Here is a 46,576-nt window from a genome sequence, read left to right as displayed (position 1 = left end):
GTCTCGGTGCGGAAGTCACGCGGGGGCTGTCGCGGATGGAAATGGGCCTGGGCTTGCGCGCCGGTCTGGCCATCGTCGCCATCGCACTGTTGCTGGATCGATTGTCACGGGGCGCCTTGCAGCGGCACTCTCCAACCACGCTGGTTTAGGCCTTCCAAAGGGTCTGAAGGATTTCGACGATGAGACGTAGCTTTTTCTGTATCGATTCCCACGCCTGTGGCAACCCGGTGCGCGTGGTGGCCGGGGGCGGGCCGTTGCTGCCGTCGGTGTCCATGGCCGAGCGCCGCGAGATTTTCGTCCGTGATCATGACTGGGTGCGTACGGCGCTGATGTTCGAGCCTCGCGGCCACGACATCATGTCGGGCGTGATCATCTACCCCACGGTGCGCAGCGACTGCGACTTCGGCGCGCTGTTCATCGAAGTCAGCGGCTGCCTGCCCATGTGTGGCGCGGGCACCATCGGGCTGTCCACGGTGGTCATCGAAGAAGGCCTGATTACCCCGAAAGTGCCCGGTCAACTGGCCATCGAAACCCCGGCGGGCCGGGTGGACGTGGCGTACGAGGTGAACAACGGCGTCGTCGATTCGGTGCGCCTGCACAACGTCGCCAGCTACCTGCACAGCGCCGATGTCGAGGTGGAGGTGCCGGGCGTGGGCACGCTGACGGTGGACATCGCCTACGGCGGCAATTTCTACGCAGTGGTCGAACCTCAAGCCAACTGGCGCGGCCTGGAAGGGCAGACCACGGCCGATATCGTCGACCTGAGCGTGAAGCTGCGGGCGGCGCTGGCCCACGTCAGCCAGCCCGTCCACCCGGAAAACCCACGCATCAGCGGTGTGCACCATGTCATCTGGTGCGATGCCCCAAAAGACCCCACCGCCGACGGACGCTGCGCGGTGTTCTACGGCGACAAGGCCATCGACCGTTCGCCCGGCGGCACCGGGACTTCGGCGCGAATGGCGCAGTTATTCGGCAAAGGCCGCTTGAATGTGGGCGACCTCTACCGGCACGAGAGTTTGATCGGTACTCTCTACGAGGGCAAAGTCGAGGCCGCGATCAAGGTCGGCGAATTCGACGGCATGAAACCCAGCATCGCCGGCTGGGCCCGCGTGACCGGCCACAACACCATTTTTGTCGATGACCGCGATCCACTCGCCCACGGCTTCCAGCTGGCGTAGGCGTCGAGTCATCGGCACGTGCGCAGCGCCCGCATCCGGGCGCCTGTTTTCAAGCGAAGAGGCAAACGTTGAGCGAAAGACGCGAGTTCAGTGGGGGCATGAAGGGCAAGAACCTTCGTTATCTGGACGACAATAAAAAGACACCCTCTGCGACCACCCGGGCAGGCTTCCTGCTGCTCGAACATTTCTCCCTGCCGGCCTTCACCCAGTTTCTCGACACCCTCGTCACGGCCAACCTGTTGCGCCCGAAGCTGTTTTCGTCGCGCACCTTCGGGTTGCAGGACGGCGAGGTCACCAGCGATTTGGGCCTGGTCATCCGCCCGGACGCGCGCCTTGAACTGTCGGCGCTCAAGGATCTGGACCTGCTGGTGATCTGCGGCGGCTATCGCACCGAACTCAAGGTCATGGAGTCGCTGAACCACCTGCTGATCACCGCTTCCGACCTGGGCCTGACCCTGGCAGGGCTGTGGAACGGCGCGTGGTTCCTCGGTGCCGCCGGTCTGCTGGAAGGCTACCGCTGCGCGATTCACCCCGAGCATCGCCCGGCGCTGGCGGAAATCTCCAAAGTCACCCACGTCACCAGCGAACCCTTCGTCGTCGACCGCCAGCGGCTCACCGCGTCCAGCCCGTCCGGGGCGTTTCACATGGCGCTGGAGTGGATCAAGGAACTCCACGACAAGGCGTTGGTGGAAGGCATCGAAGACATCCTGTCGTTCGAAGAATCGCGCTACCGCCGCATCAAACCCAGCCCGCACATCTCCGTCAGCGCGCCGCTCAAGGAAGTCGTCAAACTGATGGACGCCAACCTCGAAGAACCGCTGGAAATGGAGCAACTGGCGGTCTATGCCGGACGCTCCCGGCGGCAGATCGAACGGCTGTTCAAGGAACAACTGGGCACCACGCCCCAGCGCTACTACCTCGAACTGCGCATCACCGAAGCCCGCCGCCTGTTGCAGCACACCGAACTGTCGCAGGTTGAAGTGCTGGTGGCCTGCGGGTTTGTCTCGCCGAGCCACTTCAGCAAGTGCTACAGCTCGTACTTTGGTTATCGGCCTTCCAAGGAGAAGCGGTTGGTGAAGTGAGCGGCGTGTGTCGTTCGGGGCATGAGGGCAACAGGCCGGGCAGTTGAACCCTTGTGCCTTCCGTGCGGTCGGTTATTCGTGCCTGAAGGACAAATCTCATTTGTGGCCCCCGGCCTGTTCGGTGTCGGGCGACAGGGCGATACTTCGGTCAATTCCAATTCGGCCCATGGATGGCCGCCAAGAGGTTCGAATGATGAAGCCGTCGCAACGCGTTGTACTGCTGATGACCACCGCGGTGCTGTTGAGTGCCTGTGGAGAGAATTCCAAGTTGCCGTTTCAGGCCGGTGTCGGGCCCAACCCGCAATTGCCGGAGCCGACCAGCAGCCTGATTCCGACGCTCAAGGTGTCGAAGGCCGTGGGCTGGAAGGGCGATGACACGCCGAAGGCGCCGCAGGGTTTCAAGGTGCAGGCGCTGGCCGACAACCTTCAGCACCCGCGCTGGCTGTACAAACTGCCGAACGGCGACGTGTTGGTGGCCGAGAGCAACACGCCGCCGAAACCGGAAGGGTCGAAGGATGGCGGCAGCGGGCTCATGGCGTGGGCCAAGCGCAAGGCCACCGGGATCGTCATGGACCGCGCCGGAGCCGAAGCGCCGAGCGCCAACCGCATCACCTTGCTGCGTGATGCCGATGGCGACGGTAAGGCCGAGGTGCACACGGTCTTCATCAGCGGCCTGACGTCGCCGTACGGCATGGCACTGGTGGGCAACGAGTTGTTCATCGCCAATGCCGACGCGGTGGTGAAAGTGCCGTACACCGCAGGCCAGACGGAAATCACCGCCACGCCGGTCAAAGTCACCGACCTGCCAGCGGGCCTGAACCATCACTGGACCAAGAACATCGTGGCCAACGCTGACGGCAGCAAGCTGTACGTCACCGTCGGCTCCAACAGCAACGTCGGGGAGAACGGCCTGGAAGCGGAAGAGGGCCGGGCGGCGATCTGGGAAGTGGACGCCAAGACCGGCCAGAAGCGCCTGTTCGCCAGCGGCCTGCGCAACCCCAACGGCCTGATCTGGAAACCGGGCAGCACCGAGTTGTGGACCGTGGTCAACGAGCGTGACGAAATCGGCAGCGACCTGGTGCCGGATTACCTGACCTCGGTGAAAGACGGCGCGTTTTACGGCTGGCCGTGGAGTTATTACGGCGGCCACGTGGACGTGCGCGTCCAGCCACCGCGTCCGGACATGGTCGCCAAGGCCATCGCCCCCGATTACGCCCTCGGCACCCACGTCGCGCCGCTGGGCCTGACCTATTCCGATGCCAAAGGCATGCCCGAGAACTTCTCCAACGGTGTGTTCGTCGGCGAACACGGCTCCTGGAACCGCAACCCGCAATCGGGCTACAAGGTCGTGTTCATCGGCTTCGACAACGGCAAGCCATCGGGCATGCCCATCGACTTCCTCACCGGCTTTCTGAATGCCGATGGCGAGGCTCAAGGACGTCCGGTGGGCGTGATTCTGGACCAGCAGGGTGCGTTGCTGGTGGCGGATGACGTGGGGAATAAGGTGTGGCGGGTGAGTCGCACGAAGTAGCCGCACGGATAGCCGGCGGTGGCGGATGGGCCAGGCCATACCAGACGATCCGGATTTCCTGTGGGAGCGAATTCATTCGCGAAAGGGCGGTACAGTCGACGCATCTCCATCGCCTGAGCCCACTTCGCGAATGAATTCGCTCCTACAGGGGAGAGGCGTCGTACTCCAGGGCTACGACAGGCACAATCCCCGTGGGAGCAGCCGGAGGTTACGACGGCCGCGAAGGCGGTGTACCAGTCGATGCATCTGTGACTGCCTTGACGCAAATCCTCGTGGGAGCGAATTCATTCGCGAAAGGGCCGGTACAGTCGACGCATCTCCATCGCCTGAGTCCACTTCGCGAATGAATTCGCTCCCACAGAGAAGAGGCGTCGTACTCAAGGTCGGCGACCGACACCAAACCTGTGGGAGCAGCCGGAGGCACGACGGCCGCGAAGGCGGTGTATCAGGCGATGCACCTGTGACTGCCTTGACGCGAATCCCCTGTAGGAGCGAATTCATTCGCGAAAGGGCCGGTACAGCCAATACATCTTCATCGCCTGAATCGCCTTCGCGAATGAATTCGCTCCTACAGGGGAGGGGGTGTCGTGCTCAATGTCTGCGACCGACGTCGAATCCTCTGCGGGCGGCGGCCTGCTTGGACCGTGGCCTCAACTGTGGTGTACTCCCGCGCATTCCTGCACACCTTTTGACTGTCCGGCGGTTCGATGACTGTTTCTTCCCGTTCCAGCCACGTGATCGGCATGTGGCTGATGGTGGGCGTGGCGTTTGTGTTTGCCACCCACGATGCGCTCTCCAAAAGCCTGATCTTCGTCCTGCCGGTGATTTTCGTGGCGTGGGCGCGGTATTTGATTCACACCTTGCTGGTCACCAGCGTGATCATCCGGGAAAAAAGTCGCGCCGCCTTCCACACCAAACGCCCTTGGCTGCACTTCCTTCGGGCCGTGTTTCTGTTAGGCGACAGCCTGACGTTTCTGTTTGGCCTGACCCACGTGCCGTTGGCCGAATCAACTGCGCTGGTGTTCCTGGCACCGGCCTTCGTCACGATCCTTTCGCCGCTCCTGTTCGGCATTCGCGCGGACCGCTTGCAGTGGGTATCGGTGATCGTTGGGTTCATTGGCGTGCTGGTGGTGATCAACCCGGCCAGTGACGGGTTTTCGCTGTGGATGCTGTTCCCGTTGGCCTGTGCGTTCTGCTTCGCGGTGTACCAACTGTTGACGCAACTGGCCGGGGAGTCGGACAGCCCATCGGTGTGCAGCTTTTATGTGGGTGTTTTCAGCACCGCACTGTTGAGCCTGGTGGTGCCGTTTTTCTGGGTCAGTCCGACGTTGACCCAATGGCTGATGTTGCTAGTGCTGGGCAGCCTTGGTCTGTCGGCGCATTTCCTGATTTCGAAATCCTACCGCTACGCCTCGTCGTCCGCGCTCGCGCCGCTGGGCTATTTGCAGATCGTGTTCGCCACGCTGTACGGGATGCTGTTCTTCGGCAATTACCCGGCACTGTTTTCGGTGGCGGGCATGGCGTTGATCTGTTTCAGCGGGCTGCTGGTGTACGGCAGACGTACGGCCGCAGCCCTGAGCAACTGAGCGTGTTCAGCGAGAAAACCGGCGCGCGGCTAACGTGAAAACCGACGCGGCTATCGCGAGAACCGGCGCGCCGCTGCCACACACAGAATCACCGCGACGGTGACGCCGATCATCCCGACGCTGACCTGTTCATGAAGCAACGTGGCCGCCAGCGCCAGCCCGAAAAACGGTTGCAGCAATTGCAACTGCCCCACGGCCGCGATCCCGCCTTGCACCAGCCCGCGATACCAGAACACGAAGCCGATCAGCATGCTGAACAATGAGACGTAACCCAGGCTCAGCCATGCCGGCCAGCTCAGGTGGGCGAGGGTGGGCGGGGCGGTCAATGCAGTCAGCGCCAGCATCACGGGCAGGGAAATCACCAGCGCCCAGCAGATCACCTGCCAGCCGCCGAGGGTCCGGGAGACTTTCGCTCCTTCGGCATAGCCCAGTGCGCACGCGAGGATCGCCAGCAGCATCAGACAGTCGCCGACCGGGGAGGCTTTCAGTCCTTGCGACAGCCCCTGAGCCACTGCAAACCCGACCACCAGCGCGCTCCCCAGCACCGAAAACAGCCAGAACGCTGGTTTGGGCCGTTCGCCGCCGCGCAATACGGCGAAGACTGCGGTCGCCAATGGCAACAGGCCGACGAAGACAATGGAATGCGCGGACGTGACGTATTGCAAGGCCAGCGCCGTGAGCAGCGGAAAGCCGAGCACGACCCCCGACGCGACGATGCACAGCGGCAGGATGTGATGCCGGGCCGGACGCTGTTCTTTTAGCAACAGCAGCATGCACAACGCCACACCCCCGGCGATGGACGCCCGGGCCACGGTCAGAAACACCGGCGCGATTTCCTGCACCGCGATGCGTGTCGCGGGCAGCGAGCCACTGAAGATCACCACCCCGATCAGTCCGTTCAGCCAGCCGTTGGAGGCTTTCACGGGATTTCCGTGTTGCAGTTTCGATGCGTGTTCCATGCTGATCGTCCGGTGCCAGGTTGCAGTTGACGTATCCTAAGGCGCAGTATCAGGACAATCAAAAAATTGTCATGGATACAGCCCCATGCCCCGCGCCCGCTACAAAACCCTCGTCGACACCTTTGCCAGCGACATCGCCTCGGGCGCCTTGCCGCCAGGCACGCGTTTGCCGACCCACCGCCAATTGGCCGAGCAAGAAGGGCTGGCGCTGGTCACCGCGTCTCGGGTCTATGCCGAGCTGGAGGCGATGGGCCTGATCAGCGGCGAAGCCGGGCGCGGCACCTTCGTTCGCGAGATTGCGCTGCCGCTGAGCCATGGCGTCGATCAACAGGCAGCCGCCGTGGGCGTGCTGGACCTGAACTTCAACTACCCGGCATTACCGGAACAGGCGGAGTTATTGCGCGTGGGGTTGCGGCAACTGGCGTTGTCGGGGGATCTGGAGGCTTTGCTGCGCTATCAGCCCCACGCTGGCAGAGGCCATGAACGGGCCTGCATGGCGCGACATCTGGCGGAGCGGGGGTTGCAGGTCGAGGCGGAAGAGGTGCTGATCGTCAGTGGCGCTCAACACGGGCTGGCGGCGACGGTCATGGGCTTGCTCAAACCGGGGGACGTGGTGGCGGTGGATGCACTGACCTATTCAGGTTTCAAGGTGATCGCTGACGCCCATCGGCTGGAACTGGTGCCGGTCCCGCTGACCGATACGAGCCCTGATCTGGAGGCGTTGGAGGCACTGTGTCGAAAACGCCGGATCAAGGCGGTGTATGCGATGCCGACCCTGCACAATCCCATGGGCTGGGTCATGGATTTGCCTTGGCGCGAGCGTCTGGTCGGCATCGCACGAACACACGGCTTGTTGTTGATCGAAGACGCGGCCTATGCCTTTCTCGCCGATTCGCCCCCTGCGCCGCTGCGAGCGCTGGCCCCGGAGCTGACGGTTTATGTGTCGGGCTTCTCGAAAAACATCGCCACCGGCTTGCGGGTGGGGTTCGTGGTGGCGCCGTTGCAGTGGGTGCCTGCGATTGAACGAACGATACGGGCGACCACCTGGAATACGCCGGGGGTGATGACCGCGCTGGTCTGTGGCTGGATCGAAGACGGCACCGTCCTGAGGCTCGAAGCGGAAAAACGTGAAGATGCGAGGGAACGGCAAACCCTGGCCCGGAAAGCGTTGGAGGGGCTGAAGGTCATCGGCCATCCCGCGTCGTATTTTCTGTGGCTGCCCCTGCCGGAAGAGGTGCGGGCGGATCAGGTCGCGGTGGCGTTATTGTCGATGAACGTCGCGGTGTCCACCGCCGAACCGTTTGCCATTTCAAGCCCGGTGCCCCATGCGATTCGGTTGGCACTCGGGTCGGTGGACATGAGTGCATTACAACAAGCGCTGCATAAAGTTCGGCACGTAATCGGTAACTTGGCCTTCTGAGTTAGTCGATATAAGCATAGGGCGAAGTTGCTTTATTCAGTAAAACGTAAAAGACCTTTTCCGTCTGTCTACCATTCGTGAAATCGATAGTGAACATCATCAATCGGGAGTTCTTTTTTTCCAGCAAAGGAGCAGGATAGAGCCATACCGAACTGGCGTTAGAGGACACCCGCGATGAGAATTTCAACCCTGCTGACACTTGTCGCCGTCCTCACTGGGGGCGTCGCTGCCACCGCGCCTGTTTATGCGGCCACCGTTGCCGTGGATGAACATTCCTGCCATTTCGTGCCTGTGGCTGACAGCAACATTGCGTTGAGAAAAACCCAATCGGTGGGCGTTCTTTACAGCGAAAACACCGTCAGCACGCTCCAATACCTTGAGCGTTATCACGCCGTGGCATTGAAGGGCGTGAAAAATGGCGCGCTGGATTCGCGGATTCGTGAGGCGTTCGTCAACAGCTCCGATCCGAAGCTGGCGATCGATTGGCTCAAAGCGTCGATTGCCAAAGAGTTTGCGTCGGTCACTGTTTACGACAATCTCGATGCGTTGATGAAAGCGCGCCCTGATGTGGTGGTCATGCTCGACACCTACAACCAACTCGTGACCCAGCGTAATAGCAAAGTAGAGGCACGGTTTGTCGCCAAGTTTTATGACGAAAACCTGCAATACATTGGTAAAGCGGAAGGCGCGGGTGCTCAGGAGCTGACATCGGTCTGGGTTCACGACAAGGCCGCCCCTGAAATTGCCGCGCAGATCGATCAACAGCGCGCGTTGCAAGTCCACGCCCTGAAACAGTTCGACGCCTCGCTCAAAGCGCTGGTGACCTCGGGTGAAGTGGCGCAAGTGGCGGGGAATTGAGGCCATCGCCCTGAGCCACGGCCAACAAGCAGAACGGCTAGAAGGACTATAAAAAAACCCGCTGCCACCCATGAGGTGACAGCGGGTTTTTCATGTGCCGCGTTTTACTGGCCGTCCGGCAATCCGTACGCAATCACGTAGTCGCCACGGTCTGCCGACTGGCGCGCGCCGCTGGCGGTGATGACGATGTATTGCTTGCCGGTCTTCGGCGAGACGAAGGTCATCGGGCCGCCCTGGCTGCCGACGGGCAGGCGGGCTTTCCACGCTTCTTCGCCGTTGGCACTGTTGAAGGCGCGCAGGTAGTAATCCTGGGTCCCGGCGATGAAGATCAGCCCGCCCTGAGTGGAGAGGGTGCCCCCCAGCGTTGGCATGCCAATGGGCAATGGCAGGTGCATTTTGATGCCCATCGGGCCGGTGTCCTGCACGGTACCGACCGGCACTTGCCAGGCGATTTTCTGGGTCTTCATGTCGATGGCGGTCAGGGTGCCGAACGGCGGCGCCTGGCACGGAATCCCGGCCACGGACAGGAAGCGGTTCTTGTTCACCGCATACGGCGTGCCTTTGAGCGGCACGGCGCCCATACCGGTGTTCAGCGCTTCACCGCCGCTCGACGCCTTGGCGTCTTTCTGCTGCGGTACCATCTGGCTCCACAGGCCCAGACGCATGTCGTTGACGAAGATGAAACCGTGCACCGGGTCGGTCGACAGACTGCCCCAGTTCATGCCGCCCAACGATCCCGGAAAACTCAACGAAATATCAGTGCCCGGCGCGGTGTAGAGGCCGTCGTAGCGCATTTTCTTGAACGAGATGCGGCACAGCAGCTGGTCGAACGGGGTCGCGCCCCACATGTCCGATTCGGTCAGCGTCTGCGCGCCGATTTCCGGCATGCCCACTGATTTCGGTTGCGTCGGCGAGTACGGCTCGTTCGGGATGTTCGACGGCTTGACCGGGACCTCTTTCACTTCCGTCAGCGGCTGACCGGTGTGGCGATCCAAGACGTAAATCTGGCCCGCCTTGGTGCCGATCACCACCGCCGGGACCGTGCTGCCGTCCTTTTGGGTGAAGTCGATCAGGCTCGGCTGCATCGGCAGGTCGAAGTCCCACAGGTCGTTGTGGACGGTCTGATAGACCCACTTTTCCCGGCCGGTGGTCGCGTTCAACGCCAGCACCGACGCGCCGTAGGTGTGGTCGAGCTGGGTGCGCTCGGCACCGTAGATGTCCGTGGACGAACTGCCCATTGGCAGAAACACGGTGTTCATGGCCGGATCGTAAGACATCGGCGCCCAGCTGTTCGGCGTGCTGCGCACGTAGGTGCCGCCGTCAGCCGGGGCCTTCTTGTCTTCCGGGTTGCCAGGGTCGAACGCCCAGCGCATCTCGCCAGTGACCACGTCAAAACCACGGATCACGCCGCCGGGCATGTCGGTTTGCACGTTGTCCGCCACGCGCCCGCCAACGACCACGGTGGTGCCCGCCATCAACGGTGCCGACGACAGTTGATAGTAAGAATCCGGAACGTTGCCGAGACCGGCTTTCAGGTCGATCTGGCCGTTGTCGCCGAAGCCTTTGCACAGCTCGCCGGTGTCGGCATCGACCGCGATCAGGCGGGCGTCGATGGTGTTGGTCAGCAGGCGGCGCTGGCAGCTTGCACCGGCGGGCACGCTGACCGGCGCGGCAGGGACGCTGCCGTCTGTGGGCGCTGCGACGGCGGCGGTGGCGTCGAAATACGCCAGGCCCCGGCAACGCTGCCAGACGGCGGATTGGGCGTTGGTCTCGTGCTTCCACAGCTGTTTGCCGGTGTCGGCGTCCAGCGCAATGATGTTGTTGTGCGGGGTGCAGATGAACACCTTGTCGCCGATTTGCAGCGGGGTCATCTGGTCTTCGGCACCGTTGCCATCACTGAGGGCGATGTCGCCGGTGTGGTAGGTCCAGACCGGGACCAGCTTCGACACGTTGCTGCGGTTGATCTGGTCCAGCGCAGCAAAGCGGCTGCCGCCCTCGTCATTGCCGTAGTGCGCCCAGTCTTTCTGCGCCTTGGCCGGGTCGACTTTGGTCAGCTCAGGGCCATTGCCGGTGGGCGACACCGAGGCGTGGGGCTGAAACATGCCCCAGAATCCGCCGACCATGGCGAGGGCGAGCAGCGCGCTCAGGGCGTAGCCGCCGCGACCGCTGGCCAGACCGTTGCTCTTGCGCAGGGTCGGGTAGACCAGCGCCACCAAAAGACTCAACACGCCCAGTGCGAACAGGCGCGACACCAGCGGCCAGAACACCAGACCGGCATCGACAACGGCCCAGATCAGGGTCAGCACCATCACCACCGCGAACAGCCAGGCACCCGCGAGGCGGCCTTGGAACAGGAGAACCGAAGAGGCGATCAGGCCGAGGCCCGCCAGCAGGAAATACCAGCTGCCGCCCAGGGTGACGAGGTAGCCGCCTCCCGCCGAAAACAGTAAGCCAAATATCAGCACGCCGAAGGCGACGACCCAGATGGGCCAGCGACTGACGGGTGCCGTAGGTCGAGACGTTGTCATGTTGCGTGATCCTGCTGACGCCGAGGGTTTCAGGTCGTCCTCGGCGGTGGTGGGGGAGAGGTTTTATCCCGTGACGACGCGCCGCAACATCGGACATCGAGGCGTGCTCACGTGTGTAATTAACCAGTTAGTTAATTGCGCAAAGATACCAAAAAACTCCCTTGCTGCGGCAAATTGTCCTGCGACAGCGTGGATAAACAGTGTTGTGGGTTTGGTAATAATGAGCCTGCGGAAGCAATTTCAAGAACGCCACCGCCTGCGGCCTCGCGGTGAACTAACCCGGAGCTCGCACGCCCTAACGTCCGAAGGCTGCACCCGCAGCGATGATAAAAGGGAGCTTCCCCATGTCCGAACCCGAAATTCTCAGCCTGTATCGCCGTTACATCGATTGCCTGAACCATCAGGACTGGGCCAGCCTCGGCCGGTTTGTCGATGAGGAGGCCCACTACAACGGCCAGCGCATCGGACTGGCCGGTTACCAACGCATGCTGGAGAACGATTTTCGCGCCATCCCCGACTTGCATTTCGGGATCGACATGTTGCTGGCGGACCCGCCGCACGTCGCGGCCCGCCTGCGTTTCGACTGCACCCCGGTGGGCGAACTGTTTGGCGCGGCGGTCAACGGCCAGCGCGTGCAGTTCACCGAGAACGTGTTCTATGAATTCAGCGACGGGCGGATTCGCAACGTGTACTCGGTCATCGACAAGGCGGCTGTTCGCGACCAAGTAACCGCCGCTTCGCAGAATGACCGCTAGCCCCTGCAGAAACAGCCGGTTACGATAGCCAATCGCAATCATCGGTCGGCCGCAGCGTCTTGCTGACGGCCGGTCCAGACGAGCCGCGGTCGTTACCGTCGATGCATTCAGGTGTCTGCATGTTCAAACCCACACTGGCCGACTGGGCCGCCACACGTCGCAGTCGCCACTTGATCCTGCGCCTCTTTCCGGCGATCTGCGCGCTGTTGCTGCTGATCGGCCTGAGTGGCTACCTGTTGGTGCAGAACGCGCTCAATCAGGATCGCGACGTGCAGCAGCGTTCGCGCACGTTCATCTCCCGCACGCTGGATCAGGTGCGCAACGAGGTGGGGCGCAACATCATCAACTACGCCAAGTGGGGCGAGGCCTACAAACACTTGCACATGGTGGTGGACAAACCGTGGGCGGACGAACAGCGCAACGTCGGCGCCGTGCCCTACGAGTTGTACGGCTACAACGGCGTGTTGGTGATCGATGCCAACGACCGCACCAGTTACGCGGTGATCGATGGCAAACCCTCGATGATTCAGGCAGGCGACTGGCTGGAAGGCGATTTAAGCGCGTTGATCGCCGATGCTCGCCAGTCCACTCAGGAGAACGACGGGCTGGTGCGCGCGTTCAGCGTCGACGGCGTGCCCGCGCTGGTGGCCGCAGCGACCATCAGCCCGGCGTCCGACCCGCTGATCGAACCGGTGCCCGGCCCCATGTCGGTGATGATGTTCGTCACCATTCTCGACCCCGCCAAGCTCGCGCACCTCAGCGACACCTACGGTCTGCCGACGATCTCCGTTTCTCCCGCGCCACGGCAGGGCTATGACCAGATGCCGCTGCTCGGTTCCAGGATCGAACTGGGCTGGGTGCCGCCCAAGCCCGGCATGGACCTGCTGCAACAGACCTTGCCACTGTTCATTTCCGGGGTGCTGGTGCTGGCGATCGTCCTCGCGATGCTGGTGCGGTATGCGCTGACGTCGGCGCGACAGATCGATGCGCAATTCGACGCCTTGCACGCGAGCCAACTGGAACTGACCAGCAGCGAGCAGCGTTTTCGCCAGCTGTCGTTGCATGATTCCCTGACCGGCTTGTCGAACCGCTTGCGCCTGCACCAATTCCTCGACGAACACCTGGATCGACCGGCGCCGTCAGCGCTGACGGTGTTGAGTCTAGACCTGGACCGCTTCAAACCGATCAATGACGCGCTGGGCCACGCCATCGGTGACCGCGTGTTGCAGGAAGTCGCCCAGCGCCTGCGCAGCCACGCGCAACCGAATGGCATGGTCGCACGGCTCGGGGGCGACGAATTCATTCTGGTGCTGGTGGGCGAGTCGCGAAAAGGCGACATCATTGAACTGTGTGGGCGGGTGGTGGACGACCTGTGCCGCCCGCTGGAGGTCGAGGGGCAGACCGTGTTCATCGGCACCAGCATCGGTATCGCTCAGGCCCCGGAAAACGCGCACACCGCCGCGGAGCTGTTGAGCACCGGCGACATTGCGCTGTATCAGGCCAAAGGCGCCGGTCGCAATACGTGGTGTTTCTACGACGACAGCATGAAAACCCAACTGGTGGCCCGTCGTCAGCTCGAACAGGAACTGCGTCAGGCGCTGCTCGACGGTCAGTTGCGCCTGCACTACCAGCCGCGTTACGCCACCGTTGGCGGTTCGTTGCGCAGTTTCGAGGCGCTGGTGCGTTGGCAGCATCCGGAGCGCGGCCTGCTCCCGCCCGACACCTTCATCGGCCTCGCGGAAGAGACCGGGTTGATTCAGCCGCTGGGGCAGTGGGTGTTGAACACTGCGTGCCGCGAAGCGATGACCTGGCCGGACGACATCGGCCTGTCGGTGAACCTGTCGCCGGGCCAATTGGCCGAGAACGAAGACGTGGTCGCGGTGGTCGCCGCCGCGTTGCTCGACAGCGGTTTGCCCGCCAGCCGTCTGGAACTGGAAATCACCGAGCGCGTGCTGCTCGATCATGCTCACGCCGCGCTGGCGACGCTCACGGCGCTGCGGGCCCTGGGCGTGCGGCTCAGTCTGGACGATTTCGGCACCGGTTTTTCATCGCTGGCGTACTTGCGCAAATACCCGCTGGACGGGATCAAGATCGACCGCAGCTTTATCTCCCACATGACCGAGCGCGGCAACGATCAGGCGATCGTGCAGGCGATGATCGATCTGGGGCGCTCGCTGGGCATGACGGTCACCGCCGAAGGCGTTGAAACCCTGGAGCAATTGGAATGCCTGCAACGGCATCCGTGCGATGAGGTGCAGGGCTTCCATTTCAGCAAGGCGGTGCCTTCTGAGGAATTGGCGGCGCTGTTTGCTCGGGATGCGGCACGTCCGTTGGTCTGACAGGCTGTTATCGGCCGTCGTTCAGGTACTCGCGTAAACGCTGTTGCAGGCGGGGAATGGCGTCCGGCAGGGCCAGAAAGGCTTCGACTGAGCTGATTATCCAGCGCTGGCCTTCATCGCCGAAGACCACCTGATCGAATGTGCCCGGCGGCACCTCAGCCACGAAAAACCACGTGTCGAGGCCGTGCATGCCCTGGTCTGCGTACCGCCGTTGCCAGACGATCCACGCCGGATCGAGGGTGAGGCCGAATTCTTCATGGGTTTCACGCAACGCGCACTGCAGCGGGGTTTCGTCCTGTTCCCGGCCGCCGCCCGGCAGGTCCCACAGGCCGGGCCATGGAATCGTGGGGATGTCGTCGCGGAGGTAGATCAGCAACTGGCCTTCACACAGCACGGCGATCTTGGCACCGGAAAAGGGGGCGAGCATGGCGTTCCTGTCGGGGAGGGGCTAGGAAGGGGTGTCAGGTTAAAGCCAAGACGTCGCGATTGAAATGTTCTTGAGCCGCCCCAACGTAAGCGCATACCCTGAACCGCTCTCCATCACGCCCGGTCTGGTTGCGGTCCGCCGTGTCGTCTGGCGGTGCCCATGGACCCTTCGCAGTGACTCACTTCAAGAGGTTAGTTTCATGTCGAACGCAGCATACGTACCGCCCAAGGTCTGGAAAAACGATGCGGAATCCGGTGGTCAGTTCTCCAAGATCAACCGTCCGGTGGCCGGTCCGACCCACGAGAAAGTCCTGCCCGTCGGCAAGCACGCGCTGCAACTGTATTCGCTGGCGACCCCCAACGGGGTGAAAGTCACCATCATGCTCGAAGAGCTGTTGGCGCTGGGCAAGACCGATGCCGAATACGACGCGTGGCTGATCCGCATTGGGGAGGGCGACCAGTTCTCCAGCGGTTTCGTCGACATCAACCCGAATTCCAAGATCCCGGCTTTGCTGGACCGCAGCGTCGAGCCGCCGGTGCGCGTGTTCGAGTCCGGCTCGATCCTGCTCTACCTGGCGGAGAAGTTTGGTGCGTTGCTGCCCACCGATCCGGCGGGCCGTACCGAAACCCTGAACTGGCTGTTCTGGCAGATGGGCGCAGCGCCTTATCTGGGTGGCGGGTTTGGGCATTTCTATGTGTACGCCCCGGAAAAGATCGAATACGCCATTAACCGCTTCACCATGGAAGCCAAACGTCAGCTCGACGTGCTCGACCGTCGTCTCGCTGAAAGCCCGTACCTGGGCGGCAAGGACTACAGCATCGCTGACATCGCGGTGTGGTCATGGTACGGCCAACTGGTGCGCGGCACCGTGTACAACTCTGCCGAATTCCTCGACGCCGAGAGCTATACCCACATCCAGCGCTGGGCCGAAACCATCGCCAACCGCCCGGCCGTCGTGCGCGGCCTGCGGGTCAACCGCACGTGGGGCGACGAAGACAAACAAGTGCCGGAGCGGCATTCGGCGGCGGATCTGGACTGATTCTCCCCCGATTATTGTGTGAAGAGTGACCTGTGGGAGTGATCAAGCTCGCTCCCACAGAAAAGGAATTTCTGGAAGATGATCAAAGTCACCCCATTCCCCCAAGGCATCGACACGCCCATCACCAGCAGCGCGATCTTCATGGTTGCTACCCTCGCGCCGGGCGACGACGCCATTGAAACCGCCCGGGCCTGGTGCGCTGACATCGCGGGACTGGTCCGCGCGGTCGGCAAACGCGTGCCCGACGGCAATCTGTCCTGCATTTGCGGCTTCAGCTTCAACGCCTGGGATTCGCTGTTCGGCATCACGCGTCCGGCAGCACTGCACAACTTCCGCGAGTTCGGCCCGCCGGAGCGCCGCGCGGTGGCCACGCCGGGCGACATTTTGATGCACATCCGCGCCGATCGCATGGACCTGTGTTTCGAACTGGCGACCCAACTCCTCGAACCCTTGGGGGATGCAGTGACCGTCGTCGAAGAAGTCCACGGTTTCCGCAACTTCGACATGCGCAGCATCATCGGCTTCGTCGACGGCACGGAAAACCCGGAAGGCAAGCGCGCGGCAGAAGCGACCATCGTCGGTGATGAAGACCCAGCGTTCGCGGGCGGCAGTTACGTGATCGTGCAGAAATACCTGCACGACATGACGGCTTGGAACCGGTTGACCGTCGAGCAACAGGAATTGGTCATCGGTCGCAAGAAGCTGTCGGACATCGAACTGGGCGATGACGTGAAACCGACCAACTCGCACAGTGCGTTGACCGTCATCGAGAAAGACGGCAAAGAGGTGAAAGTCCTGCGCCACAACATGCCGTTCGGGCGCCCGGGATCGGGTGAGTTCGGCACCTATTTCATCGGCTACGCACGCTCGCCCGAACCGCTGGAGCAGATGCTGGAAAACATGTTCGTCGGCCGCCCTGCAGGGAATTACGACCGGCTGCTGGATTTCAGCAAGGCCGTGAGCGGTGCGCTGTTCTTCGTGCCGTCGACGGATTTTATCGAAGCCTTGGGCGACTGATCCATGCTGCCGCCGAGCCAGACTGTCGGCGCAAGCGCTGCCAGCCTGAACGCGCTCCGGCTGGATAATCGCGAACCCTGTGGGAGCGAATTCCTTCGCGATGCAATCATACAACCGACAAACACGTGTCGGATGTACCGGCCTCTCGCGAATGAATTCGCTCCCACATGGGGAATGGATTGTCACCCTTGCGACGTGCCAGATTGTGAGACCAACGATTGGCTGCTGCAGCGCGGCGTACCGGCGGTGGCGACTGTGAGGCCGCGCCGCCGGCAAGTCGGAGTGCTACAGGAACACGCGGCTCAATATGTCCAGGTCACCGACGCGGTCACGTTGCGTGGGGCGCCGTAGTTAGCGCTGGTGGCGCTGTCGTACAGCGACATCAGGTATTTGCGGTCGGTGGCGTTGTTGAGGTTGACCGACGTGCTCCAGTGCTCGTCGATGTCGTAACTGCTCATCAGGTCCACCAGGGCGTAGGCGTTCTGGCGTACCTCGCTGTTGGTGTCGCTTTGCACAGCGCTCTGCCAACTGACCCGCGTGCCCACCTTGGCTTTTGGCAGGCCCGGCAGGCGATACGTCGCCATGCCTCGGAAGCTGTGAGTCGGCACGAATTTGCGGGCGCGGTCGTCGTTATCGTCGTCGATGCGCACGTAGGTGTAGCCGCCCAACACTTCCAGGCCCGGCATCGCTTCGCCCGACGCCTGCAGCTCGACGCCGTGGCTCTTGTAATCCATCGGGTCGTAGACGAAGCGGCTGCCCTGATACTGCCCGTTGCCCGCAACGTTCTCCTGCTTGGTCTTGAACAGCGCTGCCGTCAGGTTGAGGCCGCTGTCCAGACTGCCCTTGATGCCGATTTCCTTGCTGGTGCCTTCCAGCGGGTCGAGCATGCTGCCGTCCGAACTGACCTTGTATTGCGGCGCGTAAATCTTGGTCCAGCTGCCGTACACGCTCCACTGATCGTTGAGGTCGTACACCAGACCGGAATACGGCGTGACCTTGCCGTGCTCGCGGGTGTAATGGTCAGCGCCGTAATCCAGACCGCTGCCATCGGCGCTGAGCATCCGCGCACCGACGATCCAGTGCAGGTCATCCATCAGGCTGAAGCGCGTACCGGCGTAGAGGCTCTTCTGGGTGTCCCGGAAATTCTGGTTGTTGGTGTCGAAGGTGTAATCCAGTGACGGACGGGTGAGCGTGCCGGCCAGCGCGCTGGAGAACGGCACGTCGTAATAGCCGTTGGCGTCGATGTCATGCTCGTTGGCCTTCAAATGCGTGCGGCCGTAATTGGCGCCGACGGTCAGGTCATGGTCGCGGCCAAACAGGGTGAAAGGACCGGACAGCTGCGCCTCGCCGATCACCTGATCGGTCTTGCTGGTGATGTGGGTCGCATAAGCCGACGCGTCGTCGCCCGTGACGCTGGCGATGTAGAACATGTCGGTGTCCTGGTACTGGCGGATGCCGGTCACGGAGAGCTTGCTGTTCCAGCCATTGCCGAAGTCATGTTTCAGCTCGGCGAAAGTGCGCTGGGTGTGCACGTTCCAGTAGGTCCAAGGCTGGCCGACGTTGGAACTCCGGCTGCCGTAATGGATCGGGTTGCCGTCCGAATCCGACAGCGGCAGGTTGCCCCAGCTGCTGCCGTTCGAATCGCTGTTGTGCTGAGAGAAACCGACGGTCAGGGTATCGGCGTCGGTCAGGTCGAAGTCCATCAGACCCGCTGCAACGTTGATTTCGTGGCTGTAGCGGTCGAGGTAGGAGTTGCCCTTGTCGTGGGCATAAATGAAACGCCCGCGCACGTTGCCGCTGTCGGTCAGCGGACCGGACACGTCCACGTCCAGACGGCGGTTGTCCCACGCGCCGACGCTGGTGCTGATCTTCGCTTGCACATCCTTCGTCGGACGCTTGCGCACGAAGTTGACCGTCGCGGACGGGTTGCCGCTGCCGCTCATCAAACCATTGGCGCCGTGCAATACGTCGATTTGCTCGTACTCGGCCAAGTCCTGATCGCCCACCAGCAAGTCGCCGGTGAAAGGCATGCCCATCCCGTCATATTCGAAGGTGTTGATGTTGAAGCCGCGTGAGGTGAACTCGGTGCGGTCGGTTTCGATCTGCTCGACCGTGACGGAGGGCGCCGAACGCAACGCGCTCTTGACGCTGTTCATGCGGAAATCGTCGATCTGGTCGCGGGTCACGGTGGTCACCGCTTGCGGCGTTTCCTTGTCCGACAGCCCCAGACGCGTGGTACTGGTGGCCGTCTTCCCCTGATAACCCTGACTTTGCTCGTCGGCTTGGGCGACGCCGTTGCTCTGGATTTGCGTGGAGGGCAGGGTGATTTCATCAGCGGCGTGGGCGAGGGGCATGGCGCTGCAAGCGCCAGCGAACAACAGGCTGGCAGGGAGGCGGGCTTTCAAGATCGATTTCCTGGTTGGTTGAGCAGAGAAGTAATTGTCAATCAGTCGCAAATGAGAAATATACACAAATGGTAACGGATTTTTTACAATTTTTTCACATCTCGCAACATTCGCTGATCGGTCCGACCTTCACCCTCTGAGCCGACCGCACGAGACTTCCGGCGCAAAACCCGGATAATGGCCGCCATTCCGTTTTTCGCTTTTGGTAAACCCCATGGAAATCAAGGTCAACTTTCTCGACAACCTCCGCCTGGAGGCCAAGTTCGACGACTTCACGGTGATCGCCGACCAGCCCATTCGCTATAAGGGCGATGGCTCGGCGCCGGGTCCGTTCGATTACTTCCTGGCGTCGTCGGCCCTGTGTGCGGCGTATTTCGTGAAGCTGTACTGCCAGACGCGCAACATCCCGACGGACAACATCCGCCTCTCGCAGAACAACATCGTTGACCCGGAAAACCGCTACAACCAGATCTTCAAGATCCAGGTCGAGTTGCCCGCCGACATTTCCGAAAAGGATCGCCTCGGCATCCTGCGCTCCATCGACCGCTGCACCGTGAAAAAAGTGGTGCAGGCCGGGCCCGAGTTCGTGATTGAAGAAGTCGAAAATCTCGACGCCGACGCCCAGGCCCTTCTGATGCCGGCGTCCCTGTCCGGCGAAAGCACCTTCATTGCGGGCAAGGACCTGCCGCTGGAAGAGACCATCGCCAACATGTCGGGCATCCTCGCGGCGCTGGGCATGAAGATCGAGATCGCTTCGTGGCGCAACATCGTGCCCAACGTCTGGTCGCTGCACATCCGCGACGCTCACTCCCAGATGTGCTTCACCAACGGCAAGGGCGCGACCAAAGAGGGCGCACTGGCCTCGGCGCTGGGCGAATTCATCGAGCGCCTGAATTGCAATTTCTTCTACAACGACCAGTTCTGGGGCGAGGACATCGCCACCGCCGACTTCGTGCATTACCCGAACGAGCGCTGGTTCAAGCCCGGCCCGGACGACGCGCTCCCGAGCGAAGTGCTGGACGACTACTGCCTGAAAATCTACAACCGCGACGGCGAGTTGCGCGGCTCGCACCTGTACGACACCAACTCCGGCAACACTCAGCGCGGCATCGTCTCGCTGCCGTTCGTGCGCCAGTCGGATGGCGAAACCGTGTACTTCCCGTCCAACCTGATCGAGAACCTGTACCTCAGCAACGGCATGAGCGCGGGCAACACGCTGGCGGAAGCTCAGGTGCAGTGCCTGTCGGAGATCTTCGAGCGGGCGGTGAAGCGCGAAATCCTCGAAGGCGAACTCGCGCTGCCGGACGTGCCGCACGAGGTCGTCGCCAAGTACCCGGGCATCCTCGCGGGCATTCGGGGGCTGGAAGTGCAGGGTTTCCCGGTGCTGGTGAAAGATGCCTCGCTGGGCGGCGAATTCCCGGTCATGTGCGTGACCCTGATGAACCCGCGCACCGGCGGTGTATTCGCCTCGTTCGGCGCTCACCCAAGCTTCGAAATCGCTCTGGAGCGCAGCCTCACCGAACTGCTGCAAGGCCGCAGTTTCGAAGGCCTGAATGACTTGCCGCAGCCGACGTTCGAAGGCCAGGCAGTCATCGAACCGAACAACTTCGTCGAGCACTTCATCGACTCCAGCGGGGTGGTGTCGTGGCGTTTCTTCAGCGCGAAAGCCGATTACGAATTCGTCGAGTGGGATTTCTCTTCCGAGGGTGAGCACGCCAACGCCGAAGAGGCCGCGACCCTGTTCGGCATCCTCGAAGACATGGGCAAGGAAGCCTACATGGCGGTCTACGACGACCTCGGCGCGACGGCCTGCCGCATCCTGGTGCCGGACTATTCCGAGATCTATCCGATCGAAGACCTGATCTGGGACAACACCAACAAGGCGCTGGCCTTCCGCGCCGACATCCTCAACCTGCACAGCCTGAGCAAAGTCGGCCTGAGAAGCCTCGCCCAGCGCCTGGAAGACAGCGAACTGGACGACTACACCGACATCACCACGCTGATCGGCATCGAGTTCGACGACAACACCGACTGGGGCCAACTGACCATTCTCGAACTGAGACTGCTCATCTACCTCGCCCTGCAGAAGTACGAAAAAGCCAAAGATCTGGTCGAAGCCTTCCTGCAATACAACGACAACACCGTCGAACGCGGCCTGTTCTATCAGGCGGTCAACGTGGTGCTGGAAATGGAACTCGACGACGACCTGGAACTGGCCGACTACGAAGTCAACTTCCGCCGCATGTTCGGCAACGAACGCATGGACGCGGCGATCGGTTCGGTCAACGGCAGCGTCCGCTTCCACGGCCTGACGCCGACGAGCATGAAGCTTGAAGGCTTGGACAAACACCTGCGCTTGATCGAGAGCTATAAAAAGCTGCACGCGGCGCGAGCGACGGCAGCCCGATAAACGGAAGAACGCGTCATTGAAAAAGCACCTGAGGGTGCTTTTTTTATAGGCGCTGTGGCCAGGCGAACACGGCACTGGAGCAAAAGGCTCAGGACTTGCCAGGGATGCCGTATTTGCGCAGTCGCATGGAGATCGAGGTGTGCGAGGTCTTCAGCCGCGCCGCCAGCAGTCGGCTGGAAGGGTGGCTGGGGTAAAGCTGTTCCAGCAGGTCTTTCTCGAAGCGGGCAACCGCGTCCTCCAGGCTGCCTATCTCGCGGGTTTGCTGCCCATCCACGGCCGTGCGCGCGATGTCCAGGTCGTCGAGGTCCACCCTGGGATGTTCACAAATGGCCGCGGCGCGAAAGATCACGTTTTGCAATTGCCGGACGTTCCCCGGCCATCGGTTGTCGAGCAAGGCGGGAAACGTGCTGGGGGCCAGCCGGCAAACCGGACGCTGAATCTGCGCGCAGGCTTGCTGCATGAAGTGCTCTGCCATCAGCAGGATGTCCTGGCCACGCTCGCGCAGTGGCGGCACGTGCAGGTTGAGCACGTTGAGGCGATAAAACAGGTCTTCACGAAAGTGACCATCGCTGACCATGTTTTCCAGATTGCGGTGGGTCGCGCTGAGGATTCGCACGTTGACCCTGATCTCCCGGTCACCGCCGACGCGACGGAAGCACCCATCGCTCAGAAAACGCAGGAGTTTGGCCTGAAGATAGGGTGACATTTCTCCGACTTCGTCCAGAAACACCGTGCCTTGATCCGCCAGCTCCAGCAGCCCGAGCTTGCCGCCCCGTTGCGCGCCGGTGAAGGCGCCAGCGGCGTATCCGAACAGCTCACTCTCGGCAAGGCTCTCCGGCAGCGCTGCGCAGTTCAATGGCAAGAAGGGCGCCTCACGCCGTTTGCTGATCGCGTGGCAGGCGCGGGCGACCAACTCTTTGCCGGTGCCGGTCTCGCCTTGAATCAGCAGAGGCGCATCGAGCCCTCCCACGCGATGCGCTCGCGCCTTGAGCTTTTGAATGGCTTGGGAAGCACCCAAAATCGCGTCGAACCCTCCGGCAGGGTCATGGCGCAGCGCCGACAGCCGCTCGCCGATTCGGCTTGGCGGGTAGAGGGTGATCAGGGCGCCCGCCGCATTGATCGGCATGGCGTCGAGCAGCAGGGTTCGCCCTCCAAGGCTGACTTCTCGCATCGGCAAGCGAAAGGCGTGGCTGACCAACGTGTGCAGCACGTCGTCATCAAACACCTGGGCGAGCGACTCGCCGGCCGGTTCGCGTCCGCACAAAGCTATCAGCGCAGGGTTGGCCAGCAAGACATGCCCGCGCTCATCCACCGCCAACACCGGGTCGGAGCTGGCAGATAACAACGCATCGAGCTGCAGGTGTCGGCGCTGGCCCGGAAGGATGTCGACCACCGTCACCGATTGCACGCCTTTCACGCCGAGAAATGCGCCGCGCAACTCCTCCAGCACCTCGGCGCCGAGCGTTGGCGCATCGATGTAGACGTGGGGGGGAACCATCTCCACGGCCTCCAGATTGAAGCGGCGCCCACCCAGCAGGGCGAGGACTTCCTGAGTGATGCCGACGCGGTCGATGAAGGTCACGTGAATGCGCATGAAGGCCCTGAGAAACGTGTGTCTGGTCGAGTGAACAGGGCGGTCGCTGGTCCATCTGCGTAGCTCACCCGAAGGCTCTGCCCAGCGGCGGAACGCCGGACAGGCCGCCCGTGGGTACTCACCCCGGCGTCAAAATTCGTTGACAGGGCAGACAATAGCCTATATTTGTACTGGTACATAACAAATGTTGTACCACTAACCTTGATACTGTTGGAGCGAACATGACTATTCCACTCGAGACCCATTTGAAGATCGGCGCCCTGATCTTTCCCGGCATGGATCAATGCGATTTCACCGGCCCCTTCGAAGCGTTGGCACGTACCCCGAACTCGACGTTCTTCACCATCTGGAAGGACAAAGAGCCGGTCCGTGATCTGGCCGGGATGCTGTTGCTGGCCGATACGACCCTGGACAAGGCGCCACAGCTCGACGTGCTGCTGGTGCCGGGCGGCTATGGCCAGCAAGCCCTGATGCATGATGAGGTCGTGCTTTCTTTCATCCGTCAGCAAGCCGCAAACGCGAAGTATGTGTTCTCGGTGTGCACCGGAGCGCTCTTGTGTGGCGGGGCTGGCTTGCTCAAGGGCAAGCGCGCGACGACCCATTGGACAGCCATGGAAACGCTGCCCTTTTTCGGTGCCATCCCCAGCGATGAGCGCGTCGTGATCGACGGCAAGTTCGTCAGCGCTGGCGGCGTGACGTCCGGGATCGATGGGTCGCTGGTACTGGTTTCACTGCTGCGCGGGGAGACGGTCGCCCAAGAGTTGCAACTCTACATGGCCTACGACCCGGAACCGCCTTTCCAGGCCGGTTCGCCGAAAAGCGCGCCTGCGTCGATTTTGCGCACAGTGACGGAACGCGCGGCCAACATCACGGCCCAGCGCCTTGAAACCGCACGTGCTTATCACGCCAGCCAAACGTTGGCTCGCGCTTGAGTCTGCCGGATCAGTCCGCTTTTCCAGCGTGACACGGGACGATCGATGATGGCTCGCAATGGGCCGTCATCGATCGTCCCAGTCGGGTTCTGTCGGCGTCAGACTCAGGCCGACAGCGTCGTGGTCACGGCGTGACGGGCGGCGACGAGCGCCTCCACGAACACGCTGCTTTGTTGCGGTGTCATTCTCGATGATGTGATTCGAATGCCGGACTGGGGTGTCACGCAGAAGTCACGCCCCGTGCGCACCAGCCAGCCCGCATCGAACAGACGTTCGGCGACTGCACGCTCGTCGGGGATGGGCAACCACAGATTGAGTCCGGCGCCGGCTGCCACGTTGAACCCTTTCTTTTTCAGCATCGTCACCAGGGCCGTATGGCGCTCGACATACGTTGCGCCACCGGCGGCTATTTTTCGGCGGATGGCAGGGCTGATGAGCAGCTCAAGCGCCAGGCGCTGCAAAAAGGTGCTGACCCACCCCATGCCGACGGCCTGTCTGTTTTCGAGGCTCTCGATGGTCCGGGTGTCTCCCGTCGATACCGCCAGTCGATAATCAGGCCCCAGGAATTTGGACAGCGACCTGACAACCAGCCAAGGCCCGTTCTCCCGGATATGCCATGGATGGTAATCGGCCAATTGGAGCAGGCTGGAATGATCGTCATCGATGAGCAGCACGTCATCGGCATGGGCGGCAATGTCCGCCAGCGCCCGTGCGCGCTCTTTCGACGTCGAAATACCGGTGGGATTTTGCGCGCGGCTGCTGAATAGCACCGCCTTCACGCCCACGTCCACCGCCGCTTGCAGGCTGGCGGGCACGATCCCGTGATCATCGAACGCAAGGGGTACCAGGTCAAAGCCCATCAGGCGGGTCAACGCCAGCAGGCTCATGTAGCCAGGATCCTCCACGGCCACTTTGTCACCTGCAGTGAGCCCGCTCGCTTCAAGCGCGCGCTCGATCAGATCCAGCGCGCCTGCGGAGACAAAAATGCTTCTGTCCACGGGCACGTTGTCCGCCAGGAAGCCCTCTTTTGCCCATTTGACGAACCCTGCGTTGTTTCGCTGCTCGCCATACAAATGGTTGTCGAGGCTCATGCGGGAAAATGCGTCGCGAATGTCGTGGTCATCGGGAAGAAACGCGATGTCCGGATTGCCGTCACGCACCGACATCATCTGGGGCAGGCCAACATCGGCGGAAGGCGCCGACGACGAGGGGTTGGCCACGATCGAACCCCGTCTGCCATCGGACACCACCAGCCCCGTCGCCTGTAGCTGTCGGTAGGCAACCACCACGGTGTTCTTGTTGACACCCAGGTCCGCCGCGAGGTTACGCACCGTTGGAAGGCTTTCACCCGGCTTGAGGCGGTCTTCGAGAATGGCCTGCTCGATGGCGCGGCGTATGGATTCTGCCTTGCCTTCAGCAATTTCATGGGGTTGCAACGTGAACATAATCATCCTCAACGGTCTTGGCGACCTGGCCGTGGGTGCGTGAGGGCCATGCCGCGTCCGGCCGGCGCCGGTACAGGGAGACATACTTTAGCTCGAACCGGGACAAACCTGCACCTTCGCCTGGATGTTGCACATGCGCAGGGCCGAAATGCTAGGACATACGCCGGGGTGTGGGGCGTTTGTACCGCATGCGCGGCCTCATCAACACCTTTCACCTCATGTTTTCGATTGACGGTCACCCCTCGTCGTTATAGATTCAATTGGTACAAAAAAAGTAACGTACCAGTACGTGGCGTTTTTCGAACGCTTTGTCTAGGTGCGGCATCCTGCTCCTGACATAGGAATCCTATCGTGCCCCTAAGTCTGCGTGACCCCATAGCACTGACGCGACACCTGGTCTGCACCAACACCATCAACCCTCCTGGCAATGAAGGCCCCCTCGTCGAAGAGTTGGAGCGGGCACTGAAAACGTTGGGGTTGACCACGCTGGTCCAGTCGATCGCCCCAGGACGGGCCAACCTCTTGGCATGGAACCCTTCGGCGGACGGGTCGAGGTTATGTTTCACAGGTCATCTCGACACCGTCCCGTTAGGCGCGGCTCCGTGGGTTCAGGCGCCGTTGGGCGGGGAGGTGATCGGTGATCGCCTCTACGGGCGCGGCGCTTCGGACATGAAAGGCGGCATCGCGGCTTTTCTTTGCGCGTTGCACACCTTCGCGACGCGGTTCGGGTCTTTGCCTCCGGTGTTGGTTGTACTGACCGCAGGTGAGGAAACGGGGTGTGAAGGCGCCAAGCGCCTGGCCGAGCTTGATCTGTCCGGTCTGGACGTGGGCGCGTTGCTCATTGGAGAGCCGACCGCGAATCAATGTGTCGTCGGGCACAAAGGCGCGCTCTGGCTGACGGGACAGGCCACGGGGAAGACAGCGCACGGTGCCATGCCCGAGCTTGGCGATAACGCCATCTACCATGCGGTCGATGCCATCCAGAAGCTGCGGCAATTTGATTTCTGCGCCCCGGTCGATCCGTTGCTGGGCAGTCCCACCTTAAACATCGGCACGATCACCGGAGGCATGAACGTTAACTCAGTGCCCGACACATCAGCGTTCACGATCGACATCCGCACCGTGTGCGGGCTTTCCCACAAGGAGCTGTGCGGCAGGGTGGGTGACCATATCGGCGGCAACGTGAAGTTGTCAGCGACAGTGGATGTACCCGCCCTGTCGAACGATCTCGCCAACCCGTGGATCCGGCAGGTCACAGAATCCGTCGCGTTTGTTACCGGTGAGCAGTCAGCCGTGCGGACGGTGGCGTTCTTCACGGATGGTCCGGTACTCCGGGAATTGTTTGGCGAAGTGCCGGCGATCGTCATCGGTCCTGGAGAGCCTTCTTGCGCTCATCAGACGGACGAGTGGTGCAGCGTCAGACGCGTTCATGAATGCGTCGATATTTATTCCCGGCTCCTGGAGGATTGGCAATCATGAATGCGCTCAAACAACTTTCCGTCCCGCCGCTGCACACGGTTGAAAAAGCGTTGGCGATTGAATCCTTCGAACGCTGCATGGCCGCAAAAAACCGAATGCTGGTCACGCTGAGTGCCGTTTTTTTCACCTACTATTTCGCGTTCATTGTCGGAGCAGGGTGGTTTCGCGACATTTATGTATTGCCGTTGATGGGTGGGGTCAATGTGGGGACTGCGTTTGCGGTGTCGCAGTATTTCTTCGTTGCAGGCCTTGCCCTGATCTATGCGTATCGGATGAAAGCCATTGATATTCAAATAACAACGTTTTCCGACGCCTGGAGAAAAGTCCATGAACACTATTAAGCGCTGCGTCGCGGGGTGTATCGCGATGTTCGCGACGGCCTCTTCCCAGGCGGCAGATCTGGTGCCGCAAGCCCACAAACCCTACGCCTTGGCGGCGTTTGTGGCGATCATTCTGATGACGTTGGTCATCACCGGATTGGCTTCGAAAAAGGGCAAGAGCACGCGTGACTTCTATACCGCGGGGGGCGGCATATCGGGGGTCAAGAATGGCTTCGCCATCGCCGGGGATTACCTGTCTGCCGCCGCGTTTCTGGGGGTGTCGGGGCTGATCGCGCTGTACGGTTACGACGGCATTCTTTACCTGATCGGTTTTTTCGTCGCGCTGATGCCTGTGCTGTTGTTCGTGGCCGAGCCCTGCCGAAACCTCGGTCGCTACACGTTTGGCGATGTGCTCGCGTATCGCTATGACTTTCGGACGTCCAAGATTCTCGCAGCGACATCGAGTGTCGTCATCGTCATCGCCTATATGATTCCGCAAATCGTCGGCGGCGCCGTTCTGCTCTATGCGCTGTTGGGCATCAAGTACGAAGTGTCGGTCGTGGTGGTCGGCGTATTAATGCTCACCTACGTGACGTTTGGCGGCATGACGGCCACCACCTGGGTGCAAATCATTAAGGCAGGCTTGTTACTGACGGCGTGTGCAGGTTTAACCGTGCTCGCACTCATTCCCTTTCATCTTGATATTGCGGCGTTCTTTTCGTCGCTCATCCATCAAGCCGCCCTGTATGACTATCTTTCCCATGGCCGTGCATTGGCGTCCGGTGAAGACCCCACGTTGGTGACGAAAACCTTTTTCGAGCCGGGCCTGTATTTGAAGAACCCGCTGGAGCAAGTGTCGTTAGGCCTGGGACTGACCTTGGGCACGGCGGCCTTGCCTCATATTCTCATGCGTTTCTTCACAGTAAAGGATGCTCAAACGGCGCGTAAGTCAGTGTTGTGGGCCATGCTCGCCATCGGCACTTGCCACTTGCTGATCATTTTCCTGGGTTTCGCGGCGGCTTATTACGTGGGCAGTTCGACGATTGTCGCGGGTGATAAAGGTGGCAACCTGGCTGCGCCTTTATTGGCCCAGCTGTTGGGCGGAGGGGCAGACACTGTATCCGGCAACGTGCTGCTGGGTCTGGTGGCTGCCGTTGCGTTCGCCACGATCGTGGCGGTGGTCGCGGGGTTGACCCTTGCAGCGGCGTCGTCACTGGCCCACGACGTGTACGTGGGCGCCATCAAGAAGGGCGTGGCGTCGGACCGCCAGCAGATGCTGGCCGGGAAACTGGCCGCCATTCTGGTGGGCGCCGTGGCCATTTCTGCAAGTCTGATGGCCAAAGGGCAAAACGTCGCCCAGTTGGTAGGGCTCGCCTACGCCATCGCAGCTTCGGCCAATCTCCCGGCATTGATCGGCACCTTGTACTGGAAACGCTGCAATGTCTTCGGTGTGGTGTGCGGCGTCATCGGCGGGACACTGGCCGCGATCGTGGTAGTGCTTGTCTCGCCCAACATGCAATACCCGATGGCGATTCGCGCAGAGACCACCGTAACCATGACCCGTATCGCGACGGACATTCAAACGCTGGAAACCCGTCTTGATGCGCCAGGCCTGAACGATGAGTCAGTCAAGGCCTTGACCGCCGCACTCGCCAAAGCCCAGGCGAACCTCCAGATCAACAAAGATAAATACGACGCGACAGGCGCTGAAACCACCAGTCTGGTGGGGTTGGAGCAGCCATTGATCGGGTTGAAAAACCCTGGGGTGATTTCGATTCCGCTCGGCGCGATCTTTTTGATACTGGGCACCCTTCTCTACCGTAGACGCGTGGACGCCGATGAGAAATGGCGTGCCCTGGTGTTGCGCCGTGACAGCGGCATCGGCATGGAAGACGCGATCAGCCACTGACGCTGAATGCTGGACTCAAAATGACAGTGTGAAGCGCCTTTCCCTTCCGGGCTCCCCGTGAAGGGCAAGGCGGTCACGGCCGAAACCACACCGCGCCAGCACCTTCTGCGACCCCCGATTTTCCTCGAACACATACGCCACCAACCCGGTCAGCCCCCAGCGGCTGTGCGCCTGTTGAATGAGGTGCCTGAGCGCTTGGGTGGCCAAGCCCTTTCCAGCAGCCGTTTCCGCGATTCGATAGCCCACTTCCGCGGTCCCGGACTGCGCATCGATCTGCTTCAAATTGGCCCTGCCCACGATGCGCCCGCTGGCATCTTCGATGACGCACGGATGCCATGTACCCAAGGCGAGCTCGGACAGGCAACGGTCAATGTGTTCGTCCACACCTTGCGGTGAGTAGAACGATGCGGGGCGGGGGTCGATGTGGGATTCGAACCAGGCGCGGTTCTCGGTTTCGAATGCGAGCAGCGCTTCAGCGTCAGTGCCTCGCAGGTCGCGAATGTGAACAGTGTCGGGGAGAGAAGGGGTGGGCATGGGCACGGTCCTTGTGTCGAGACCGCCGATGATGCCGGTAACACACCAGGAGGGCAATTAGCGCAGCTTGTAGCAGCATTGCAGTGGCAGCCGGAGATCGACTGCCACGGGCTCTGATGTCAGCTTCGCAAGTCGGTGTTTTTGTCTTCGCAGGACACTTTCGGTTTGTCGACCGGCCGGAATTCGCCCTTCACGGCGAGTTCGTTGAAATGGCTGCCCAGTTCGTCTTCGATTTTACGGATGGCAGAGGTGTCATTCAGGTCATCGACCACCAGCCACAGGCGCGGCAGGTTCTGGAAGAACGCCTCGTCGATCTCCACGTCCTGGGTCAGCTCGCGGTCGGCGCGCCAGAGGCATTCGCGTTGCGAGATGGCAGGGTCCTGGGGCCAGGTTTCGGACGTGGTGAGCCAGATTTCGTAGAAATCCTTCAGCTCTTCTCGGCCCATTTTTTCCAGTTTTTCCAGCGGAACGAATGTATTCACGGCGTCACCTGTCAGCGATTGAATTCCATGGCACGGCGTCGAGCCGGCGCCTGCCTCTCGCCGCTCAAGGGCGGAGGCCTACTCCTATAGGGCCAGGGTTTGCCGAGGGAGTTCCATCAATCGAAGCGTCAGCGCAGATCGGCCCGCAGGTCGCGCACCCCACGGCCCAAGCGTTGGCGCAGCAGCGTGCGCAGGGTCGAACCGTCGGCATAGCCCACTTCGGTGGCGATGGCTTCAAGGTCGAGATCGCTGCCGTGAAGCAGCGTTTGCGCCCGTTCGACGCGCAGGTCTTGAAAGTAGGAGAGGGGGGATTTGCCCAGCACGTCTTCGCAGCGGCGTTGCAGCGTTCGGCGGCTGGTGGCCAGGGCTTTGGCAGCGGCGGGCAGCGAGAAGCCTTCTTTGAGGTGCTCGCGGGACCAGCGTTCGAACCGCATGATCAGCGGGTCGGCCTGGGCCAGATGGTTGGGGATGATGTACGGCGCCTGCAACGAGCGGATGTCCGCCAGCAGGTAGCGCGAGACCATCGCCGCCAGTTCCGGACTGGCCTGGCGAATCAGCCACAGTGCGAGGTCCAGATGCCCCAGGGCGGCCCCGGCGGTCACACCGATGTCGGTCTGCACCAGCATGCGCGATTCGTCGAGGTGAACATTCGGGTAGCGCTGCCGGAACAACGGCGCGAGCCACCAGGTGGTGGTCGCTTCGCGCTGATCCAGCAGCCCGGTTTCCGCCACCAGGAACGTACCGATGCACGACGCGGCGATCTGCGCGCCTTCGGCGTGCCACTGTTTCAGATGGGCCTTGGCTTTTTTCACGTCGGGGCGTTCGAGGGCCGGGATCAACTGTTCGGGCGACCCGGTGGCCAGCGCCGGGAGAATCACCCAGTCCGGCTTGAGGTCAGGGGTGATCGGTTTGACGGGCACGATCAGCCCTTGAGCGGTCTGCACTTTTTTCCGGACGCCGACAAGAGTGACGTCGAAAAACGGGCTGGCGCCTTTGGGCTGGGCGGCGGCGAACTTGTTGGCAAGGCGGAAGGCGTCGAGCAGCACTGACAGGCCGGTGTCGAACAGACCTTCCAACGCGACGATGGTCATGCGCATGGCGTAAATGATCCTGAAAATGGCATTCAGGACCATACTCGTTTGTCGCCGACGCCGCCATATTGGGACCTCCGAAACACACCGAAACCGATCAGGAGATCACCCATGAAAGTCTTGGCAGTTGCAACGATCACCCGCCCACTCACCCCTGAAATGCGCCAGCAAATCATGCCCAGCGAAGTCCCGGCCACGCTTCAGCTCTACCTGGACGGCAAGATCGAGCAGTTCTGGTACCGGCAGGACAAACCGGGCGTCGTGTTCCTGATGAACGTCGAATCCGTCGAAGAGGCGAAAGCTGCCATCGAAGCCCCGCCGCTGACTGCGCAGGGGATTGCGTCCTACGAGTTCATGACCGTTGGCCCGCTCGCGCCGCTGCGGCTGTTGATTCAATAGCGACAGGCATCCCTTCCTACAGGTTCGCTGCATTCCGGCACGCCAAACATTGTGAGCAGCGTCGCCGCGATACTTGCGGTCTGACGCCGACTCAACCTGTGTGGGAGCTGCCGGAGGTTACGACGGCCGCGAAGGCGATCCCCATGTTCACACCGACACCGGCAACACCACTTTGACCTCCAGCCCACCCCCGTACGGCGACTCCAGCGTCAGGCTGCCGCCGTGCTCCAACACAATGGCCCGTGCCGCAGGCAGCCCCAGGCCCACGCCACCCGTGTGTTTGTTGCGCGAGCCTTCGATGCGGAAGAACGGGGCGAAGACCTTTTCCTGAAACTCCGGCGCAATGCCGGGGCCGCGGTCGGTGACGTGGATTTCGACGCTTCCGGCCAGCGCACGCAAGCTGATCCCCGGTTCCATCCCGTATTTGACGGCGTTGTCCAGCAGGTTGACCAACGCACGCTTGATCCCGATGGGCCGTCCTACGAACACGTAACGTGGAGGGGCGTCGAGCGCCACGTCGATGCCCGCGTCCTTGAAATCATCAACGAGGGTGTGCAGCAGCTCGGCCAGGTCAAACGCCGTGGCCTGTTCCAGCCGCGCATCATCGCGAAAGAACTCCAGCGCCGAATTAACCATCGCCTGCATCTCGTCCACGTCCCGGAACAGCCGCGATTGCTGCTCCGGGTCTTCGATGAATTCACCGCGCAACCGCATGCGGGTCAGCGGGGCGCGCAGGTCGTGGGAAATGGCCGCGAGCATCTGCGTGCGGTCCTGCAAAAAGTGCTGGATTTGCGCCTGCATCCCGTTGAACGCCAGAATCGCTTCGCGGATTTCCCGAGGTCCCTCGACGGCAATCGGCGGCGCCTTGAAGTCCACGCCGAAACGCCGCGCCCCCTTGGCAAAGCGCTCCAGCGGCGTCGCCAGATGGCGCGTGGCAACCAGCGCCACCAGCAGGGTCGAAGACAGAATCAGCACAAGAATGATCAGATTGCGCGGCAGCTCCGACAGCCCCCAGCTGCGGGTCGGCACTGAAAACAGCAACCAGCTTTGGTCACGCAGCTCGATCAACAGGCTGTAGCGACTCTCGGCCAATTGCGGGACCCAGTCGGTGGGTTCATAGGCCTCGATTTTCGCCGTGGGCCTGTCCAGCAACCGGCGCAGCAGCGGGCCACCGGAGCGGAAATCCGGGTCGTCAACCGGTGGCATACGGGCGTCTTCGTGACGCGGCAACCACTGGCTGGTGAACGCCTTGTCGCTGGCTGCACTGGCGATCCCTGGCCGTTGCGCCGGGGGCACGGAATCGATAATTCGGGTCACGGCGGCGGCCTTTTCCATCAGACCGGTTTCGGTGAGCGGTGGTCGGGCCCACACCCCGCCGAGCAGGCTGACCACGCCGTTCAACGCCAGGGACGTGAGCATGGCGGCAACCGTGGTCAAGGCGATCCAGCGCGCCACGGTGTCGCGAGGCAGGCCCAGTGTGGCGCGCACCGCCCGTACCACGCTCATCGACTGGCCACGGCAGGGGTGAACAGATACCCCACGTTGCGAATGGTGCGGATCATCGGCATCGCCGTCACTTCCGACTCCAGTTTGCGGCGCAGACGGCTGACCTGCACATCGATGCTGCGGTCAAAGGCGTCATGGGTTTCGCCCCGCGCCATGTCCAGCAATTGCTGGCGGGTGAGGACGCGACGAGGATGCTCGGCGAATACCAGCAGCAGCTCGAACTCCCCGGCGGACAGCGGAATCATCACGTTATCCGGCGAGCGCAATTCCCGGCGTGCGACGTCCAGCTGCCAGTCGGCGAACATCAAAATCGGCCGTGGCGCCTCGCGGGTCGGGTGTTGGTGTTCTCCAGTCCGTCTGAGCACGGCGCGCACCCGGGCCAGCAGTTCGCGGGCGTCGAAGGGTTTGGTCAGGTAATCGTCGGCGCCCAGTTCCAGACCGACAATGCGATCACTTGGCTCGCCCAGCGCCGTCAGCATGATCACCGCGACATTGTGTTCGGCGCGCACGCGTTGGCACAGGACGAGGCCGCTGTCCCCCGGCAGCATCACGTCGAGGATGATCAGGTCCGGGGCGCGCCGCTCGACGGCCTGCCACAGCGAAGGCCCATCGATGGCGACCTCGACGCTGTAGCCGTGTTGCTGAAGGAATTTCTGCAGGAGGGCGAGGACTTCGAGGTCGTCGTCCACCAGGATAAGATGGCTCACGGTCGGGCACGCTGTCGGTCTGGAAAACAGACGCCTATCTAAAATCATTCAGCGCGCCGCGTCATATATTTCAATCCGGAAACAAAGCGACCGGGCCGCAAGAAACCGGCAATCTTCGGGCAAAAAAGCCTTGGCAGCATCGTGGCACTTCCCGTCGAGATGCCCCGCATGCCTATCCTCAAACCTGCTGTGCCCTGTGTTCGATTCGCCGCTGCCGGTGTGCTGGCCGTGCTCGCCAGCGGTTGCGCGACGCCGCCTTCCCCGGCGCCCTCTTCGTGTGAGCCGGTGGCCTACCAGATTCACGACCCCGCTCAGTCGGTGAACCGGGGCATCTTCGCCTTCAACCGCACGGTCGACGATTACGCTCTGGCTCCGGTGGCCCGTGGTTATCGGCATTTGCCGGGGTTCTTCCAGAGCGGTGTGCACAACTTCGTCGCCAACTTCGGCGAGCCGAAGGTCTTCATCAACGACCTGCTGCAAGGCAACGGCCGACGCTCGGTCAACACCCTCGGGCGCTTCGTCATCAACACCACCGTCGGCGTAGTCGGGCTGTTCGACGTGTCGGGCAAGCTGGGCATCGAGCGGCACAAGGCCGATTTCGGCCAGACCTTCGGCGTCTGGAGCATCGCCGACGGACCTATCGTCGAACTGCCGCTACTCGGCACCGCCAACCTGCGGGACGCGACCGGCAAGGTATTGAGCTTCGCGGTCGATCCGTTCGGCGACAACAGCGACACCGTCGACACCCTGAGCACGATCAACACGGTGGGCGGGATTGTCGATGGCCGCGCGGAGTTGTTGCCGGTGACGGACAAGTTGCGGCAAGAGCCTGACTACTACGAGGCGCTGCGGGACACCGTGGCGGCGAAGCGGGCAGCGTTTGTCGAGGAGGGGCGGTCAGGGGCCGTCGCGGGTGAGGCGGTCGATTGCTCGACCTTCAACCCCGATTGATTCGGTACTCGCCGGGACCATCGCCCGAGCTGTCGATCCTGATGTGTCGGGCCTTGAGCGGCTCCGGCATGCGGTGCAGCAGAAAGACGATCAACAGCCCGTGCTCGAACGTCGCGCCTTGCACTTCAATGTGGTCGGCCAGATGAAACACCATGCGAAACGGGCCGTGGGCGATGCCTTGGTGCAGGTAAGTCGCGCCCGCATCGGCGTGGCGCTCGCCGCCGCAAATCGTGAGCACGCTTTTTTCCAGTTGAAGGTCCAGGTCGTCGGCGCACAGGCCGGCAGCGGCAATGACGATCCGATAATGATCGTCGCCGTAGCGCTCGACATTGTGAGGGGGGTAGCCCGAGGCTGCTTCGCTGTGAAGGGCTGACTCGAAGACATCATTGAAACGATCGAATCCCACCGATTGGCGGAACAACGGGGCCAAAGAGCTTGCAATGGCCATGTCCAACGCTCCTGATATAAGGATATGCACCTTAGAGAGTTGAGCTGAAGGAGCGGAAATTACAAGGTGTCCGGCACAGAGATTGGCGTCGTCCGCTAAACACCGTACGCCACTGAAAGGGTGAGGTTACGACGGCCGCGAAGGCGGGTGGTCAGAGATGAATGGGTGATCTGACACATCCGCTTCGCGGCCGTCGCACAGCTCCGGCTGCTCCCACAAGATTCGTGCCGGTCTCGACGCTTCCACACACCCGCAAAGCCGTGAAATGAATCGGCACATCAAGGCCTCGGCGCTTCGAGAATCGCGAGTACATCCAGCACGGTATTTTCCAGAAATCTACCCGCCCGATAATCCGCCCTCACGGCATCGCCGCCGCTCACCACCGCCTCCGGGCTTTCGACGAAACGCCCCAGCATGTGAAATGCGTCATCCAGCACCAGCACAAACGGGATCGAAATCCGCTCCAGCGCCAGCGGTGCCTTGAGCGCCTGTTCCGCCCGGCTTTTGGTGATTACCGCCAGCGTGATGTTCGGCTGCACGCGCTGAAGGTGATCCAGGACGGTGAGGTTGATCTGGCAATCCGGGCACCACATTTCACCCGCCGCCAGCAGATGAACGCGGCCACGGACAGCGCGCAGTCGCTCAAGGGTGGCGGGACTGAGGGCGTTGGTTTCCGCGAGCTGTTGCTGAATGCGGCGAACGGTGGCGATTTCGGCGGGCAGGCCGCGACCGACGAAGGTGTCGAACGCTTCGCCGATGCTGAAAAGGTCCTGATAAGAGGTCATGAGGGGGCTCATTTTGAATGGCGATGGGGCATCCCAGCAGAAATGCGGCTGTGCTGCAATCGCGGAGACTGAACCGACCCCGGGACAGTCGTCACGTGCGCCTCTTCGGCTTGACCACCTTCAACCGCGCGATAGCAAGGCTGTGCAGGTATTGCCGCACCGCATCATGGTGTTCGACACCGACGTGATAGCCATCCAGCAGCCCCAGCAGATACCCTTCCGCCATCCCGTGATACCGCGACACGCTCTCGCGGGTGTCGCTGGTCTTCAACTTGACGATCAACTCATCGATCCGCGCCCGATGCTCGGCGGAAAACCAGCCGTCCTGCGGCGGCGATCCTGTTTCGTCCAGCGGCGTTGCATCGGCACTCATTGAACCTCCTGATGACATTCGGCGTTATTCACGCGTGTGCGACTGCATGAAAACCCTCTGGGAGCCGCCGAAGTTTACGACGGCGGCGAACCAATTTTTCAGTCGATGGGTATTTCACGGCGGCGGCGCCGTTCCTCTGAACCCTCGCACATGATCAATCAACGCCCTCAACTTGGGCGCCAGGTTGTGCCGATTCGGGTAGTACAGGTAGAACCCCGGAAACGGCGTGAGGTATTCGTCCAGTACGGTCACCAATTCCCCGCGTTGGAGGTACGGCCGGAAGGTGTCTTCGATGCCGAAGGTGATTCCGCCGCCCGCCAGCGCTGTGCGCACCATCAGCAGCATGTCATTGGTGGTGATCCGGGGGGCGACCGCCACGTCGAACGCGCAACCGTTTTCGGTGAATTCCCAGCGCCAGGGCGCGACTTCAGGGGACGGGCGCCAGCCGATGCAGCGGTGGGCGGTGAGGTCGCGGGGGTGTTGCGGGCGTCCATGTTGCGCGAGATAGGCCGGGGTGGCGACGGCGACTTCGCGCTGCTCGCCGGTGACCGGGATGGCGATCATGTCTTGCTCGATCACTTCGCCCAAGCGCACGCCCGCGTCGAACCCGCGCTCGACGATGTCGAACTCCTCATCGGTTACCGTCACGTCCAGCGTCACGTGAGGGAAGGCCTCGACGAAGCTGGCGATCAGCGGGCCGTCGAGAAAACGTTCGGCAATCGACGTCACCGCCACCCGCAACAACCCGCGAGGCGGGCCTTGCAGCGCAGCGCTGTCGAGGGCGATGGCCACCGCTGACAACGCGCCCGCGGTCTGTTGGTGCAAGGCTTCGCCCGCTTCGGTCAGGCGCACATTGCGCGTCGAGCGCTGGACCAGCGACACCCCGAGGCTGTCTTCGAGCCTGCGAATGCTCTGGCTCACCGCCGAGCGGCTCACGCCCAGATGATCGGCGGCCGCCCTGAAGTTGTGCCATTGAGCGACCGCCGCGAAGACTTTCAGCAGATTGAGATCAATGTCCATTGGTAAGCAGCGCTAACCTGTTCGGTCAGTGGAGGGGGAGTTATCGCGACAATGCTTCACGGTTAGTGTGTCCGTCAACGTCACTCACACGAGAACCTGAACATGAGCCTCAACAAAATCATTCTCATCACCGGCGCTTCCAGCGGCATTGGCGAAGGCATCGCCCGAGAACTGGGCGCCGCCGGTGCGACCTTGATGCTGGGCGCGCGCCGCACGGACCGTCTGCAAACCCTGGTGGACCAGATCAATGCTGTCGGCGGGAAGGCCGAGTGCCGTCACCTCGACGTGACCGACCAGGCCGACGTCGCCGCGTTCGCCCAAGCGGCGCGGGAGCGTTGGGGCAGGGTGGACGTGATCATCAACAACGCTGGGATCATGCCGCTGTCGCCCATGGCCTCAATGAAAACCGAAGAATGGGACCGCATGGTCGACGTCAATATCAAGGGGGTGCTGCACGGTATCGCGGCTGTCCTGCCCGAATTCACACAGCGTGGCTCGGGGCATGTGATCAACATCGCGTCGGTCGGCGCCCTGAGCGTCGTGCCGACGGCGGCGGTGTACTGCGCAACCAAATACGCCGTGCGCGCCATCTCCGACGGCTTGCGCCAGGAAAGCCCGGACATCCGCGTCACCTGCATCCACCCTGGCGTGGTGGAAAGCGAACTGGCCTCGACGATCACCGACGACACCGCCAAATCCGCCATGGCCACCTACCGCGCCATTGCCCTGCAACCCGACGCCATCGGCCGGGCAGTGCGATACGCCATCGAACAGCCGGATGATGTCGATGTGAACGAGATTGTGGTGCGGCCTACTCGCACGGTTCAGTGAGCGGTCCGTACGGTCTCCGAATCACTGTCGGCTGACCCATCTTTCGCGAATGAATTCGCTCCCACAGTGGATCGTGTCGCTCACAACAGCACGGCACGCCGCCGTCCCTGGGCTATCTGTAGGAGCGAATTCATTCGCGATTGGCCGGCACAGCCGATAACTCTCTACTGCCCTTGAAGTGTCTTACAGCACAGAAACCCGTGGGAGACGCCGGAGGTTACGACGGCAGCGACGGCGTTTTATCTGGCACAATGCGATCCCCAAACGCACCCACCTGTTCCTTCGCCGACACCAGCAACCACTGCCGAAACACCTCGGCGCAAGGTGACAGGGTGCGGTGTTTCACGGACACCAGAAACTCCCCGAACCGCGTGACGCACTGGAAATCCGTGACCCGCCGCAGTTCGCCCTTGGCCACGGCTTCGTCCCCCATGAAGGTCCATGCCAGGCCGATGCCCATGCCTTGTTGCACGGCGCGGAATGCCAGGGTCAGTTGATTGAAGACCGGGGCGTTGTCAGGCGGGCTGTAGTCGTGGTCGAGCAGTTCAAACCACTGTTGCCAGTCCAGGCAACGCCAGGCGGAGGTGTCGATCTGCACGAGGTTCGCCCGTGCGAGGTCTTCCAGCGTCTCGATGCCGGACACGTCGTAGGACGGGTGGGCGGCCGGGTAAACGATCTCCGGGAGCAGAAAGTCGCTGTTCAACGAGGCCCATTCCCCGTCGCCGTAGAGGATGCCAAGGTCGAAATCGTTGAGGCTGGCGTCGTCGATTTCATTGATCGCGTGCACGTGCACCGCGATTTCCGGGTAGGCCTTATTGAATTCGATGAGCTTGGGAAACAGCCAGAACTGCGCCAGCGCATGGGTCGCCAACACCGATACGGCGTTGGTCTGGTGGACGTTGCGAATGCGCGTGACGCTTTGATAGAGGGTCGACAGCATGACGTTGACCGTCATCAGCAATTCCTCTCCCGCTCGGGTCAGCGCCACGCCCCGAGGTTTGCGCTCGAACACCGGCACCCCGATGCACGTCTCCAACTGGCGCATCTGTTTGCTCACCGCGCTCTGGGTGAGAAACAGCTCCGACGCCGCGTGGGTGAAGCTCGCGTGCCGTCCGACGGCTTCGAACGTGATCAGTGTTTCAAGGGGGGGCAGGTTGCGCAGGTAGCGGTTGATGACGGTGTCTCCTCAAGGCTCGATCAGCGGGATGACATTCCACCGAGGAATGTGTCGCTGAGTTTTTATCGCATGTGCGAAGTATCGGCCATCGATAGAATTTCGCCAAACGGCCTGCCGAGTGGAAATCATGAACAGTGGAATTGTGTACGCGCTGCTGGCCGGGGCCATCTGGGCCGGGGTCATCGTAGGCCCGTCGCTGCTGCCGGACTTCAACGCTGTGCTGATCAGTAGCGCACGGTTCGCCCTGTACGGCCTGTTTTCGTTGCTGGTGGCGTTGCCGTTCGCCCGTCGTCTGTTCGCTCGGCTCACCCGTGGCGAGGTCATGCTGTTGCTGCGCCTGTCGCTGACCGGCAACGTGTTGAACTACGCCTTGCTCGGCGCCGCAATCCAGCTCAGCGGGGTCACGGCTGCCGCCTTGATCAACGGCATGCTGCCCATCGCCATCACCTTTCAAGGGCGCAACGACACCGGATCGCTGCCCATCAACAAGCTCAAGCTGCCGCTGTTGATGGTATTTCTCGGCATCGTCTCGATCTGCATTGAACGCGCCGTGCAAACCGCTTCCGACGTGCCATTGTCCTCGCAACTACTCGGCATCGCCTGCGGGTTGTGCGGCGTGGTGAGTTGGTCGTGGTTCGCCACCCACAACAGCCGCTACCTCAAGCAAAGTTCGTTCAACAGCAGGGAATGGTCGACGTTGCTGGGCATTGTCACTGGCGGCGTGGCGGTGGTGTTTGGCGTGGTGGCGTTGGCGCTGTTCCCGAACCTGATTCCCACCGGCATCGAACACAGCCGCTGGATGACGTTTCTCTGGGTCAGCCTGTTCCTGGCGCTCTGCGGGTCGTGGCTGGCGAACAGCCTGTGGAATGCCTGTTCCCGCCGCATGGCCTCGTCGCTGAGCGGCCAGATGATCGTCTTTGAAACGGTGTTCGCCTGCATCTACGGCTTTATTTACACCCGGCATTTCCCCGGCTTCGTGGAGTTGGCGTCGATCTGCCTGCTGGTGGGCGGGGTGCTCTGGTCGGCTCGTCGGCATCAGGTGCCGGTGGTGAAGCTGGATCAGCCGAGCTGCTGACCTGTGCCGTCGATGTCCGGCGCTGCATCGACCTGAGTCGTGGCGTAGCGCCCCGGTGGCAGGCCAACGTGACGGGTGAAGGCGACCCCGAACGAACTCACTGAACTGTAGCCGACCCGCTCGGCAATCTCGCTGATCGCCAGCTCGCGCTGGCGCAGCATCTGTTTGGCCAGTGCCATGCGCCACGTCAGCAGGTATTCCATGGGCGGCAGGCCCACCGCACGGCCGAAAGCCTCGAAAAACGTCGAGCGCGACATGCCCGCCGTGCTCGCCAGTTGCGCAACGTTCCATGGCGCGGCGGGGTGCTCATGAAAGCCCCTCAAGGCCAATGACAGCTTGGGGTCGGACAAACCGCGCAAAAGCCCCGGCGAGGCCGCCGTTGACCCGTTCGAGCGCAGCGCCTCGATCAGCAGCACTTCCAGCAGCCGCGCCATGACCATTTCTCTCGCCGGTCGCTGGGTACGGGATTCGTCGCCCACCAATTGCACCAGCGTCGCCAGCCGCCGTTCGCCACGCACGTGCACCCATCGCGGCAACAAAGGCACCAAAAGCCCGGCATCGGCCGAGCCGAACACGCAATGGCCGACCAGCAATCGCGTGTCGACGTCAGCCAGCGGATCGCCGAGCCGGACACCGCCAGGCATCGGCGTGACGGCGGTCGTGGGAACTTCGTCGTCAAGCGGCGGCTCGCGGTCCATGCTCGACGTGGCAAAGGACTGCGCAGCAGGAATCAGCACGAAGTCGCCTTCGTTCAGGACGATCATGTCGCTGCCGTGAGGGCCGTCGATGGCCAGTCGGCACGCCCCTTCAAGCACCACGAAATAAAACGGCTGGCCGGTGTCGGCGCGCCTGACCGCCCACGGCGACGAGGCAATGACCAGTTTGGAGAAGGGGGCTGAGGGTTGCAGCAGGCCGACGACTTCAGCCAGTGGATCGACCATTCCGGACGCTCACGACAAAGAACAGGACGTTGGAGTGTAGTTCGTCTGTTGTCGTCGATCTATGGTGGAGCGGTCATTCATTCACTGGAGTTTCAAATGACTCACTCGCCCACCGTTTTGATCACCGGTTGCTCGTCGGGCTTCGGCCTGGAAACCGCGCAATTCTTTCTCGACAAAGGCTGGAACGTCATCGCCACGATGCGCACGCCCCGTAAAGACTTGCTGCCGGCCTCCGATCACCTGCGCATTCTGGCACTCGACGTGACGGACGCCGACAGCATTGCCCGTTGCATCGACGCGGCGGGACCGATTGATGCCCTCGTCAACAATGCAGGGATTGGCTTGCTGGCGCCGGTGGAAGGGCTGAACCTTGCCAGCGCACGGGAGATTTTCGACACCAACACCCTCGGCACCATCGCCATGACCCAGGCCGTTCTGCCTCAGTTCCGTCAGCGTCGGGGCGGCGTGGTGGTCAACGTCACGTCTACGGTGACGCTGAAATCCCTGCCGCTGTTGTCGGTGTACACCGCCAGCAAGGCGGCGGTGAACGCCTTCACCGAATCGCTGGCGCTGGAGCTGGAACCCTTCGACGTCCGCGTGCGGCTGGTGTTGCCGGGTCGCGCACCGGGCACGGCGTTTGGCGATAACGCGCGGCGGCTGATGGCCGATCCGATTCCGGATGCGTACGTCGCGTTCCGGGATCAGGTGTTCGAAAGCGTGCGCGACACGGCATCGCCCATGACCCACGCGCTGGATGTCGCCGAAGCCGTGTGGCAGGCGGTGACCGATCCATCCGCGCCGATGCGCACCCCGGCGGGGGCGGATGCGGTGGCCGTCAGCGAGTCGCTTTCAAAAGCCTGATCGACTGCTTCACGCGTTTTCGTTGCCCGGTCGGGTGAACGAAAAACGGTCGATATCCTCACGCCGCTTCCAGCTCTGGCCTTGCCAGTAGCGGGCAGCGGCGTCGTTGGTCTTGAGCACGTCGAGGTGGCACTTGCCAATGCCCAAGGCATCGAGGCTGGACAGGCAGCGCTCTACCAACTCCCGCGCAATGCCTTGACGGCGGAATTCGGGCAAGACCAGCAGGTGCTGCAAATAACCGCGCCGCCCGTCGTGGCCGCACATCACGCAGCCGACCAGCCCTGAATCGCCTTGCGCGACGAAGCTCAGGCCGGGATTGCGCTCCAGGTAGCGCGCCGTGGATTCGCGGGAGTCGGCGTCGCGGATCGAAATGCCGGGGGTGTCATTCATCAGGGCCAGAACGGCATCGTAATCGTCCATTGTCATCACACGGATTTTGATCATGGGCAGGTCTGTCCGAAAAGGGATGAAGCAGGGTAGCAGAGCGATGCCGCACGAACGTGACACATCCAGACCGCTTAAAAGAGCCGCTCTATCGCGGATCAATGCTGCGGCTATTAGACCTCTCTGAGATCGGAGCTATCTTTGATCTGTCGTTGGCTTGTGCCGACGGTTCCATCCCTGATAAGGCGATAAGAATAAGCACCGTCGGTGCTACTGAGTTCACTCGTCTCTGCCGCGCCCTGGATAAAGGCAGACGGCGGGATGATCACGATCAAAGGTAGATAACCATGGCAACCGAATCAAAATGCCCTTTCAATCATGCGGCTGGCGGCGGTACCACTAACCGCGACTGGTGGCCCAATCAGCTGAACCTGAGGATCCTTCACCAGCACTCGTCGCTGTCCGACCCGATGGACGAGGGTTTCGACTACGCAAAAGAATTCAAGAGCCTGGACTTCGACGCGGTCAAGAAAGACCTGCTGGCTGTGATGACGAACTCTCAGGACTGGTGGCCGGCAGACTTCGGCCACTACGGCCCATTCTTCGTGCGCATGGCCTGGCACAGCGCCGGGACCTACCGCACTGGTGACGGTCGCGGCGGGGCGGGCTCGGGACAGCAACGCTTCGCACCGCTCAACAGTTGGCCGGACAACGTCAGCCTGGACAAGGCCCGGCGCTTGATCTGGCCGGTCAAACAGAAATACGGCCGCAAGATTTCCTGGGCCGACCTGATCGTGCTCACCGGTAACGTCGCGCTCGAATCCATGGGCTTCAAGACCTTTGGTTTCTCGGGCGGCCGGCCTGACGTCTGGGAGCCCGATGAAGACGTGTACTGGGGCGCCGAGACCACCTGGCTGGGTGGCGAAGAGCGTTATGGCGCGCATAAGGACATGGAGCAGCCGGGGCAGGGCGATCTGGTCGCGGAACCGGCCAAGCACGGCGAAGAGAAAAGCCGTACGGCCCAAGGGGAACGCAATCTGGAAAACCCTCTGGCGGCCGTGCAAATGGGCCTGATTTACGTGAACCCGGAAGGGCCGGACGGTCATCCCGACCCTGCGGCCTCGGCGAAAGACATTCGCGAAACCTTCGGCCGCATGGCGATGAACGACGAAGAAACCGTGGCGTTGATCGCGGGCGGTCATGCGTTCGGCAAGACCCACGGCGCGGGGCCTGCCGATAACGTCGGGCCTGAGCCGGAAGCGGCGGGCCTGGAAGAGCAGGGCTTGGGCTGGCGCAATAAATTTGGCACCGGAAAGGGCGGCGACGCCATCACCAGCGGCCTCGAAGTGACCTGGACCTCGACCCCGACGAAATGGAGCAACGAGTACCTGGAAAACCTGTTCAACTTCGAGTGGGAACTGACCAAGAGCCCGGCGGGTGCCAACCAGTGGAAACCGAAGGGCGGCGCGGGTGCGAACACCATTCCTCACGCTCACGACCCAAGCAAGCGTCAGGAACCGCGCATGCTCACCTCGGACCTGGCCCTGCGCTTCGATCCCGATTACGAGAAAATCTCTCGCCGCTTCAAGGACAACCCCGGACAGCTCGCCGACGCCTTCGCCCGCGCCTGGTTCAAGCTGACCCACCGGGACATGGGCCCGCTGGCCCGCTACCTCGGCCCAGAAACCCCCACCGAAGAACTGCTCTGGCAAGACCCGCTGCCGGATGTCACCCATCCACTGGTCAGCGCCGACGACGTGACGGCCTTGAAGACCCAGATCCTCGCGTCGGGGCTGACCGTTTCGCAACTGGTCTCCACGGCCTGGGCGGCGACCTCGACGTTCCGGGGTTCGGACAAACGCGGTGGCGCCAACGGTGGGCGTCTGCGTCTCGCGCCTCAGAAGGACTGGGCGGCCAACCAGCCTCAGCAACTGGCGAAGGTGTTGCAGGTGCTTGAGCAGATTCAGGGCCAGTTCAACGGCGGCGCGTCGACGAACAAGGTCTCGCTGGCCGACCTCATCGTGATCGCCGGGAACGCAGGCGTCGAAAAGGCCGCGCTGGACGCCGGGCAAACCGTGACCGTGCCGTTCGCGCCCGGTCGCGTCGATGCCTCCCAAGCGCAAACGGATGTCGAATCTTTTGGTTTTCTGGAGCCTATCGCCGACGGCTTCCGCAATTACCTCAAACAGACCTACAAGGTCTCAGCCGAGAAACTGTTGGTGGACAAGGCGCAATTGCTGACCCTGACTGCGCCGGAAATGACCGTCTTGCTGGGCGGTCTGAGGGTCTTGGGCAATAACGTCGGGGAGAGCAAGCAGGGCGTCTTCACGAACCGTCCGGGCGTACTGACCAACGACTTCTTCAAGAATCTGTTGGACATGAGCGTGGAATGGAAACCCGCGTCGCCCGGCAATGACACCTTCGAGGCCAGAGACCGCAAGACCGGCGACGTGAAATGGACCGGGACGCGGGTGGATCTGGTGTTCGGCTCCCATGCGCAGTTGCGGGCGATTTCCGAGGTGTACGGCAGCGCCGATGCCCATGAGAAATTCGTGAAGGACTTTGTGGCGGCCTGGACCAAAGTCACGAATCTGGACCGTTTTGATTTGGGCTGATCGGTCTACCACTCTCCCAACAACGCCTCCTTCATGGGGGCGTTTTTATGTCCGGTCGTACCTTCCATTCCCCGCGAGAATAGGCCCATGAACATCTTGAATTTCCCTTGTTCGCACGCTTCTCGTAGCGTGTCCGTTCCCTGAAATGGAGATCACCCTCGTGAACGACGCTCGCCTGCGACTCTACGTCGATGCCCAATACACCAGCCCTTACGCCCTGTCCGCTTTCGTGGTGCTGCGCGAGAAGGGCCTCGACTTCGAATGGATTCCGGTGGACCTGGAGGCTGGCGAGCAGCAAGGCCCTCAATACACGGCATTGTCCGTGACGCAGCGGGTGCCGACGCTGGTCCATGGCGATTTCTCCCTGTCCGAATCGTCGGCCATCGACGAATACCTGGAAGAGGTGTTCCCCGGCGCACCGGTCTATCCCCGAAACCCTCAACGCCGCGCCAAGGCTCGTGAGGTTCAGGCATGGCTGCGCAGCGACCTCGCTCCGTTGCGGCAGGAGCGCTCGACGCTGGTGGTGTTTTACGGTCAGCACGCCCCTGCGCTGACCCCCGTGGCGAAGGCCGCAGCGCAGAAGTTGATCGAGGGCGCCGAGGCGCTGTTGCCGGATGGGGCTGGCGACTTGTTTGGCGAATGGTCGATTGCCGACGTAGAGCTGGCGTTGATGCTCAATCGCTTGATTCTGAATGGCGACGACGTGCCTGAAGCGTTGGTGAGGTACGCCAAGCGGCAGTGGGCGCGGCCGAGCGTGCAGGAATGGGTGAACATTCAGCGTCCGGCGCTGTGAGGATTTCCATCTGATCCGTATTTTTCTCCAATATCTGGCGCTGTATTGAAACAGTTGTACGGCCCAAACTAGTCACCATTCCCAGCCACTGAAAGGAGGCTGGCCCCGAGCGATCAGGCGATGTTTGCGCCTGTATCGCACACATTGAGAGGTGACACTCATGGGCAAGATGACGCTGTTTCTGCTGGGCTTCCTGGCGCTGACCATTTCCATTGGCCTGCTGGCGACGATTCCACCGGGCTGATGGACGACACTGACCGTCCCGCTCAGCACGTCATGGCTGACAGAGGGTCAATGGGGGAGCGGAGCCGAAACGGCGCTGCTCCTGAATAACCGGGGAAGGCGATAATGCGTTGGGAGATTGCGTTTCTATAATAAGAACCATTACTA

General features: G+C 61.9%; 40 protein-coding genes and 1 pseudogene. 23 read left to right on the top strand and 18 right to left on the bottom strand.

Annotated features, from left to right (window positions below; all coding sequences use genetic code 11):
• From GVN17_RS29760 to GVN17_RS27600, 5 genes and pseudogenes are all read left to right on the top strand, one after another.
• Positions 1-149: pseudogene (locus GVN17_RS29760) on the top strand (proline/glycine betaine ABC transporter permease); the annotation flags it as partial.
• Positions 150-179: 30 nt separating this feature from the next.
• Positions 180-1,178 carry a 4-hydroxyproline epimerase gene (locus GVN17_RS27615; protein WP_166598463.1) on the top strand — a complete coding sequence of 333 codons (999 nt, stop codon included), beginning with the start codon at positions 180-182 and terminating at the stop codon, positions 1,176-1,178.
• A 68-nt stretch (positions 1,179-1,246) separates the two neighbouring features.
• Positions 1,247-2,260, top strand: coding sequence for a GlxA family transcriptional regulator (locus tag GVN17_RS27610; protein ID WP_256665461.1), 1,014 nt, complete (start codon positions 1,247-1,249; stop codon positions 2,258-2,260).
• A gap of 190 nt (positions 2,261-2,450) precedes the next feature.
• Positions 2,451-3,791 carry a sorbosone dehydrogenase family protein gene (locus GVN17_RS27605; protein ID WP_218576439.1) on the top strand — a complete coding sequence of 447 codons (1,341 nt, stop codon included), beginning with the start codon at positions 2,451-2,453 and terminating at the stop codon, positions 3,789-3,791.
• 707 nt (positions 3,792-4,498) lie between these two features.
• On the top strand, positions 4,499-5,377 hold the full coding sequence (locus GVN17_RS27600; protein WP_166598462.1) for a DMT family transporter: 879 nt from the start codon (positions 4,499-4,501) through the stop codon (positions 5,375-5,377).
• A 50-nt stretch (positions 5,378-5,427) separates the two neighbouring features.
• On the opposite strand, the gene GVN17_RS27595 is transcribed toward GVN17_RS27600, so the two are convergent.
• On the bottom strand, positions 5,428-6,336 hold the full coding sequence (locus tag GVN17_RS27595; RefSeq protein ID WP_166598461.1) for a DMT family transporter: 909 nt from the start codon (positions 6,334-6,336) through the stop codon (positions 5,428-5,430).
• Between the two features lie 85 nt (positions 6,337-6,421).
• Here GVN17_RS27595 and GVN17_RS27590 point away from each other — a divergent pair, with 85 nt between their 5' ends.
• Entirely contained in the window at positions 6,422-7,756 is a 1,335-nt protein-coding gene (locus GVN17_RS27590; protein WP_166598460.1) for a PLP-dependent aminotransferase family protein, read from the top strand.
• Between the two features lie 174 nt (positions 7,757-7,930).
• A complete protein-coding gene (locus tag GVN17_RS27585) occupies positions 7,931-8,614 on the top strand; it encodes an ATPase (RefSeq protein WP_166598459.1) in 684 nt (227 codons plus the stop codon).
• Between the two features lie 104 nt (positions 8,615-8,718).
• Here the strand turns inward: GVN17_RS27585 and GVN17_RS27580 are convergent, their stop codons facing one another.
• The gene (locus GVN17_RS27580; RefSeq protein WP_166598458.1) at positions 8,719-11,142 is read right to left on the bottom strand and encodes a glucose/quinate/shikimate family membrane-bound PQQ-dependent dehydrogenase; all 2,424 of its coding nucleotides are present in this window, start codon (positions 11,140-11,142) and stop codon (positions 8,719-8,721) included.
• 344 nt (positions 11,143-11,486) lie between these two features.
• Between GVN17_RS27580 and GVN17_RS27575 the strand changes: the two genes are divergently transcribed.
• Positions 11,487-11,897 (top strand): ester cyclase, encoded by a 411-nt coding sequence (locus tag GVN17_RS27575; protein ID WP_166598457.1) that lies wholly within the window; start codon positions 11,487-11,489, stop codon positions 11,895-11,897.
• A gap of 119 nt (positions 11,898-12,016) precedes the next feature.
• Positions 12,017-14,236 carry an EAL domain-containing protein gene (locus tag GVN17_RS27570; protein WP_166598456.1) on the top strand — a complete coding sequence of 740 codons (2,220 nt, stop codon included), beginning with the start codon at positions 12,017-12,019 and terminating at the stop codon, positions 14,234-14,236.
• Positions 14,237-14,243: 7 nt separating this feature from the next.
• Here GVN17_RS27570 and GVN17_RS27565 read toward each other — a convergent pair whose 3' ends face one another.
• Positions 14,244-14,663, bottom strand: coding sequence for an NUDIX hydrolase (locus GVN17_RS27565; RefSeq protein ID WP_166598455.1), 420 nt, complete (start codon positions 14,661-14,663; stop codon positions 14,244-14,246).
• A 199-nt stretch (positions 14,664-14,862) separates the two neighbouring features.
• On the opposite strand from GVN17_RS27565, the gene yghU reads away from it, so the two are divergent.
• Together yghU and GVN17_RS27555 are read left to right on the top strand one after the other, a co-directional pair.
• Positions 14,863-15,702 carry a glutathione-dependent disulfide-bond oxidoreductase gene (gene yghU, locus GVN17_RS27560; protein WP_166598454.1) on the top strand — a complete coding sequence of 280 codons (840 nt, stop codon included), beginning with the start codon at positions 14,863-14,865 and terminating at the stop codon, positions 15,700-15,702.
• Between the two features lie 78 nt (positions 15,703-15,780).
• On the top strand, positions 15,781-16,719 hold the full coding sequence (locus tag GVN17_RS27555; protein WP_166598453.1) for a Dyp-type peroxidase: 939 nt from the start codon (positions 15,781-15,783) through the stop codon (positions 16,717-16,719).
• Between the two features lie 302 nt (positions 16,720-17,021).
• Here GVN17_RS27555 and GVN17_RS27550 read toward each other — a convergent pair whose 3' ends face one another.
• Entirely contained in the window at positions 17,022-19,073 is a 2,052-nt protein-coding gene (locus GVN17_RS27550) for a TonB-dependent siderophore receptor (protein WP_166598467.1), read from the bottom strand.
• A 265-nt stretch (positions 19,074-19,338) separates the two neighbouring features.
• On the opposite strand from GVN17_RS27550, the gene GVN17_RS27545 reads away from it, so the two are divergent.
• The gene (locus tag GVN17_RS27545; RefSeq protein WP_166598452.1) at positions 19,339-21,534 is read left to right on the top strand and encodes an OsmC domain/YcaO domain-containing protein; all 2,196 of its coding nucleotides are present in this window, start codon (positions 19,339-19,341) and stop codon (positions 21,532-21,534) included.
• 88 nt (positions 21,535-21,622) lie between these two features.
• On the opposite strand, the gene GVN17_RS27540 is transcribed toward GVN17_RS27545, so the two are convergent.
• The gene (locus GVN17_RS27540; protein ID WP_166598451.1) at positions 21,623-23,128 is read right to left on the bottom strand and encodes a sigma-54-dependent transcriptional regulator; all 1,506 of its coding nucleotides are present in this window, start codon (positions 23,126-23,128) and stop codon (positions 21,623-21,625) included.
• Positions 23,129-23,349: 221 nt separating this feature from the next.
• Between GVN17_RS27540 and GVN17_RS27535 the strand changes: the two genes are divergently transcribed.
• Positions 23,350-24,060: a DJ-1/PfpI family protein gene (locus GVN17_RS27535; protein ID WP_166598450.1), complete on the top strand. Its 711-nt coding sequence runs from the start codon at positions 23,350-23,352 to the stop codon at positions 24,058-24,060.
• A 104-nt stretch (positions 24,061-24,164) separates the two neighbouring features.
• On the opposite strand, the gene GVN17_RS27530 is transcribed toward GVN17_RS27535, so the two are convergent.
• Entirely contained in the window at positions 24,165-25,505 is a 1,341-nt protein-coding gene (locus GVN17_RS27530; RefSeq protein WP_166598449.1) for an aminotransferase class I/II-fold pyridoxal phosphate-dependent enzyme, read from the bottom strand.
• Positions 25,506-25,856: 351 nt separating this feature from the next.
• Here GVN17_RS27530 and GVN17_RS27525 point away from each other — a divergent pair, with 351 nt between their 5' ends.
• Genes GVN17_RS27525 through GVN17_RS27515 form a run of 3 tightly spaced genes read left to right on the top strand, consistent with a single transcriptional unit; the run spans position 25,857 to position 29,213 of the window.
• Positions 25,857-26,984 (top strand): M20 family metallopeptidase, encoded by a 1,128-nt coding sequence (locus GVN17_RS27525; RefSeq protein ID WP_218576438.1) that lies wholly within the window; start codon positions 25,857-25,859, stop codon positions 26,982-26,984.
• Positions 26,981-27,325, top strand: a complete 345-nt coding sequence (locus GVN17_RS27520) for a DUF485 domain-containing protein (protein ID WP_166598448.1) — start codon at positions 26,981-26,983, stop codon at positions 27,323-27,325. The genes GVN17_RS27525 and GVN17_RS27520 overlap by 4 nt, the downstream gene beginning before the upstream one ends.
• Complete coding sequence (locus tag GVN17_RS27515) at positions 27,312-29,213, top strand: cation acetate symporter (RefSeq protein ID WP_166598447.1); 1,902 nt, start codon at positions 27,312-27,314, stop codon at positions 29,211-29,213. The genes GVN17_RS27520 and GVN17_RS27515 overlap by 14 nt, the downstream gene beginning before the upstream one ends.
• A gap of 15 nt (positions 29,214-29,228) precedes the next feature.
• Here GVN17_RS27515 and GVN17_RS27510 read toward each other — a convergent pair whose 3' ends face one another.
• The 3 genes from GVN17_RS27510 to GVN17_RS27500 form a co-directional block, all read right to left on the bottom strand.
• Positions 29,229-29,747, bottom strand: a complete 519-nt coding sequence (locus GVN17_RS27510) for a GNAT family N-acetyltransferase (RefSeq protein ID WP_166598446.1) — start codon at positions 29,745-29,747, stop codon at positions 29,229-29,231.
• Between the two features lie 119 nt (positions 29,748-29,866).
• The gene (locus GVN17_RS27505) at positions 29,867-30,229 is read right to left on the bottom strand and encodes a hypothetical protein (RefSeq protein WP_166598445.1); all 363 of its coding nucleotides are present in this window, start codon (positions 30,227-30,229) and stop codon (positions 29,867-29,869) included.
• A gap of 128 nt (positions 30,230-30,357) precedes the next feature.
• Positions 30,358-31,326 carry a GlxA family transcriptional regulator gene (locus GVN17_RS27500; RefSeq protein ID WP_166598444.1) on the bottom strand — a complete coding sequence of 323 codons (969 nt, stop codon included), beginning with the start codon at positions 31,324-31,326 and terminating at the stop codon, positions 30,358-30,360.
• 105 nt (positions 31,327-31,431) lie between these two features.
• Here GVN17_RS27500 and GVN17_RS27495 point away from each other — a divergent pair, with 105 nt between their 5' ends.
• Entirely contained in the window at positions 31,432-31,719 is a 288-nt protein-coding gene (locus GVN17_RS27495; protein WP_166598443.1) for a hypothetical protein, read from the top strand.
• Positions 31,720-31,866: 147 nt separating this feature from the next.
• Here GVN17_RS27495 and GVN17_RS27490 read toward each other — a convergent pair whose 3' ends face one another.
• Together GVN17_RS27490 and GVN17_RS27485 are read right to left on the bottom strand one after the other, a co-directional pair.
• Positions 31,867-33,225: a cell wall metabolism sensor histidine kinase WalK gene (locus GVN17_RS27490; protein ID WP_166598442.1), complete on the bottom strand. Its 1,359-nt coding sequence runs from the start codon at positions 33,223-33,225 to the stop codon at positions 31,867-31,869.
• Positions 33,222-33,980, bottom strand: coding sequence for a response regulator (locus GVN17_RS27485; protein WP_218576437.1), 759 nt, complete (start codon positions 33,978-33,980; stop codon positions 33,222-33,224). Before GVN17_RS27485 ends, GVN17_RS27490 begins: the two co-directional genes overlap by 4 nt.
• Before the next feature lie 120 nt (positions 33,981-34,100).
• On the opposite strand from GVN17_RS27485, the gene GVN17_RS27480 reads away from it, so the two are divergent.
• A complete protein-coding gene (locus GVN17_RS27480; protein WP_166598440.1) occupies positions 34,101-34,883 on the top strand; it encodes a VacJ family lipoprotein in 783 nt (260 codons plus the stop codon).
• Here GVN17_RS27480 and GVN17_RS27475 read toward each other — a convergent pair.
• The 4 genes from GVN17_RS27475 to GVN17_RS27460 all read right to left on the bottom strand — a co-directional run bounded on the left by GVN17_RS27475 (position 34,870) and on the right by GVN17_RS27460 (position 37,509).
• The gene (locus GVN17_RS27475; protein WP_166598439.1) at positions 34,870-35,331 is read right to left on the bottom strand and encodes an Hsp20 family protein; all 462 of its coding nucleotides are present in this window, start codon (positions 35,329-35,331) and stop codon (positions 34,870-34,872) included. The two genes, GVN17_RS27480 and GVN17_RS27475, sit on opposite strands and share 14 nt — an antisense overlap.
• Before the next feature lie 278 nt (positions 35,332-35,609).
• On the bottom strand, positions 35,610-36,116 hold the full coding sequence (locus GVN17_RS27470) for a thioredoxin family protein (protein WP_166598438.1): 507 nt from the start codon (positions 36,114-36,116) through the stop codon (positions 35,610-35,612).
• A gap of 91 nt (positions 36,117-36,207) precedes the next feature.
• Complete coding sequence (locus tag GVN17_RS27465) at positions 36,208-36,489, bottom strand: hypothetical protein (RefSeq protein WP_166598437.1); 282 nt, start codon at positions 36,487-36,489, stop codon at positions 36,208-36,210.
• 114 nt (positions 36,490-36,603) lie between these two features.
• Positions 36,604-37,509, bottom strand: a complete 906-nt coding sequence (locus tag GVN17_RS27460) for a LysR family transcriptional regulator (RefSeq protein ID WP_166598436.1) — start codon at positions 37,507-37,509, stop codon at positions 36,604-36,606.
• A gap of 102 nt (positions 37,510-37,611) precedes the next feature.
• Between GVN17_RS27460 and GVN17_RS27455 the strand changes: the two genes are divergently transcribed.
• Positions 37,612-38,340, top strand: coding sequence for an SDR family oxidoreductase (locus tag GVN17_RS27455; RefSeq protein ID WP_166598435.1), 729 nt, complete (start codon positions 37,612-37,614; stop codon positions 38,338-38,340).
• Positions 38,341-38,557: 217 nt separating this feature from the next.
• Here GVN17_RS27455 and GVN17_RS27450 read toward each other — a convergent pair whose 3' ends face one another.
• Positions 38,558-39,514, bottom strand: coding sequence for a LysR substrate-binding domain-containing protein (locus GVN17_RS27450; protein ID WP_166598465.1), 957 nt, complete (start codon positions 39,512-39,514; stop codon positions 38,558-38,560).
• 127 nt (positions 39,515-39,641) lie between these two features.
• On the opposite strand from GVN17_RS27450, the gene GVN17_RS27445 reads away from it, so the two are divergent.
• Positions 39,642-40,592: a DMT family transporter gene (locus GVN17_RS27445; protein WP_166598464.1), complete on the top strand. Its 951-nt coding sequence runs from the start codon at positions 39,642-39,644 to the stop codon at positions 40,590-40,592.
• Here the strand turns inward: GVN17_RS27445 and GVN17_RS27440 are convergent.
• Positions 40,577-41,533: an AraC family transcriptional regulator gene (locus tag GVN17_RS27440; protein ID WP_166598434.1), complete on the bottom strand. Its 957-nt coding sequence runs from the start codon at positions 41,531-41,533 to the stop codon at positions 40,577-40,579. The two genes, GVN17_RS27445 and GVN17_RS27440, sit on opposite strands and share 16 nt — an antisense overlap.
• A 96-nt stretch (positions 41,534-41,629) precedes the next feature.
• Between GVN17_RS27440 and GVN17_RS27435 the strand changes: the two genes are divergently transcribed.
• The gene (locus tag GVN17_RS27435) at positions 41,630-42,394 is read left to right on the top strand and encodes an SDR family oxidoreductase (protein WP_166598433.1); all 765 of its coding nucleotides are present in this window, start codon (positions 41,630-41,632) and stop codon (positions 42,392-42,394) included.
• A 9-nt stretch (positions 42,395-42,403) separates the two neighbouring features.
• Here GVN17_RS27435 and GVN17_RS27430 read toward each other — a convergent pair whose 3' ends face one another.
• The gene (locus tag GVN17_RS27430; RefSeq protein ID WP_166598432.1) at positions 42,404-42,838 is read right to left on the bottom strand and encodes a GNAT family N-acetyltransferase; all 435 of its coding nucleotides are present in this window, start codon (positions 42,836-42,838) and stop codon (positions 42,404-42,406) included.
• 287 nt (positions 42,839-43,125) lie between these two features.
• On the opposite strand from GVN17_RS27430, the gene katG reads away from it, so the two are divergent.
• Positions 43,126-45,393, top strand: a complete 2,268-nt coding sequence (gene katG, locus GVN17_RS27425) for a catalase/peroxidase HPI (RefSeq protein WP_166598431.1) — start codon at positions 43,126-43,128, stop codon at positions 45,391-45,393.
• A gap of 160 nt (positions 45,394-45,553) precedes the next feature.
• Positions 45,554-46,186, top strand: a complete 633-nt coding sequence (gene yfcF, locus GVN17_RS27420; protein ID WP_166598430.1) for a glutathione transferase — start codon at positions 45,554-45,556, stop codon at positions 46,184-46,186.
• The last annotated feature ends 390 nt before the right edge of the window (positions 46,187-46,576 follow it).

This window comes from Pseudomonas sp. SLFW, from assembly GCF_009905615.1.
Taxonomy (GTDB): domain Bacteria; phylum Pseudomonadota; class Gammaproteobacteria; order Pseudomonadales; family Pseudomonadaceae; genus Aquipseudomonas; species Aquipseudomonas bambusae.
Note: the sequence above shows the minus strand (reverse complement) of the source record. Positions and strands in the feature narration are given on the sequence as shown.

What these genes read in the sequence shown, in the direction of transcription:
- GVN17_RS27515 (WP_166598447.1), top strand. Translation starts at nt 27,312, where the DNA reads ATGAACACTATTAAGCGCTGCGTCGCGGGGTGTATCGCGATGTTCGCG.
- yghU (WP_166598454.1), top strand. Translation starts at nt 14,863, where the DNA reads ATGTCGAACGCAGCATACGTACCGCCCAAGGTCTGGAAAAACGATGCG.
- GVN17_RS27475 (WP_166598439.1), bottom strand. Translation starts at nt 35,331, where the DNA reads ATGGCCATTGCAAGCTCTTTGGCCCCGTTGTTCCGCCAATCGGTGGGA.
- GVN17_RS27520 (WP_166598448.1), top strand. Translation starts at nt 26,981, where the DNA reads ATGAATGCGCTCAAACAACTTTCCGTCCCGCCGCTGCACACGGTTGAA.
- GVN17_RS27485 (WP_218576437.1), bottom strand. Translation starts at nt 33,980, where the DNA reads ATGATTTTAGATAGGCGTCTGTTTTCCAGACCGACAGCGTGCCCGACC.
- GVN17_RS27615 (WP_166598463.1), top strand. Translation starts at nt 180, where the DNA reads ATGAGACGTAGCTTTTTCTGTATCGATTCCCACGCCTGTGGCAACCCG.
- GVN17_RS27555 (WP_166598453.1), top strand. Translation starts at nt 15,781, where the DNA reads ATGATCAAAGTCACCCCATTCCCCCAAGGCATCGACACGCCCATCACC.
- GVN17_RS27600 (WP_166598462.1), top strand. Translation starts at nt 4,499, where the DNA reads ATGACTGTTTCTTCCCGTTCCAGCCACGTGATCGGCATGTGGCTGATG.
- GVN17_RS27595 (WP_166598461.1), bottom strand. Translation starts at nt 6,336, where the DNA reads ATGGAACACGCATCGAAACTGCAACACGGAAATCCCGTGAAAGCCTCC.
- GVN17_RS27435 (WP_166598433.1), top strand. Translation starts at nt 41,630, where the DNA reads ATGACTCACTCGCCCACCGTTTTGATCACCGGTTGCTCGTCGGGCTTC.
- GVN17_RS27565 (WP_166598455.1), bottom strand. Translation starts at nt 14,663, where the DNA reads ATGCTCGCCCCCTTTTCCGGTGCCAAGATCGCCGTGCTGTGTGAAGGC.
- GVN17_RS27455 (WP_166598435.1), top strand. Translation starts at nt 37,612, where the DNA reads ATGAGCCTCAACAAAATCATTCTCATCACCGGCGCTTCCAGCGGCATT.
- GVN17_RS27575 (WP_166598457.1), top strand. Translation starts at nt 11,487, where the DNA reads ATGTCCGAACCCGAAATTCTCAGCCTGTATCGCCGTTACATCGATTGC.
- GVN17_RS27430 (WP_166598432.1), bottom strand. Translation starts at nt 42,838, where the DNA reads ATGATCAAAATCCGTGTGATGACAATGGACGATTACGATGCCGTTCTG.
- GVN17_RS27490 (WP_166598442.1), bottom strand. Translation starts at nt 33,225, where the DNA reads ATGAGCGTGGTACGGGCGGTGCGCGCCACACTGGGCCTGCCTCGCGAC.
- GVN17_RS27540 (WP_166598451.1), bottom strand. Translation starts at nt 23,128, where the DNA reads ATGCGCATTCACGTGACCTTCATCGACCGCGTCGGCATCACTCAGGAA.
- GVN17_RS27580 (WP_166598458.1), bottom strand. Translation starts at nt 11,142, where the DNA reads ATGACAACGTCTCGACCTACGGCACCCGTCAGTCGCTGGCCCATCTGG.
- GVN17_RS27470 (WP_166598438.1), bottom strand. Translation starts at nt 36,116, where the DNA reads ATGACCTCTTATCAGGACCTTTTCAGCATCGGCGAAGCGTTCGACACC.
- GVN17_RS27590 (WP_166598460.1), top strand. Translation starts at nt 6,422, where the DNA reads ATGCCCCGCGCCCGCTACAAAACCCTCGTCGACACCTTTGCCAGCGAC.
- GVN17_RS27545 (WP_166598452.1), top strand. Translation starts at nt 19,339, where the DNA reads ATGGAAATCAAGGTCAACTTTCTCGACAACCTCCGCCTGGAGGCCAAG.
- GVN17_RS27605 (WP_218576439.1), top strand. Translation starts at nt 2,451, where the DNA reads ATGATGAAGCCGTCGCAACGCGTTGTACTGCTGATGACCACCGCGGTG.
- GVN17_RS27500 (WP_166598444.1), bottom strand. Translation starts at nt 31,326, where the DNA reads ATGCGCATGACCATCGTCGCGTTGGAAGGTCTGTTCGACACCGGCCTG.
- GVN17_RS27530 (WP_166598449.1), bottom strand. Translation starts at nt 25,505, where the DNA reads ATGTTCACGTTGCAACCCCATGAAATTGCTGAAGGCAAGGCAGAATCC.
- GVN17_RS27535 (WP_166598450.1), top strand. Translation starts at nt 23,350, where the DNA reads ATGACTATTCCACTCGAGACCCATTTGAAGATCGGCGCCCTGATCTTT.
- GVN17_RS27460 (WP_166598436.1), bottom strand. Translation starts at nt 37,509, where the DNA reads ATGGACATTGATCTCAATCTGCTGAAAGTCTTCGCGGCGGTCGCTCAA.
- GVN17_RS27550 (WP_166598467.1), bottom strand. Translation starts at nt 19,073, where the DNA reads ATGCCCCTCGCCCACGCCGCTGATGAAATCACCCTGCCCTCCACGCAA.
- GVN17_RS27510 (WP_166598446.1), bottom strand. Translation starts at nt 29,747, where the DNA reads ATGCCCACCCCTTCTCTCCCCGACACTGTTCACATTCGCGACCTGCGA.
- GVN17_RS27440 (WP_166598434.1), bottom strand. Translation starts at nt 41,533, where the DNA reads ATGGTCGATCCACTGGCTGAAGTCGTCGGCCTGCTGCAACCCTCAGCC.
- GVN17_RS27480 (WP_166598440.1), top strand. Translation starts at nt 34,101, where the DNA reads ATGCCTATCCTCAAACCTGCTGTGCCCTGTGTTCGATTCGCCGCTGCC.
- GVN17_RS27570 (WP_166598456.1), top strand. Translation starts at nt 12,017, where the DNA reads ATGTTCAAACCCACACTGGCCGACTGGGCCGCCACACGTCGCAGTCGC.
- GVN17_RS27465 (WP_166598437.1), bottom strand. Translation starts at nt 36,489, where the DNA reads ATGAGTGCCGATGCAACGCCGCTGGACGAAACAGGATCGCCGCCGCAG.
- GVN17_RS27495 (WP_166598443.1), top strand. Translation starts at nt 31,432, where the DNA reads ATGAAAGTCTTGGCAGTTGCAACGATCACCCGCCCACTCACCCCTGAA.
- GVN17_RS27585 (WP_166598459.1), top strand. Translation starts at nt 7,931, where the DNA reads ATGAGAATTTCAACCCTGCTGACACTTGTCGCCGTCCTCACTGGGGGC.
- katG (WP_166598431.1), top strand. Translation starts at nt 43,126, where the DNA reads ATGGCAACCGAATCAAAATGCCCTTTCAATCATGCGGCTGGCGGCGGT.